The 57103-nt window shown below is 69.5% G+C and carries 52 protein-coding genes (1 of these 52 cut by a window edge); 38 read left to right on the forward strand and 14 right to left on the reverse strand.

The window, feature by feature from the left end; translation table 11 throughout:
- Positions 1–119: 119 nt before the first annotated feature.
- The 3 genes from ACFCVM_RS17155 to ACFCVM_RS17165 are packed head-to-tail and all read left to right on the forward strand — an operon-like array spanning position 120 to position 2501.
- Positions 120–989 carry a sugar phosphate isomerase/epimerase family protein gene (locus tag ACFCVM_RS17155; protein ID WP_375837931.1) on the forward strand — a complete coding sequence of 290 codons (870 nt, stop codon included), beginning with the start codon at positions 120–122 and terminating at the stop codon, positions 987–989.
- On the forward strand, positions 986–2032 hold the full coding sequence (locus ACFCVM_RS17160; protein ID WP_375837932.1) for a sugar phosphate isomerase/epimerase family protein: 1047 nt from the start codon (positions 986–988) through the stop codon (positions 2030–2032). Before ACFCVM_RS17155 ends, ACFCVM_RS17160 begins: the two co-directional genes overlap by 4 nt.
- Before the next feature lie 22 nt (positions 2033–2054).
- On the forward strand, positions 2055–2501 hold the full coding sequence (locus tag ACFCVM_RS17165; RefSeq protein WP_375837934.1) for a DUF1294 domain-containing protein: 447 nt from the start codon (positions 2055–2057) through the stop codon (positions 2499–2501).
- On the opposite strand, the gene ACFCVM_RS17170 is transcribed toward ACFCVM_RS17165, so the two are convergent.
- From ACFCVM_RS17170 to ACFCVM_RS17185, 4 genes are all read right to left on the reverse strand, one after another.
- Positions 2480–3199 carry an amidase domain-containing protein gene (locus ACFCVM_RS17170; protein WP_375837935.1) on the reverse strand — a complete coding sequence of 240 codons (720 nt, stop codon included), beginning with the start codon at positions 3197–3199 and terminating at the stop codon, positions 2480–2482. The two genes, ACFCVM_RS17165 and ACFCVM_RS17170, sit on opposite strands and share 22 nt — an antisense overlap.
- Before the next feature lie 76 nt (positions 3200–3275).
- On the reverse strand, positions 3276–3974 hold the full coding sequence (locus tag ACFCVM_RS17175; protein ID WP_375837936.1) for an amidase domain-containing protein: 699 nt from the start codon (positions 3972–3974) through the stop codon (positions 3276–3278).
- A 178-nt stretch (positions 3975–4152) separates the two neighbouring features.
- Positions 4153–4821 carry an ABC transporter ATP-binding protein gene (locus tag ACFCVM_RS17180; protein ID WP_375837937.1) on the reverse strand — a complete coding sequence of 223 codons (669 nt, stop codon included), beginning with the start codon at positions 4819–4821 and terminating at the stop codon, positions 4153–4155.
- 32 nt (positions 4822–4853) lie between these two features.
- Positions 4854–6356: an ABC transporter permease gene (locus ACFCVM_RS17185; protein ID WP_375837939.1), complete on the reverse strand. Its 1503-nt coding sequence runs from the start codon at positions 6354–6356 to the stop codon at positions 4854–4856.
- 164 nt (positions 6357–6520) lie between these two features.
- Here ACFCVM_RS17185 and ACFCVM_RS17190 point away from each other — a divergent pair, with 164 nt between their 5' ends.
- Together ACFCVM_RS17190 and ACFCVM_RS17195 are read left to right on the forward strand one after the other, a co-directional pair.
- Positions 6521–7270 carry a response regulator transcription factor gene (locus ACFCVM_RS17190; protein ID WP_375837941.1) on the forward strand — a complete coding sequence of 250 codons (750 nt, stop codon included), beginning with the start codon at positions 6521–6523 and terminating at the stop codon, positions 7268–7270.
- Positions 7267–8877: a sensor histidine kinase gene (locus ACFCVM_RS17195; protein ID WP_375837943.1), complete on the forward strand. Its 1611-nt coding sequence runs from the start codon at positions 7267–7269 to the stop codon at positions 8875–8877. Before ACFCVM_RS17190 ends, ACFCVM_RS17195 begins: the two co-directional genes overlap by 4 nt.
- Before the next feature lie 83 nt (positions 8878–8960).
- Here ACFCVM_RS17195 and ACFCVM_RS17200 read toward each other — a convergent pair whose 3' ends face one another.
- Both ACFCVM_RS17200 and ACFCVM_RS17205 read right to left on the reverse strand, forming a co-directional pair.
- Positions 8961–9413 carry a MarR family winged helix-turn-helix transcriptional regulator gene (locus ACFCVM_RS17200; RefSeq protein WP_375837945.1) on the reverse strand — a complete coding sequence of 151 codons (453 nt, stop codon included), beginning with the start codon at positions 9411–9413 and terminating at the stop codon, positions 8961–8963.
- A 1-nt stretch (position 9414) separates the two neighbouring features.
- Positions 9415–11151, reverse strand: a complete 1737-nt coding sequence (locus ACFCVM_RS17205; RefSeq protein ID WP_375838323.1) for an MDR family MFS transporter — start codon at positions 11149–11151, stop codon at positions 9415–9417.
- Positions 11152–11550: 399 nt separating this feature from the next.
- Between ACFCVM_RS17205 and rplJ the strand changes: the two genes are divergently transcribed.
- The 4 genes from rplJ (at position 11551) to ACFCVM_RS17225 (ending at position 14364) form a co-directional block, all read left to right on the forward strand.
- Positions 11551–12036 (forward strand): 50S ribosomal protein L10, encoded by a 486-nt coding sequence (gene rplJ / locus ACFCVM_RS17210; RefSeq protein WP_375837946.1) that lies wholly within the window; start codon positions 11551–11553, stop codon positions 12034–12036.
- 49 nt (positions 12037–12085) lie between these two features.
- Positions 12086–12463, forward strand: a complete 378-nt coding sequence (gene rplL, locus ACFCVM_RS17215; protein ID WP_375837948.1) for a 50S ribosomal protein L7/L12 — start codon at positions 12086–12088, stop codon at positions 12461–12463.
- 153 nt (positions 12464–12616) lie between these two features.
- On the forward strand, positions 12617–13090 hold the full coding sequence (locus tag ACFCVM_RS17220; RefSeq protein ID WP_375837949.1) for a MarR family winged helix-turn-helix transcriptional regulator: 474 nt from the start codon (positions 12617–12619) through the stop codon (positions 13088–13090).
- Complete coding sequence (locus ACFCVM_RS17225) at positions 13087–14364, forward strand: MFS transporter (RefSeq protein WP_375837951.1); 1278 nt, start codon at positions 13087–13089, stop codon at positions 14362–14364. Before ACFCVM_RS17220 ends, ACFCVM_RS17225 begins: the two co-directional genes overlap by 4 nt.
- A 41-nt stretch (positions 14365–14405) precedes the next feature.
- Here the strand turns inward: ACFCVM_RS17225 and ACFCVM_RS17230 are convergent, their stop codons facing one another.
- Positions 14406–15428, reverse strand: a complete 1023-nt coding sequence (locus ACFCVM_RS17230) for a LacI family DNA-binding transcriptional regulator (RefSeq protein WP_375837953.1) — start codon at positions 15426–15428, stop codon at positions 14406–14408.
- Between the two features lie 268 nt (positions 15429–15696).
- On the opposite strand from ACFCVM_RS17230, the gene ACFCVM_RS17235 reads away from it, so the two are divergent.
- The 8 genes from ACFCVM_RS17235 (at position 15697) to ACFCVM_RS17270 (ending at position 27070) form a co-directional block, all read left to right on the forward strand.
- Positions 15697–17055 (forward strand): ABC transporter substrate-binding protein, encoded by a 1359-nt coding sequence (locus tag ACFCVM_RS17235; RefSeq protein WP_375837954.1) that lies wholly within the window; start codon positions 15697–15699, stop codon positions 17053–17055.
- A 116-nt stretch (positions 17056–17171) separates the two neighbouring features.
- The gene (locus ACFCVM_RS17240) at positions 17172–18140 is read left to right on the forward strand and encodes a carbohydrate ABC transporter permease (protein ID WP_375837955.1); all 969 of its coding nucleotides are present in this window, start codon (positions 17172–17174) and stop codon (positions 18138–18140) included.
- The gene (locus tag ACFCVM_RS17245) at positions 18137–19126 is read left to right on the forward strand and encodes a carbohydrate ABC transporter permease (RefSeq protein ID WP_375837956.1); all 990 of its coding nucleotides are present in this window, start codon (positions 18137–18139) and stop codon (positions 19124–19126) included. The genes ACFCVM_RS17240 and ACFCVM_RS17245 overlap by 4 nt, the downstream gene beginning before the upstream one ends.
- Positions 19127–19234: 108 nt before the next feature.
- Complete coding sequence (locus tag ACFCVM_RS17250; protein WP_375837957.1) at positions 19235–21172, forward strand: ABC transporter ATP-binding protein; 1938 nt, start codon at positions 19235–19237, stop codon at positions 21170–21172.
- Between the two features lie 111 nt (positions 21173–21283).
- The gene (locus ACFCVM_RS17255) at positions 21284–23524 is read left to right on the forward strand and encodes an adenylate/guanylate cyclase domain-containing protein (protein WP_375837958.1); all 2241 of its coding nucleotides are present in this window, start codon (positions 21284–21286) and stop codon (positions 23522–23524) included.
- A 3-nt stretch (positions 23525–23527) separates the two neighbouring features.
- On the forward strand, positions 23528–24955 hold the full coding sequence (locus ACFCVM_RS17260; protein ID WP_375837959.1) for a mechanosensitive ion channel domain-containing protein: 1428 nt from the start codon (positions 23528–23530) through the stop codon (positions 24953–24955).
- A 241-nt stretch (positions 24956–25196) separates the two neighbouring features.
- Positions 25197–26411 (forward strand): sensor domain-containing protein, encoded by a 1215-nt coding sequence (locus ACFCVM_RS17265; protein ID WP_375837960.1) that lies wholly within the window; start codon positions 25197–25199, stop codon positions 26409–26411.
- Positions 26411–27070, forward strand: coding sequence for a response regulator transcription factor (locus ACFCVM_RS17270; RefSeq protein WP_375837961.1), 660 nt, complete (start codon positions 26411–26413; stop codon positions 27068–27070). Before ACFCVM_RS17265 ends, ACFCVM_RS17270 begins: the two co-directional genes overlap by 1 nt.
- Before the next feature lie 60 nt (positions 27071–27130).
- Here ACFCVM_RS17270 and ACFCVM_RS17275 read toward each other — a convergent pair whose 3' ends face one another.
- Positions 27131–27874: a DUF305 domain-containing protein gene (locus ACFCVM_RS17275; RefSeq protein ID WP_375837962.1), complete on the reverse strand. Its 744-nt coding sequence runs from the start codon at positions 27872–27874 to the stop codon at positions 27131–27133.
- The gene (locus tag ACFCVM_RS17280) at positions 27871–28554 is read right to left on the reverse strand and encodes a DUF3105 domain-containing protein (RefSeq protein ID WP_375837963.1); all 684 of its coding nucleotides are present in this window, start codon (positions 28552–28554) and stop codon (positions 27871–27873) included. Before ACFCVM_RS17280 ends, ACFCVM_RS17275 begins: the two co-directional genes overlap by 4 nt.
- 249 nt (positions 28555–28803) lie before the next feature.
- Here ACFCVM_RS17280 and ACFCVM_RS17285 point away from each other — a divergent pair, with 249 nt between their 5' ends.
- The 5 genes from ACFCVM_RS17285 to ACFCVM_RS17305 all read left to right on the forward strand — a co-directional run bounded on the left by ACFCVM_RS17285 (position 28804) and on the right by ACFCVM_RS17305 (position 34674).
- Complete coding sequence (locus tag ACFCVM_RS17285) at positions 28804–30171, forward strand: cystathionine beta-synthase (RefSeq protein ID WP_375837964.1); 1368 nt, start codon at positions 28804–28806, stop codon at positions 30169–30171.
- 42 nt (positions 30172–30213) lie between these two features.
- A complete protein-coding gene (locus ACFCVM_RS17290; RefSeq protein WP_375837965.1) occupies positions 30214–31404 on the forward strand; it encodes a cystathionine gamma-synthase in 1191 nt (396 codons plus the stop codon).
- Between the two features lie 96 nt (positions 31405–31500).
- The gene (locus ACFCVM_RS17295; RefSeq protein ID WP_375837966.1) at positions 31501–32292 is read left to right on the forward strand and encodes a slipin family protein; all 792 of its coding nucleotides are present in this window, start codon (positions 31501–31503) and stop codon (positions 32290–32292) included.
- 76 nt (positions 32293–32368) lie between these two features.
- On the forward strand, positions 32369–33733 hold the full coding sequence (locus ACFCVM_RS17300) for an APC family permease (protein ID WP_375837967.1): 1365 nt from the start codon (positions 32369–32371) through the stop codon (positions 33731–33733).
- Positions 33730–34674 (forward strand): cyclase family protein, encoded by a 945-nt coding sequence (locus ACFCVM_RS17305; RefSeq protein WP_375837968.1) that lies wholly within the window; start codon positions 33730–33732, stop codon positions 34672–34674. The genes ACFCVM_RS17300 and ACFCVM_RS17305 overlap by 4 nt, the downstream gene beginning before the upstream one ends.
- 27 nt (positions 34675–34701) lie before the next feature.
- Here ACFCVM_RS17305 and ACFCVM_RS17310 read toward each other — a convergent pair whose 3' ends face one another.
- Both ACFCVM_RS17310 and ACFCVM_RS17315 read right to left on the reverse strand, forming a co-directional pair.
- Positions 34702–34872 (reverse strand): hypothetical protein, encoded by a 171-nt coding sequence (locus ACFCVM_RS17310; protein WP_375837969.1) that lies wholly within the window; start codon positions 34870–34872, stop codon positions 34702–34704.
- 74 nt (positions 34873–34946) lie between these two features.
- Complete coding sequence (locus ACFCVM_RS17315) at positions 34947–35108, reverse strand: LysE family transporter (RefSeq protein ID WP_375837970.1); 162 nt, start codon at positions 35106–35108, stop codon at positions 34947–34949.
- A 149-nt stretch (positions 35109–35257) separates the two neighbouring features.
- On the opposite strand from ACFCVM_RS17315, the gene ACFCVM_RS17320 reads away from it, so the two are divergent.
- The 15 genes from ACFCVM_RS17320 (at position 35258) to ACFCVM_RS17390 (ending at position 54496) form a co-directional block, all read left to right on the forward strand.
- The gene (locus tag ACFCVM_RS17320) at positions 35258–36088 is read left to right on the forward strand and encodes an aldo/keto reductase (protein WP_375837971.1); all 831 of its coding nucleotides are present in this window, start codon (positions 35258–35260) and stop codon (positions 36086–36088) included.
- Positions 36089–36148: 60 nt separating this feature from the next.
- On the forward strand, positions 36149–37612 hold the full coding sequence (locus tag ACFCVM_RS17325) for an MFS transporter (protein ID WP_375837972.1): 1464 nt from the start codon (positions 36149–36151) through the stop codon (positions 37610–37612).
- Positions 37613–37741: 129 nt separating this feature from the next.
- A complete protein-coding gene (locus tag ACFCVM_RS17330; RefSeq protein ID WP_375837973.1) occupies positions 37742–38797 on the forward strand; it encodes a LacI family DNA-binding transcriptional regulator in 1056 nt (351 codons plus the stop codon).
- 207 nt (positions 38798–39004) lie between these two features.
- Positions 39005–40549 (forward strand): multiple monosaccharide ABC transporter ATP-binding protein, encoded by a 1545-nt coding sequence (mmsA, locus tag ACFCVM_RS17335; RefSeq protein WP_375837974.1) that lies wholly within the window; start codon positions 39005–39007, stop codon positions 40547–40549.
- The gene (gene mmsB, locus ACFCVM_RS17340; RefSeq protein WP_375837975.1) at positions 40546–41901 is read left to right on the forward strand and encodes a multiple monosaccharide ABC transporter permease; all 1356 of its coding nucleotides are present in this window, start codon (positions 40546–40548) and stop codon (positions 41899–41901) included. The genes mmsA and mmsB overlap by 4 nt, the downstream gene beginning before the upstream one ends.
- A 76-nt stretch (positions 41902–41977) precedes the next feature.
- On the forward strand, positions 41978–43093 hold the full coding sequence (locus ACFCVM_RS17345; protein WP_375837976.1) for a substrate-binding domain-containing protein: 1116 nt from the start codon (positions 41978–41980) through the stop codon (positions 43091–43093).
- 172 nt (positions 43094–43265) lie between these two features.
- Entirely contained in the window at positions 43266–43970 is a 705-nt protein-coding gene (locus ACFCVM_RS17350; protein WP_375837977.1) for an L-ribulose-5-phosphate 4-epimerase, read from the forward strand.
- Positions 43967–45583 carry a xylulokinase gene (locus ACFCVM_RS17355; protein ID WP_375837978.1) on the forward strand — a complete coding sequence of 539 codons (1617 nt, stop codon included), beginning with the start codon at positions 43967–43969 and terminating at the stop codon, positions 45581–45583. Before ACFCVM_RS17350 ends, ACFCVM_RS17355 begins: the two co-directional genes overlap by 4 nt.
- A gap of 45 nt (positions 45584–45628) precedes the next feature.
- Positions 45629–47152: an L-arabinose isomerase gene (araA, locus tag ACFCVM_RS17360; protein WP_375837979.1), complete on the forward strand. Its 1524-nt coding sequence runs from the start codon at positions 45629–45631 to the stop codon at positions 47150–47152.
- Between the two features lie 12 nt (positions 47153–47164).
- Positions 47165–48271: a LacI family DNA-binding transcriptional regulator gene (locus ACFCVM_RS17365; protein WP_375837980.1), complete on the forward strand. Its 1107-nt coding sequence runs from the start codon at positions 47165–47167 to the stop codon at positions 48269–48271.
- A 244-nt stretch (positions 48272–48515) separates the two neighbouring features.
- Positions 48516–49502 carry an ABC transporter substrate-binding protein gene (locus tag ACFCVM_RS17370; protein WP_375837981.1) on the forward strand — a complete coding sequence of 329 codons (987 nt, stop codon included), beginning with the start codon at positions 48516–48518 and terminating at the stop codon, positions 49500–49502.
- Positions 49503–49636: 134 nt separating this feature from the next.
- Positions 49637–51301: a sugar ABC transporter ATP-binding protein gene (locus ACFCVM_RS17375; RefSeq protein WP_375837982.1), complete on the forward strand. Its 1665-nt coding sequence runs from the start codon at positions 49637–49639 to the stop codon at positions 51299–51301.
- Positions 51298–52344 carry an ABC transporter permease gene (locus ACFCVM_RS17380; RefSeq protein ID WP_375837983.1) on the forward strand — a complete coding sequence of 349 codons (1047 nt, stop codon included), beginning with the start codon at positions 51298–51300 and terminating at the stop codon, positions 52342–52344. Before ACFCVM_RS17375 ends, ACFCVM_RS17380 begins: the two co-directional genes overlap by 4 nt.
- Positions 52341–53390: a galactofuranose ABC transporter, permease protein YjfF gene (gene yjfF / locus ACFCVM_RS17385; RefSeq protein WP_375837984.1), complete on the forward strand. Its 1050-nt coding sequence runs from the start codon at positions 52341–52343 to the stop codon at positions 53388–53390. The genes ACFCVM_RS17380 and yjfF overlap by 4 nt, the downstream gene beginning before the upstream one ends.
- Positions 53391–53464: 74 nt before the next feature.
- Positions 53465–54496 carry a LacI family DNA-binding transcriptional regulator gene (locus ACFCVM_RS17390; RefSeq protein ID WP_375837985.1) on the forward strand — a complete coding sequence of 344 codons (1032 nt, stop codon included), beginning with the start codon at positions 53465–53467 and terminating at the stop codon, positions 54494–54496.
- Between the two features lie 17 nt (positions 54497–54513).
- On the opposite strand, the gene ACFCVM_RS17395 is transcribed toward ACFCVM_RS17390, so the two are convergent.
- Positions 54514–54897 carry a glyoxalase superfamily protein gene (locus ACFCVM_RS17395; RefSeq protein ID WP_375837986.1) on the reverse strand — a complete coding sequence of 128 codons (384 nt, stop codon included), beginning with the start codon at positions 54895–54897 and terminating at the stop codon, positions 54514–54516.
- A gap of 140 nt (positions 54898–55037) precedes the next feature.
- On the opposite strand from ACFCVM_RS17395, the gene ACFCVM_RS17400 reads away from it, so the two are divergent.
- Positions 55038–55616, forward strand: a complete 579-nt coding sequence (locus tag ACFCVM_RS17400) for an HhH-GPD-type base excision DNA repair protein (RefSeq protein WP_375837987.1) — start codon at positions 55038–55040, stop codon at positions 55614–55616.
- Positions 55617–55750: 134 nt separating this feature from the next.
- On the opposite strand, the gene ACFCVM_RS17405 is transcribed toward ACFCVM_RS17400, so the two are convergent.
- Positions 55751–56884, reverse strand: a complete 1134-nt coding sequence (locus ACFCVM_RS17405) for a glycoside hydrolase family 76 protein (protein WP_375837988.1) — start codon at positions 56882–56884, stop codon at positions 55751–55753.
- Between the two features lie 192 nt (positions 56885–57076).
- Positions 57077–57103, reverse strand: partial view of an alpha/beta fold hydrolase gene (locus ACFCVM_RS17410; protein ID WP_375837989.1) — the 3' end only. It continues 774 nt past the right edge of the window; only the last 27 of its 801 coding nucleotides appear in the window; the start codon falls outside the window, past its right edge; it ends in the stop codon at positions 57077–57079.

The following is a 57103-nucleotide window of genomic DNA, read 5'->3' on the forward strand; positions in this document are numbered from 1 at the left end:
GGGGCTGGCGCGGGTTCGCCGTGCGGGGGGCGCGCTGGCCGGCGTTGGGGGGGGGGGGGGGGGGGGCCCCCCGCCCCCCCCCGGCCGCACGTTCGACCGCACGCTCGCAAGGAGGCAGCATGCGCCGCATCATCGGCGTCAACACCTGGGTCTGGACCTCGCCGCTCGGCGACGACTCGCTCGCCGAACTCGCCGCGAAGGCCGCCGGCATGGGCTTCGGCGCGATCGAGCTGCCGGTCGAGTCGCCGGGCGACTGGTCTCCCGATACCGCGGCCGACGTGCTTCGCGAGCATCGGCTCGCCCCCGTGGTGATCGGCGCGATGGGCCCCGGCCGCAACCTCATCGCGGCGCCGGGCTCCGAGATCGTCGCCACCCAGAACTACCTCGTGCACTGCCTCGGCGTCGCCGAGCGGCTCGGCGCGCGCGTGGTCGCCGGCCCCTTCACCGCCGCGACCGGGCGCACCTGGCGCATGGACGCCGAGGAGCGCGCTGCCCGGTACCGCGAGCTGCAGGGCAGCCTCGGCCCGGTCGTGCGGGCGGCGGAGCGCAGCGGCATCCGCCTCGCGATCGAGCCGCTGAACCGCTACGAGACGAGCCTCGTCAACACCGTCGAGCAGGCGCTCGAGGCGCTCGGTCCGCTCCTCGGCCCCGGGCTGGGGCTCGCCCTCGACAGCTACCACCTGAACATCGAGGAGCGGCACGTGGGCGACGCGATCCGGCTCGCGGGCGAGCACCTCGCCTACGTGCAGGTCTGCGGCAACGACCGCGGCGCAGTGGGCGACGACCACATCGACTGGCCGGCCTTCCTCGACGCCCTCGACGACGTCGGCTACTCCGGACCGCTCGGCCTCGAGAGCTTCACGGGCGACAACGACACGATCGCGGTCGCCGCATCGGTGTGGCGGCCCCTCGCCGCATCGCAAGACGAACTGGCGGCGCGGAGCATCCGCTACCTGACCGCCCTCCAAGACGAACGGGAGCGAGCATGACCGAGCAGCAGCCAGCAGAGACGGATGCCGCGGCGCCCGCCACCCGCCCGGTGACCCTCTTCACGGGGCAGTGGGCCGACCTGCCGTTCGCCGAGGTCGCGCGCCTCGCGGCGGAATGGGGCTACGACGGCCTCGAGATCGCATGCTCGGGCGACCACCTCGACCTGAAGCGCGCCGAGGAGGAGCCCGGCTACCTCGACGAGCGCCGCGAGATCCTCGAGCGCCACGGGCTGGCGGTCTTCGCGATCTCGAACCACCTGACGGGGCAGGCCGTGTGCGACGCGCCCATCGACTTCCGTCACGAGGCGATCGTGCGCCCGTACACCTGGGGCGACGGCGACGCGGAGGGGGTCAGGCAGCGCGCAGCCGAGGACATGAAGCGCTCGGCGCGCGTGGCCCGGGCGCTCGGCGTCGACACCGTCGTCGGATTCACCGGCTCGTCGATCTGGCCGTACGTCGCGATGTTCCCGCCCGTGCCCGCCTCGGTGATCGACGCCGGCTTCGAGGACTTCGCGGCGCGCTGGAACCCGATCCTCGACGTGTTCGACGCCGAGGGCGTGCGGTTCGCGCACGAGGTGCACCCGTCGGAGATCGCGTACGACTACTGGAGCTCGGTGCGCACGCTCGAGGCGATCGGGCACCGGGAGGCGTTCGGGTTCAACTGGGACCCGTCGCACATGATGTGGCAGAACATCGACCCCGTGGGCTTCATCTGGGACTTCAAGGACCGCATCTACCACGTCGACTGCAAGGACACGCGGATGCGCCCGGCGAACGGCCGTGCGGGCGTGCTCGGCTCGCACCTGCCGTGGGGTGACCCGCGTCGCGGCTGGGACTTCGTCTCGACCGGGCACGGGGATGTGCCGTGGGAGGACTCGTTCCGCGCGCTCGACGCGATCGGCTACGCCGGACCGATCTCGGTCGAGTGGGAGGATGCGGGCATGGACCGCCTGCACGGTGCAGCGGAGGCGGTCGGGTTCATCCGCTCGCTGCTCTGGCCGAAGCCGACCGCCTCGTTCGACGCGGCCTTCTCGAACCAGTAGCGGAACACGTACGATCGGGCCTGTGCGCCTCGCCCCGAACCCGCCCCGCCGCCACGATCGGGACTTCTCACGGCCGCTGCCGTCGGCGCTGAGCTGGACCGTGCTCGCGGTCTTCGCGGCGGCGCTCGCGGTCGCCGTCGTGGCCGCCGGCCTGCCCTGGTGGGTTCCGGCGTCGTACGGCGTGGTGAGCATCGTCGCCGTCGTCGCCTACGGCCTCGACAAGCGGGCGGCGAAGCGCGGTGCGCCGCGGACCTCGGAGTCGGTGCTGCTCACTGTGGGCGTCGTCGGCGGCTGGCCGGGTGCGCTCGTCGCCCAGCAGCTCTTCCGTCACAAGACGCGCAAGCGCAGCTTCCGTCGGGCGTTCTGGTTGACCGTCGTGGTCAACTCGCTCGTGCTCGCCGCGTTCATCGGCCTGCTGCAGGCCGGACTGCGCATGCCCGACCTCGACTATTCGGGAATGCTCCAGTAATACGCGACGCCGCCGGGGTGCAGTTCGGTGATCGCCCAGTCCACCGAGCGGTCCCACGTGGGGTCGGTGTGGCCCGCGTAGCGGATCGTGATCGACCCGTCGGCTTCCGTCTCGACCGAGGTCACGATGCCGGTGTGGTCGCGGTCGCCCGAATCGTCCCAGTCGAACTGCACGACGTCGCCGACCTTCACCGACGAGCGCTCGTCGTCGGTGAGCGCCGTCGCCCGCTCGGGGTGCTCCTCGAGGTAGTCGTGCATGGCGGTCGAGCTGATCCAGGCGTCGGCGCTCGCGTACGCGTCGCCCGAGCCGTCGTACCACCACTCGTCGTCTTCGACCCAGCCCCTGGCGAGCAGCGTCTGGCTCGTGAAGTTCACGCAGTCGTTCTCGTCGAGGTAGCCGTAGGTGTCGCTCTCGGTGTCGCCCCAGTGCTCGAACGCGTAGGAGAGCTGGGCGGCGACACCGTCGGAGTAGGCCGAGAAGTCGGCGACCTCGGTGTCGGCTGCGGATGCCTCGCGCCCGTCGTCGCCACTCGCGTTCACGATGTCGGCGGCACCGTTCGCCCCGCCCGCGCCGGCCGCCTGCTGTGCGACCGACCAGGCGATGGTCGCCCCGCCCGCGACGAGGACTGCGGAGGCGATGCCGACGGCGACCAGGGTGCGACGGCGGCGGGATTCACGGGGCTCGGGGGAGGTTGACATCGATGTCAACCGTACGGAACGCCGCCTGTGCAACACCCGAACGGCGGCGTCGAGGCGGGCTGCTGCGGCAGGCGGCTCAGTCCGCGACGCTCCAGTAGAAGACCTTCGTCTCGGGATGCTTCGGGTGGTCGTCGACCGAGCGATCCCACGTCGCATCGGTGTGCCCGCCGTAGTACACGTCGATCCGCCCGTCGTCGCCCTCGCGGACCGCGGTGACGATGGCCGTGTGATCGCGGTCGCCCGAGTCGTCCCAGTCGAACTGCACGATGTCGCCGGGCTTCACCCTCGCGCGCTGCGCGTCGGACAGTGCCGTCGCCCGTTCGGGATGGGAGGCGAGGTAGTCGCGGAAGAGCGTCGACGAGCGCCATGCGGGGGAGTGGGCGTAGGCGTCTCCGTCCTCCGAATACCACCACTCGTCGTCGACCTCCCAGCCGCGCTCGATGAGGGACTGGGAGGTGAAGTTCACGCAGTCGTCGACGCCGAGCACCCCGTACCGCTCGCTCGAGTCGGCGTCCCATCGCTCGCGCACGTACTCGAGTTGGCTGAGAACGGGCGCCGGCAGCTCGGGATCGAGCTCGAGCGCCGCCTCGTTCGGGTGGCTGCCGTCGCCTCCCTGCGTTCCGGGCCCGGTGGGTGCGGCAGCAGCGATGGCCGCGGCCACGATCGCGAAGACGAGCCAGGCGATGAGCGCGACCGCGACGAGAGCTGATCCGCCCACGATGATGCGCCGCCGCAGGTAGATCTCGCGGGTGGGGCGTTCGGGCTGCGGGTTCACTCCATCAACCGTAGGCGCGGATGCTCCGAAGCCGCCGATCGAGCGCGCGATTCCGGCGGAATCGGCGTGCGGCGGCATCGGGCGTCGTCGAATCGGCCGAGGGAACAACACCATCGAGGTCAGGCGAGCGGATGCCGCGACCGGAGTGGTCGCGTCATCCGCTCGTTCGCTCCCGTGCTCAGCGCTCGGTCACGGTCCCGTTCCTGATGTGCAGGCGACGTTCGGCCCGCTTCGCGACCGCCGAGTCGTGCGTCACGACGATGAGCGTGAGCCCGCGGTCGCGCCAGAGCCCCTCGAGCAGGTCCATGATGTCGTCGCGGGTCTGCTCGTCGAGGTTGCCGGTCGGTTCGTCGGCGAGCAGCACGTCGGGCTCCTTCACGAGGGCCCGTGCGATCGCGACGCGCTGCTGCTGACCGCCCGACAGCTCGCTCGGAACGTGGCCCCCGCGGTCGCCGAGGCCCACCGACTCGAGCGCTTCGATCGCGCGGCGACGCCGCTCCTCGGCCGGCGCTCCGAGCGGCTCGAGCGCCGTCTCGACGTTCTCGAGCGCGGTGAGCGTGGGAATCAGGTTGAAGCCCTGGAAGACGAACCCGATCTCCTTCGCCCTGATGCCGGCGAGCTTCCGATCCGGAAGGTGCGAGAGCTCGGCCTCGCCGAGCGCGACGCGCCCGGTGCTCGGCCGGTCGAGCGCGCCGAGCATCTGCAGGAGGGTCGACTTGCCGCCGCCGGTCGGCCCCTGGATCGCGACGAGCTGGCCCTTCGGGATCGTCAGGGAGACATCCTGCAGTGCGGTGACGCGGCGCTTGGACTGCGCGTAGGTCTTCGAGACGTGTTCGAGCGTGTACATGCTGGTTCCTTTCGTCGTTGGGGGTTCGGTCGTCACGCGACGCTGCGGAGGGCTTCGGCGGGGCGCAGCTTCGAGGCGCGCCATCCGCCGAACGCGCCGGCGACGAGGCCGCCGAAGATCGCGAGTCCGATGGCGATCACGATGACGCTGACGGTGACGGGGGCGTGCAGCACGACCTCCGCGGATGACGCGGCCGATTGCACCGCGCCGGCGAAGCCGCCGCCGGGGCCGCCGCCCCGCATGACCACCTCACCGCCGCCGGGGCCGCCCGCGACGACTTCGGAGCCGGCGCTGCCGCCGATCGTCGGGGCGATGAGGTTCACCGCCCAGATGCCGGCGAGGCCGAGCACGAGCCCGACGGCACCGCCGATCAGGCCCTGCACGAGCGACTCGCCGGCGACCTGGCCGACGATGCGGCCGTTCGACCAGCCGATCGCCTTCAGGGTTCCGAACTCGCGGGTGCGGCGGGTGACGCCCTGGATGGTGAAGAGGACGGCGATCAGGAACGCCGCGACGAGCACCGCGAGCGAGACCCACAGCCCGAGGTTCGAGATGAGGCTCGACGCGCTCGCCAAGGAGCCCGAGACGGAGGCAGCGAGGTCGGACTGCGTCGACACCGTGGCATCCGGCAGCGTCGCCTCGATCTCGGACTGCAGCGCGTCGATGCCGTCGGCGGACTCGGCCTGCACCGAGATGCTCGAGATCATGCCCTCCTCGCCCGAGATCGACTGGGCGAGGTCGAGGGGGATGTAGACGTTCGCGGCGGTCGCCGCCTCGGCCGAGGTCGACGAGACGGTGCCGACGATCTCGAACTCCGTACCCCCGACGTCGATCGTGTCCCCGACGGCGAGCTCGGCAGTCGCGCCGTAGCCCGCGTCGATCACGGCGACGGTCTCGCCGGTGTCGGATGCCTCGAGCCCGCGCCCGTCGGCCAGCTCGACCGCCGAGAGGGGGCCGACGGCGGCCGACGCAGGGTCGAGGCCGAGCACGGTGAAACTGTCGACATCGAAGGCGCTGCCGCCGGCGCCGTCGAAGCCGCCCTGCGGCGGGGCCGCGGGCTGTTCGCCGTCGGAGGGCATCTGGTCGGTGCCGTCGGTGGACTGCCGGAACTCGGGCAGCTCGCCGTTGAACGTCGTGTTCGTGAGCGAGAGGGTGGCCGATGCGGCGGCCACTCCGTCGAGCCCTTCGACCGACGCGAGGGCGCCCTCGTCGAAGGTGGTCCCGCCGAATCCGGCGGAGAGGCGCGACTGGCTGATCTCCGTCGAGCCGTCGGTCGTGGTGCCCGCTTCGGCGCCGAACTCGAACCGCGGGCCGCCGCCCTCGCCCTCTTCCGGAGGGGTCGGGGCCTGCGACACCGTGAGGTCGGTGCCGACGCCGTAGACGGATTCGAGCACGGCGGCCTGGGCGTCGCGCACACCGGTGGAGACCGAGTTCACGATCATGACGAGCGCGATCGCGAGCGCCATGCCGACCGCGATGATCGCGGTCTGCCTGCGGCGCCCGGCGAGTTCGCGCCGGAGATAGGTGAAGAACATGTTTTCCTCAGGGGTCGGGGGAGACGCTCATCGAGAGCGCCGATCGAGACGGTAGGGGCGAGGGCTGTGGGCGACCGATGGCCGGCCTATGAGTCGTCGATGCCACGCAGAATCCGCTCGACGAAGTCATAGGGAACGCATAGCTCGACGCGGATACTGGAGACATGAGCAGCAACGCCCCAGCGACCCCGCACCGCGCCCCCGCCATCGCGAAGGGCGACGGCTCGATGGTGCGCGTGCTCGTGGTCGACGACGAGCACTCGCTCACCGAGCTGCTCAAGATGGCCCTCAAGTACGAGGGCTGGGACGTGCGCACCGCGAGCGACGGCCAGTCGGCGGTGAAGGTCGCGCGTGAGTTCCGGCCCGACGCGATCGTGCTCGACATCATGCTCCCCGACATCGACGGCCTCGAGGTGCTGCAGCGCGTGCGCGCCGACGGCACCGAGACACCCGTGCTCTTCCTCACCGCCAAGGACTCGCTCGACGACCGCATCGCCGGCCTCACCGCTGGCGGCGACGACTACGTCACGAAGCCCTTCAGCCTCGAAGAGGTCGTGGCGCGGCTCCGCGGGCTCATCCGTCGCTCGACGCTCACGCTCGCCCAGGCGAAGGACCCGGTGCTCGTCGTCGGCGACCTCACCCTCGACGAGGACTCCTACGAGGTCAGTCGCGGCGGCACGCCGATCGAGCTGACCGCCACCGAGTTCGAGCTGCTGCGCTTCCTCATGCGCAACCCCCGTCGCGTGCTCTCGAAGGCGCAGATCCTCGACCGCGTCTGGAGCTACGACTTCGGCGGCAAGGAGTCGGTCGTCGAGCTCTACATCTCGTACCTGCGCAAGAAGATCGACGCGGGCCGTGAGCCGATGATCCACACCGTGCGCGGTGCGGGCTACATGCTGAAGGCCGCCGGATGACGCGGCCCGGCGATCCCGGCTACGCAGCGTCGGCCCGGGCGAACGCGACCGGCGCGACGCCGGCGGTCGACGACGTCGAGTGGGAGTTCGACGATGCCGAGCGGGTCGACGACCTCGATGATCTCGATCGCCTCGCCGCCGCACCGTCGACGGACGGGCGGCGACCGCGGCTGCCCTGGACGCTGCGCCGCCGCCTCCTCGTCATCGTCGCCGCACTGCTCGTCGCCGTGAGCGCCGCGATCGGCGTCGTGACGGTGCTCGTCTTCCACTCGACCTCGGTCGACCGCCTCGACGCGAGCCTTCGCGACACCGCCTCACGGGCGACCGACGTGGCGCCGCCGGGCTTCCCCGCCGACCCGAGGGCGACCGTGCTCGAGTTCCTCCGGGTGCCGGGCCAACCGGTCGGCACCGTCGGCGTGCTCGTCGCGGGCGACACGGTGGTCGGTGTCTACATCTCGGAGACCGGGGAACTGCTCGAACCCAGCGCCGCCGCCACGCGGGCGTTCGCCGCGGTGCCGCCCGACGGACGGCCGCACACCATCACGGCGGGCGGCATGGGGGAGTACCGCGCGCTCGCCGTGGAGACGCAGTCGCAGCCGCAGGTGCGCTCCGTGCTCGCGTTGCCGCTCGCCGACGTCAACGCCCAGTCCACGCAGCTCGCGCTCACCGTCGCGATCGTCGCGGCATCGGGACTCGTGCTCGCCCTCGCCCTCGGCTCGATCGTCGTGCGGCGAGCGCTCAGTCCGCTCGCGGAGGTCACGGCGACCGCCCAGCGCGTCTCGGAGCTGCCCCTCGACCGCGGCGACGTCGCGCTCGCGGAGCGGGTCGCCGATGACGACGAACGCACCGAGGTCGGCCGGCTCGGCGGCGCCTTCAACCGCATGCTCGGGCACGTGGCATCCGCCCTGTCCGCCCGGGAGGAGAGCGAGCAGAAGGTGCGCCGCTTCGTCGCCGACGCGAGTCACGAACTGCGCACCCCGCTCGCCTCGATCCGCGGCTACGCCGAACTCACGCGGCTGCACGGCGGCGAGCTGCCGCCCGACGTCGTGCACGCGATCGGCCGCATCGAGAGCGAATCGGTGCGCATGACCGAGCTCGTCGAAGACCTCCTGCTGCTCGCGCGGCTCGACGAGGGTCGCGAGCTCTCGGCGCTGCCCGTCGACCTCAGCAGGGTCGTCGTCGAGGCGGTCGGCGACGCGCAGGCGGCCGGTCCGGGTCACGACTGGGAGGTGCGGCTTCCGGATGGCGCGACGGTCGTCGTCGGCGACGAGCCGCGCCTGCGACAGGTCGTGACGAACCTGCTCGCGAACGCCCGCGTGCACACGCCCGACGGCACGTCGGTCGTGGCCTCGCTCGAACGCGACGGCGACGACGTGGTGCTGACCGTCGAGGACGACGGCCCCGGCATTCCGCCCGTGCTGGCCGACTCGCTCTTCGAGCGCTTCGCCAGGGGCGACTCGTCGCGTTCGCGCATCGCCGGCAGCACCGGCCTCGGGCTCGCGATCGTGAAGGCCGTGGTCGAAGCGCACCACGGCGACGTGTCGGTGACGAGCGAACCGGGGCGCACGGCGTTCGTCGTCAGACTCCCGCTCGCTCCCGCGGCCTAGGCGGGGGAGCGCCCCACCCATGCACGAACGAAGGCCCGCACCCCTCGGGGTGCGGGCCTTCGATTGCGATCGGTGACCCGGGCTCAGGCTTCGGCGATGCTCCGGAGCAACTGAGCGAAACCGCGCAGCTCGGCTTCGGGCCGGTCGAGCAGCACGCCTCGCAACCGCTGCTGGTTGCGCTCGCGCACCTCGCGGACCCGCTCCTCGGCGACCGGCGTCGCGACGAGCACGCGCACGCGCCCGTCTCGCTCGTCGGCGCGGGTCTCGACGAGTCCGAGCTCTTCGAGCAGGCGCACCTGTCGGCTGACGACGGACTTGTCCATCTCGAACATCTCCGCGAGCACGTGCGCGTTGGCGGAGCCGTGTCGCACGATCGTCGAGAGCAGCTTGTAGGCCGCGGGCTGCAGGTCGGGGTGCACCTGCTGCGCCGCCTCCTTCCAGATGAGGCGGGCCCGGCTGAAGAGCACGCTCATCTGTTCCTCGACTTCGGCGATGGCCTCATCGAGGGCTGGGGATGCCTCGGTCACGATGGTCATGCTATCGCTCGCCGCCTGTGGGGGAGACGTCGTCGGCACCGCGCGACCCGGTGCTCGACTTGGCGGAGCCCTGGGCTGCGCCCTCTCCTTCGACGAGCTGCATCGACGAGGTGACCGGTGCGCCGATCTCGGCCTCTGCGAGGTCGATCGCGACCTGCTCGAACTCCTCCTTCAGCTGCTCGGCCGACGTCTTGGTCGAGAGCGCCTTGTTCGGAAGGAACGCGATCGCGATCACGCTGAGCACCGCGAGCGGCACGGCCAGCCAGAAGACATCGGCGATGCCGTTGCCGTAGGCGTTCTCGATGATCACGCGGATGCCGTCGGGCAGCTGCGAGACGTGGGGGATGCCACCGCCGGCGAGCCCCTTCAGCGCTTCGACCTCCTCGGGCGAGGTGGGCGTGAAGCCCTTCAGGCCCGAGGTGATGTGCGTCGTGACCTGCGTGGCGAGCAGCGAGCCCATGATGGTGACGCCGATGGTGCCCGCGATCGTGCGGAAGAAGTTCACGTTCGAGCTCGCGGCACCGAGCTGCGAGGCGGGCGTGTCGTTCTGCACGACGAGCGTGAGGTTCTGCATGACCATGCCGAGGCCGGCGCCGAGCACGACCATGTAGACGCTGACCCAGAGGTAGTCGGTGTCGTAGTCGAGGGTCGTCATGAGGTAGCTGCCGGCGATGACGAGCAGCGACCCGAGCACCATGAAGCGCTTCCACTTGCCGAACTTGCTGATGAGTGCGCCGATGAGGATCGAGGCGCCCATCTGGCCGACGATCATGGGGATCGTCATGAGGCCCGACTCGGTCGGGGTCGCGCCACGCGCGAGCTGGAAGTACTGCGCGAGGAAGACGCTCGTCGCGAACATGGCGACGCCGATCGAGACCGAGGCGATGACCGAGAGCGTGAACGTGCGGTTCTTGAAGAGCGTCATCGGAACGATCGGCTCGGCGACGAAGAACTCGGTGATGACGAAGCCGATGACGGCCGCAGCGGAGACGCCGATCATGACGTAGCTGGTCATCGAGTCCCACTCGAACTCGGTCCCGCCGAGGGAGACCCAGATGAGCAGCAGCGAGACGCCGACCGTGAGCAGTGCGATGCCGAGGTAGTCGATCTTCACGGGACGCTTCGGCATGGGGGGCAGGTGCAGCGTGCGCTGGATGACGATGAGCGCGATGATCGCGAGCGGCACGGGCAGGAAGAAGTTGGCGCGCCAGCCCCAGGCGTCGGTCACGACGCCGCCGAGCAGCGGGCCGCCGATGGTCGCGACGGCCATGATGCCGCCGACGAAGCCCATGTACTTGCCGCGCTCGCGCGGCGAGATGATGACGGCGATGAGGATCATGACGAGCGACATGAGGCCGCCCGCGCCGAGGCCCTGGATCACGCGGACGGCGATGAGGGTCGTGGTGTCCTGCGCGAAGCCCGCGATCGCGGTGCCGACCACGAACAGGCCGATCGCCGTCATGAGCAGCGCCTTGCGGTTCACGAGGTCGGCGAGCTTGCCCCAGATCGGGGTGGAGACGGCCATGGCGAGCAGGCTCGCGGTGATGACCCAGGTGTAGGCGGTCTGGTCGCCGCCGAGGTCGGCGATGATGAGCGGCATCGACGTCGAGACGACCGTGCCGGAGATGACGGCGACGAACATCGCCACGACGAGGCCGGAGATGGCGATGATCACCTCGCGCGGGGTGCGTTGCGCCGGCGCGGCCGGCACCGAGCCGGTCGTGGGCTTGTCTGCCACAGAAGTCACGTGTTTCCTTACGTCATACAAGTTGATATTCGACAACTATATATAATTGGTTGCATTGAGTCAACCTTGGACATTGGTCAACTATTCCCAGCGGCGCGAAATTGATCGAGCGGATGTCGCACGCCCTCGATTTGGCGGAGGACGCGACATCCGTTAGCCTGTTCGGAGCCGAAGACCGCTGGTTGTCGTGCGCACAGCAATGTGAGCCCGACCGAAGTCTTGCGAAAGCAAGGGCCCGCGCAGGTGTGACGAAGACTTCCGGGTGATCCGGCCGAGCTCCGCGCAACTGCGCCGGAGCTTTTTTGTTGCCCGCACGACCTCGCCACCTGAGCCGCGTTCCGAAGCCGTGCACCGCCACCGCGCTGCACGTTGAGTACACAAGGAGTGGCCATGGCGAACAAGGAAGCCTCGGTTGCCGAACTCACGAACCTGTTCGAGAGCTCGACCGCCGTTCTGCTGACCGAATACCGCGGCCTGACGGTTGCCCAGCTCAAGCAGCTGCGCGGCAACATCCGTCAGGACGCGAGCTACGCCGTGGTGAAGAACACGCTGACCAAGATCGCCGCGAACAACGCGGGGATCACGACGCTGGATGCCGACCTCGTCGGTCCGTCCGCCGTCGCCTTCGTGCATGGCGACTTCGTCGCCACCGCCAAGGCCGTTCGTGACTTCGCCAAGGCAAACCCGAATCTTGTGATCAAGGGCGGCGTCTTCGAGGGCAAGGCCCTCAACGCCGACGAGGTCAACAAGTACGCCTCGCTCGAGAGCCGCGAGGTTCTGCTTGCGAAGGCAGCGGGAATGATGAAGGCGACGATGGGCAAGGCTGCCGCCACCATCGACGCGCTTCGCGAAAAGCTGGAGACCGCGGCCGCGTAAGCGCCCGACGTTCTCGTTCTACAACCCCAAAATATCTAGGAGATACATCATGGCGAAGCTCACCACTGAAGAGCTGCTCGAGCAGTTTGCCGGTCTGACGCTTGTCGAGCTCAGCGAGTTCGTGAAGGCGTTCGAGGAGAAGTTCGAGGTCACCGCGGCCGCTCCCGTCGCCGCTGCGGGTGGCGCTGGCGCTGCTGCTGAAGAGGTCGAGGAGAAGGACTCCTTCGACGTCGTCCTCGAGGCTGCCGGCGACAAGAAGATCCAGGTCATCAAGACCGTCCGCGAGCTCACCTCGCTCGGCCTCGGCGAGGCCAAGGCCGTCGTCGACGGTGCTCCCAAGGCCGTGCTCGAGGGCGCGAACAAGGAGACCGCCGAGAAGGCGAAGGCTGCCCTCGAGGAAGCCGGCGCAACCGTCACCCTCAAGTAATGAGCGCCCTCGTTCGAGGGCGACTCGCTTGAGGTGACTCGCGTCACCTGATTCACACGGATGCCCCGTGGCTCGCATGAGCCACGGGGCATCCGTCGTTCGCGGCGAACTCGGCCCACCAGTTCCATAGCCAAGCTATGTATACTGGTGGGCATGACGCAGCTCGACCTCCCCACCGTGATCGGAGACCTCGTCTCCGTGAACCACCGACTCACCCGGCTCGCCGCGACGGTGACGGGCAACACCGAATCGCCGGCCGTCTGGCGCACCCTCAGTGTGCTGCGAGACCTCGGGCCGATGCGGCTCGGCGAGCTCGCGAAGGTCAGCCGCGTCACCCAGCCGACGATGACCAAGCTCGTGCACGCGCTCGACGACCGAGGATGGATCCGCCGCATCGTCGACAGGGACGATGCCCGGGCGATGCTCATCTCGGCCGATCCTCGAGGGCTCGCCGCGCTCGACGCCTGGCGGAGCGAACTGGCGAACTCCCTCGCCCCGACGTTCGCCGACCTCGACGACGACGAGCTGCAGACGCTCGCGACGGCGGTCGAGATCGTGCGCACGCGACTCGAGAAGTCTCGCGCCGCGCTGGTGGAGGCCGCTGCGGGCTCCGTTGACGTCGCATGAGCGTCGACACCAGGGCGGTTCCGGCACAGGCCGGCCACGCGGCATCCGGAGCCTCGATACTCAAGCAGCCCAAGGCCGTCTGGGCCGTCGCGTTCTCGTGCGTCGTCGCGTTCATGGGCATCGGCCTCGTCGACCCGATCCTCCCGGCGATCGCCGCCGACCTCCAGGCGACGCCGACCGAGACCGAGCTGCTCTTCACGAGCTACCTCGTGATCACCGGTATCGCGATGTTCTTCACGAGCTGGCTCTCGAGCCGCATCGGCGCCAAGCGGACCCTGCTCATCGGTCTCGGCGTGATCGTCGTGTTCGCCACGCTCGCCGGCCTCTCGGGCGATGTCGAATCGATCATCGGCTTCCGTGCCGGGTGGGGCCTCGGCAACGCGCTCTTCATCTCGACCGCGCTCGCGACGATCGTCGGCGCGGCGGCCGGCGGCAGCAGTTCGGCGATCATCCTCTACGAGGCGGCCCTCGGCCTGGGCCTCGCGATCGGCCCGCTCGTCGGCGGCCTGCTCGGATCATGGAGCTGGCGCGGCCCGTTCTTCGGCACGGCGGTACTGATGGCCGTCGGCTTCGTCGCGATCGTCACCCTGCTGCGATCGGATGGCACGGAGAAGCCGGTGCCCACGAAGCTCTCCGCTCCCTTCCGGGCGCTCGCCCGACCAGCACTCGGCGTCCTCGCCGCGGCGGCGCTGTTCTACAACATGGGCTTCTTCGTGCTCCTCGCGTACACCCCGTTCGCCCTCGTGCCGCTCGGCATCCACAGCGCCATCGCGCTCGGCTTCGTGTTCTTCGGATGGGGCGTCGCGGTCGCCGTCACCTCGGTCTGGGTCGCGCCACTGCTGACCGCGCGCATGCGCCGCACCCGGGTGCTCTGGTTCGTGCTGCCGCTGCTGGCCCTCGACCTGCTCGCGCTCGCCGCCTTCATCGGCTCCGCAGTCGCGGTCATCGTGTGCGTCGTCATCGGCGGACTCCTGCTCGGCATCCTGAACACCGTGCTCACCGAGTGCGTGATGGATGCGACCGACCTGCCCCGCTCCGTCGCGTCGAGTGCCTACTCGGGAGTGCGCTTCCTCGGTGGGGCGATCGCACCGCCCGCCGCGACCGTGCTGGCCGCCACGGTGTCGCCGTCGAGTCCGTTCATCGCCGGCGCGATCGCCGTGCTCATCGCCGCGGCGATCGTCGTCATCGGGCGTTCGAAGCTCGCCTCCGCCGACGGCGTGGCCGAGACCCCGGCGGGTGAGGCCGAGGCGATCGGCATCGGCGACGCCGCCTGATCGAAAGCAGGCGCCGCCTGGTCGCGGTGGCGGTGGAGTGCTCAGCGCGGGGCGGCCGTCGAGCTGGCGCGCACCACGAGACGGGTCGGCATGGGGGCGCCGGAGTCGGGGAGGGGGTCGGCCACGGCGCCCTCGCCGAGGAGTCGCAGCACGACCTCGACGGCCGAGCGGCCCTGTTCGCCCGGGTACTGCTCGATGGTCGTGAGATCGAACATCTCGGCGTACTCGTGTCCGTCGACACCGACGATCGAGAGCTCCCTTGGCACCGCGATGCCGAGTCGTTCGGCGGCGCGGAGGGCGCCGAACGCCACTTCGTCGGATGCCGCGAACACCGCGGTCGGCCGCGGGCCGGGGTGCCCGAGCAGTTGCAGTGCGGCGCGGTAGCCGCCCGGCATGGTCATCTCGGCCTCGACGACATCACCGGCCGATGGTGCGTGACCGGCCGCGCCCATCGCCTCGAGGTACCCGTGCCGGCGCCGGCCCTGCACCGTGTCGGGCTGCGCGCTCGCGCCGACGCCCGCGAGGTGCGCGATCCGGGTGTGGCCGAGGTGCAGCAGGTGCTCGGTCGCGAGCTGGCCGATGGCCCGGTCGTCGATCGAGAGCCGCGCGGCGGAGCCGCCCGTGCCGCCGAGGCACACGAGCGGCTTGTCGCGGCGATCGAGTGCGGCGACCTCGTGCTCGGCGAGGTCGACGCCCACCGCGATGACCGCGTCGACGCGCTTGCGAGCGAGGAAGAACTCGAACACGCGCGCTCGATCGGGGCCGCTGTCGGAGAGGTTGTAGAGCGTCAGGTCGTAGCCGGCGGCGAGGAGCGATCGCTCGATGCCCTCGAGCACTTCGCCGAAGAACCAGCGGTTGACGAACGGAATGACCACCCCGACGTTCTTGGTGCGCCCGGTGACGAGGCTCGCGGCGTCGGGGGAGGCGATGTACCCGATCTCGGCGGCGGCCGACTCGACGCGGCGGCGGGTCTCCTCTGCGACGTAGCCGTTGCCGGTGAGCGCTCGGGAGGCCGTGGCCTTCGAGACGCCCGCGAGGCGTGCGACATCGCCGATGGCGGCCATGCGCGCCTCCCCTCGTTGGGCTGCTCCGAGCCAGAGTGTACTGCCCGTTCCGGCGATTGTGGAACCGTTTCCGGCAGGAGGCCTGCGTCGAGGGCATCGCGACGTCGATGAGGTGGGAGCGCTCTCCGCCAGTTCACGCGGCGGTGCGGGGGAGTGGCCGAACCGTGACCTCCCATCCCTTGTGAGGAGGGCGGCGGGTGTTCTAGCGTTGAGGCTGGAACCGGTTCCCGGCTTCGCCTGCACCACATTCACTCAACGAGGAGATGACATGAGAATCAGACGGCATCGCCGTTGGATGGCCCCCGTGGTGGCGGCCGCGGCGGTTGGACTCGCCCTCACGGGCTGCACCGGAGACGTCGCGGAGCAAGACGCTGCCGACGTCGACTGCGCCGACTACGAGCAGTACGGCTCGTTCGACGGCAAGTCGGTCTCGGTGGCCGGCACCATCCTCGACCTCGAGGCCGACCGCCTCAGCGAGTCGTGGGCCGACTTCGAGACCTGCACCGGTATCGAGGTCGACTACCAGGGCTCGAGCGAGTTCGAGGCGCAGATCGCCGTGCTCGCCGAGGGTGGCAACGCCCCCGATGTCGGCATCGTGCCGCAGCCCGGCCTCCTCGGCCGACTCGCGGCCGGCGGCTGGCTGATCCCTGCTTCCGAAGCCGTCGAGGCCAACGTCGACGAGTGGTGGTCAGAAGACTGGAAGCAGTACGGCACGTACGAGGACACCTTCTACGCCGCCCCGCTCATGGCGAGCATCAAGGGCTACGTCTGGTACTCGCCGGCCGAGTTCGAAGAGAAGGGATACGAGATCCCCAAGACCCTCGACGAGCTCACCACCCTCTCCGAGACGATCGCGGCCGAGGGTGACCACAAGCCCTGGTGCGTCGGCCTCGAGTCGGGCGACGCCACGGGTTGGCCGGGCACCGACTGGGTCGAGGACTACATGCTCCGCCTGCACGGCGCCGACGTGTACGACCAGTGGGTCACCCACGAGATCCCCTTCAACGACCCGCAGGTCGCCGAGGCCTTCGACGCGGTCGGGGCCTACCTGAAGAACGACGACATGGTCAACGGCGGCATCGGAGACGTGTCGACGCAGGTCACCGAGGCGTTCCAGACGGCCGGTCTGCCGATCCTCGACGGATCGTGCTCGCTGCACCACCAGGCCTCGTTCTACGAGACCTTCTGGAACCCCGAGGGCGGCGACGAGAACACCGTCGCCTCCGACGGCAGCGTGTTCGCCTTCCTGCTCCCGCCCGTCAACGCCGACGACCCGCTGTCGGTGACCGGCGGCGGCGAGTTCCCGGTCGCGTTCCGCGACGCCGAAGAGGTCGAGGCGTTCCGCGCCTACCTCTCCAGCGACACCTGGGCGAACAACCGGGTGAGCCTCGGCGGTGTCATCAGCGCGAACAAGGGCCTCGACCCGCAGGTCGCTTCGAGCGAACTGCTCACGCAGTCGATCGAGATCCTGCAGGACCCCGAGACCACGTTCCGCTTCGACGGATCCGACCTGATGCCCGGCGCCGTGGGTGCCGACTCCTTCTGGAAGGGCATCGTCGCCTGGGTCACGGGTGAAGACACCGCGCAGGTGCTCGACACCATCGAGTCGAGCTGGCCGAAGAGCTAGCTGGCGCGACTCGGGTGCGAGGAGCATGATCGGAGGGCGGGGATGCGAAATCCCCGCCCTCCGTCACCCGCCTTCGACGAAGACTCCGATTTCAAAGACGAACATTGGGAGGCACGATGACCACCGCCGATCTGCTCGGCAAGCTGCTGCAGGTGGTGATGGGGCTCGCGGTGTTCGCCGCGGTGGTCGGCCTCCTCATCTTCTTCATCGACAAGGCACCGAAGAAGGGCCGCGACTACTGGCAGCTCGGGCTGTTCCTGCTGCCCGCGATGCTCTTCATCGTCGTCGGGCTCGTCTACCCCGCGATCCGCACGAGCCTGCTCGCATTCCAGGACTCGAGCGGTGACTGGACGCTCGACAACTTCGTCTGGACCTTCACGCAACCCGCGGCCATCCGCACGCTGATCAACACGATCATCTGGGTATTGCTCGTGCCGACGCTCTCGACGGCGATCGGCCTCGCCTACGCCGTCTTCATCGACCGGTCCCGGGGCGAGAAGTACTACAAGGTGATCCTGTTCATGCCGATCGCCATCTCGTTCGTCGGGGCGAGCGTCATCTGGAAGTTCGTCTACGAGTACCGCTCGGGCGATCGGGAGCAGATCGGCCTGCTGAACGCGATCGTGACCGCCGCCGGCGGCGAGCCCGTGCAATGGCTGCAGACCGACCCGATCAACACCTTCCTGCTGATCGTCATCATGATCTGGATCCAGACCGGTTTCGCCATGGTCCTCCTGAGCGCGGCCATCAAGGGCGTGCCGACCGAGCAGATCGAGGCCGCCCAGCTCGACGGCACGAACGGCTGGCAGCGTTTCATGAACGTCACGGTCCCCGGCATCCGCGGCGCGCTGGTCGTGGTGCTCACGACCATCTCGATCGCCACGCTGAAGGTCTTCGACATCGTCCGCACCATGACCGCCGGAAACTTCAACACGAGCGTCATCGCCAATGAGATGTACACCCAGGCGTTCCGAGCGAGCGAGGTGGGGCGCGGATCCGCCCTCGCCCTGATCCTCTTCGTGCTCGTGCTCCCGATCGTCATCTACAACGTCAATGTGCTCCGCAAGCAGAGGGAGATCCGATGAGCAGCGTCGCCCCCGCCGACCTCCCGGTCGGCGAGAACCTCGGTTCGATCGAAGCCGCAGAGCGCACTGAGTACGGCACGAAGACGGGGCGGGTGAAGAAGCGGCTGACCTCGCGCACCGCGACGATCATCTCCCTGATCATCGCGGTGCTCTGGACCATCCCGACCTTCGGGCTGCTGGTCTCGTCGTTCCGGCCGGCCGAACTGATCCGCACCACCGGCTGGTGGACGATCTTCCAGAACCCGGGCTTCACGCTCGACAACTATCGCGACGTGCTGTTCTCGACGTCGTCGTCGTCACCGCAGCTCGGCGCGTACATCGTGAACTCGATCGCCATCGCGCTGATCGCGACGCTGATCCCGCTCGTCTTCGCATCGATGGCCGCGTACGCGTTCGCGTGGATCCGCTTCAAGTGGGTCAACTGGCTCTTCATCTTCGTGTTCGCACTACAGATCATCCCGCTGCAGATGGCCCTCGTGCCGCTGCTGCAGATCTTCTCGACGTGGCTGCGGCCGATGCAGGCGTGGTTGCACGACATGGTGCCGATCATCCCCGAGCAGAACTACCTGCCCCTGTGGCTCGCGCACTCGATGTTCGCCCTGCCGCTCGCGATCTTCCTGCTGCACAACTTCATCTCCGAGATCCCGTCCGACGTCATCGAGGCGGCGCGGGTCGACGGCGCGACGCACGGCCAGATCTTCTTCCGCATCGTGCTGCCGCTCGCGACTCCTGCGCTCGCATCGTTCGCGATCTTCCAGTTCATCTGGGTGTGGAACGACCTGCTCGTCGCGCTGATCTTCTCCGGCGGCACGCAAGACGTCGCTCCACTCACGCAGCGGCTGGCCGAGATGGTCGGTACGCGAGGTCAGGACTGGCAGCGGCTCACAGCCGCCGCGTTCATCTCGATCGTGATCCCGCTCGGCGTCTTCTTCGGGTTGCAGCGCTACTTCGTTCGCGGCCTGCTCGCGGGCTCGACCAAGGGGTAGGCGAAACGGCGCGAGCGGATGCCGCGGGCCCGGGTCCGCGGCATCCGCGCTGCTCTGCTCGCGGCGAACGCCGGGCTTGCCTGCGAGGCCCCGGCATAGGGTGATGCCATGAGCATGCACGGGGGAGGCCCACGCGGCGGTGGCGGTGGCGGCGGTGGTCGCGGCGCGGGCGGCGCTGGCGGCGGTTCCCGCCGCGTGTTCGCCGCCGACGAGGCGGCGCAGCGCGCTGCGAATGCCGAAGCTCCGCAGGTGCCGAACCTGCTCGGTCGCATCGCCGAGCTGTTCGCTCCGCACAAGGCCGCCCTCGTCACGACGATCGTGCTCGTGCTCATCGGCGCTGCGCTCGCCATCATCCCGCCGCTCCTGACCCAGCGCGCCTTCGACGACGGACTGTTCCCGGTCGACGCGAGCGGCGAGGTGTCCGGCCCCAACCTGCCGGTGCTCATGTGGCTCGTCATCGCGATGATCGCCGTCTTCGTCGTCTCGGCGCTGCTCGGTGTCTGGCAGACGTGGCTCACCGCGACGATCGGCAACAACGTCATGGGCGCACTGCGCGTGCGGCTCTTCACGCACCTGCAGGCGATGGAGCTGAGCTTCTTCACGCGCACGAAGACGGGTGTCATCCAGTCGCGGCTGCAGAACGACGTCGGCGGTGTCGCGGGAGTGCTGACGAACACCGTGTCGAGCGTGCTCGGCAACACGGTCACCGTGATCTCGGCGTTCATCGCGATGCTGATCCTGAACTGGCAGCTCACGATCATCGCGCTCGTGCTCATGCCGTTCATGGTCATCGCGCAGCGCCGGGTCGGCCAGGTGCGGGCGCGCATCGCGGGCCGAACGCAGGAATCGCTCTCGGAGATGACGGCGATCACGCAGGAGACGCTGAGCGTCTCCGGCATCCTGCTGTCGAAGAGCTTCACGCGGCAGAAGAGCGAGATCGAGCGCTACGCCGACGAGAACCGCAACCAGATCCACCTGCAGGTCAAGCAGCAGATGACGGGCCAGTGGTTCTTCGCGATGGTCAACATCTTCATGTCGTCGATTCCCGCGATCGTCTACCTGGTCGCCGGGTGGCTCATCGCGGGCGGCGCAGCGGATGTCACGGCGGGCACGATCGTCGCATTCACGACCGTGCAGGCGCGCCTGCTGTTCCCCCTGATGGGGCTCATGCGGGTCGCCCTCGACCTGCAGACGTCGAGCGCCCTCTTCGCGCGCATCTTCGAGTACCTCGACCTGAAGCCGGCGATCACCGACAGGTCCGACGCCCGCGAGGTGCCGCTCGGCCCCGAGCTCGGTCGCGTCGAGTTCGATGAGGTGTCGTTCCGCTACCCCGATGCCGACGACGATTCGCGACCGACCCTCGACGCGGTGAGCTTCACGATCGAGCCGGGTCAGTTCGCGGCGTTCGTCGGGCCGTCGGGCGCCGGCAAGACGACGGTGTCGTACCTCGTGCCGCGGCTGTACGAGGCATCCGGAGGTGTCGTGCGCTTCGCGGGGGTCGACGTTCGAGATCTCGACCAGGAGTCGCTCATCTCCCACATCGGCATCGTGAGCCAGGAGACGTACCTCTTCCACGCCACGATCGGCGAGAACCTGCGGTACGCGAGACCGGATGCCACGGACGCCGAACTCGAGGCGGCGGCGCGGGCGGCGAACATCCACGAGACGATCGCCTCGTTCCCCGACGGCTACGACACGGTCGTCGGCGAACGCGGCTACCGGCTCTCGGGCGGCGAGAAGCAGCGCATCGCGATCGCGCGCGTGCTGCTGAAGGACCCGGCCGTGCTCGTGCTCGACGAGGCGACGAGCGCGCTCGACACGATCTCCGAGCGCGTCGTGCAGCAGGCCCTCGACGATGCCGCGCGCGGCCGCACGACGATCGCGATCGCCCACCGCCTCTCGACCGTGGTCTCGGCCGACGTCATCTTCGTCGTCGTCGCCGGGCGCATCGTCGAGCAGGGCACGCACGCCGAACTCGTCGGCGCCGAGGGCGTCTACGCATCGCTCTACCGTCAGCAGGAGGAACGGTCGGTGCTCGAGCCCTGAGCACCTGGAGCGGCGATTCGGGGGACACGACTTGGGTCGCAGCCCTTGCGGCCGGTGCACCCCTCGCCACTAGAGTGTGGAACATCTTGCCGGGGGGCCGAGAGGGGCGACGTGACGACGACGGAACGTGGGGCGCCGCCCGAGGCATCCGCTGAAGACAGCGCCGCAGCACCGCCGCCGGTTGCGCCACCAGGACCGAGCCGCGCGCCGCGCGACCCGAAGCCACGCGCGTCGAAGCGGCGCCGTGTGGGGCTCAGCATCCAGTCGAAGCTGCTCATCATGCTGCTCGGCGTGAGCCTCGTCTCGTCGGTCATCGTCGGCGTCATCGGCTTCGTCAGCGGGCGCGAGTCGCTGCGTGCCGCCGCGGTCGACCAGCTGACGACGATCCGCGAGCTGCGCACGGGCGAGCTCGAGCGGGTCTTCGAAGGGGTGCAGACCGGCGTCACCCTCGACTCGCGCAACCTCAGTGCACAGAACTCCTCGATCGCGCTGAACGCCGCGTTCGAGGAGGCGCAGTCGCGTCCGCTCACCGAGGCGCAGCGAGGCGAGCTCGAGGCGTACTACACCGATGAGTTCAACCCCGCCCTGGCGGCGCGCGCCGGCGGCACCTACGCTGCGGGTGCCTTCATCCCCGAGTCCACCGCGGGCCAGTACCTGCAGTACCAGTACACGTCGAAGGTCTACCGGTTCCCCGGGGGCGAACTCGATTTCGAGGCCGCGCTCGCCGCCGGTGACGCCGGCGACGGCAGCGCGTGGTCTGCGGCGCGTGAGCGGTACGGAGACTACTTCCAGCGCATCATCGACGCCTCCGGCTACGACGACGTGCTCATGCTCGACACCGAGGGCAACGTCGTCTACACCGCGTACTCCGGTCCCGACCTCGGCATGAACATCATGACGGGGCCGCTGAAGGACTCGCAGCTCGCTGCGGCGTACCGAGACGTGATGGCCACGAACTCCGTCGATGCGCTCGCGACGACCGACTACGAGCGGTACATCCCGTCGCTGAACGTGCCCGCCATCTGGGTGGTCTCGCCCGTCGGCAACACGGAGCGGGTCACCGGCGCCCTGGCGGTGCAGATCCCCATCGACCTCATCAACAACGTGCTCACCGGTGATGAGCGCTGGAAGGAACAGGGGCTCGGCGACACCGGCGAGGTCTACATCGTGGGCAGCGATGACCTGATGCGCAGCAACTCGCGCCTACTCATCGAGGATCCCGAGGCGTACGAGAAGCTGGCAGTGGCGAACGGCACTCCGTCCGATCTCGCCGAGCGCGAGGTGCGGGTCGGCGGCACGGTGCTGTTGCAACCCGTCACGACGGACTCGGTCCGGCTGGCCCAGCAGGGGAAGTCGGGCACCACGATCTCGAGGGGCTACCTGGGCCGCGACAACATCACGGCGTACACCCCGGTCGACATCGACGGGCTCAACTGGGTCGCGGTCGCGCGGATCGACACGGAGGAGGCGTTCGCCCCGGTCGCCGACTTCACGCGCAACCTCGTGATCTCGACGCTCGCGATCCTGCTCGCCGTGAGCGTGCTCTCGATGCTGCTCGCCCAGGTCTTCACCCGACCGGTACGACGTCTCTCCGATGCCGTGCGCCGCGTCGCCGGGGGAGACCTCACCGTGCAGGTGCCCGCCGGCTCGCGCGACGAGTTCGGCGACCTCGGCAACGCCTTCAACGACATGAGCTCGAGCCTGCGCATCAAGCAGGAGCTCATCGACGAGCAACGCGCCGAGAACGAGCGCCTGCTGCACACGCTCATGCCCGAAGCCGTCGCGAAGCGCTATCAGGAGGGTGAGGAGACGATCGCCGAGGTGCACCAGGATGTCTCGGTCATCTTCGCCGAGCTCATCGGCTTCGACGACTTCACGGAATCGCTGTCGAGCGACGACGAACTCGCACAGCTCAACTCGCTCATGCGCGGCTTCGACGAGGCCGCCGAGCGAACCGGCGTCGAGAAGGTGCGCACGCTCCGCGGGGGCTACCTCGCCAGCTCGGGCCTCATCGTGCCGCGGGTCGACAACGTGCGGCGCGCGGTCGAGTTCGCGAACGAGCTGCGCACCGTCATCGCGCGGTTCAACGCCTCGAACGATGCATCGATCGAACTGCGTGCCGGCATCGCGACCGGCACCGTGACGAGCGGACTCGTCGGGCGGACGAGCCTCGCCTACGACCTGTGGGGCGACGCCGTGAACCTCGCCTATCGGGTACGCAGCGTCGACGGCAGGCCCGGCATCTACGTGAGCCAGGCGGTGAAGGACCGCCTGCAGGACGGTGTCCGCATCGTCTCGGCCGGCACGATCGAGACCGCCGACGGCGCCGAGACCGTGTGGCGGGTGGAGTAGCCCATGGAGGAGCTGTTCGGCGAAGGCTGGCTGGTCTGGGGCATCGTGCTCGCGGTCGGTGTGCCGGTGCTGCTCGTGGTGCTCACCGAGGTGCTCGGCTGGCTGACGCGCCGGGGCAGTGCCGCCGCGGGGCCGGTGCGGCTGCTCCGCAACTGGGTGGTGCCGGTCGGGGCGCTCTTCGGCCTCCTGATCTTCGCGATCCAGTCGCCCGCAGAGCAGGTGTGGGCCAGGGTCGTCGCCACGGTGCTCGGCTTCCTCGTGATCCTCCTGGTGCTGAGCGCCCTCAACGTCGCCCTCTTCGCCAACGCGAAGCCCGGCAGCTGGCGCGAGCGCATCCCGTCGATCTTCGTCGACCTCGGCCGGCTCGTGCTCATCGTCGTCGGCCTCGCGATCCTCTTCTCCTGGGTGTGGGACGCGGATGTCGGCGGGCTCATCGCGGCGCTCGGCGTCACCTCGATCGTCATCGGCCTCGCGCTCCAGAACGCGGTCGGCGGCATCATCTCGGGCCTCCTGCTGCTCTTCGAGCAGCCGTTCAAGCTCGGCGACTGGCTCGACACGGGCAGCGTGCGCGGCCGCGTCATCGAGGTGAACTGGCGCGCCGTGCACATCGACACCGGCGCCGGCGTGCAGATCGTGCCGAACGCCTCGCTCGCGAACGCCTCGTTCACGAACCTCAGCCTGCCGACCGAGCTGCACCGCGCAATGGCGACGGTGACCTTCTCGACCGACGATCCGCCGCACGAGGTCATCGAGCTCGTCGTCGACGTGGCACGCGGACTGCCGATGGCCGCCGCGGGCGAGCAGCCCGCTGCGCGCTACCTGGGCGCGGCGAAGTACGAGGTCGAGGTGCCGGTCTCCGGCCCGGCGGCGGCGGATGACGCGGTGTCCCTCCTGCTCGCCTGGCTCTGGTACGCGGCGCGGCGGCGCGGCCTCTCGCTCGACGGCGACTCGACCGACCCGGTCGCCGAACCCGCCCGTCTCGCCTCCGCGCTCGAGCTCATCGCGCCCGCCTTCCGGCTGAGCGCCGACGATCGGGAGCGGCTCGCCCCGTCGTGCCGCCTCGAGCGGTACGGCACCGGGGAGATCGTGCAGCAGCCCGACCGGGTGCCCGACGTGCTGAGGGTCGTGGTCGACGGCCGACTCGCGCTGTCGATCGTCACCGACCGCGGCGCGATCGATTCCGGTTCCGCTGAGGTCGGCGAATCGGTCGGGCAGACGGTGCTCACTCGCGAGCCGTCGTTCGTGCGCGCCGTCGCCGCCGAGGTCACCACGATCCTCGTCATGCCCCTTGCGGTCATCGACGAGATCGTGCGGTCGAACCCGACGGTCGCGCGCGACATCGGTCAGGCGATCGAGAATCGTCGGCGCGCGGCATCCGATGCGCTCGCCGCAGCCGGGATCGTACGCGGCGCGCTCGGCGGTCGCGGGTAGGCGACTCGTCGACGTTCTCGGCGCGCGGGCGGCGGCGATCCGGGGGCCAGCCCCCATCGCTCTCGGGACAGCCCCATGTCCGGGCGAGTCTCCGAGCATGAATATGGTTGAGGACGAGGCCACCGCCCGTCGCGATCTCCTCTCGATTGGATCCACTGAGATGTCAAGCACGCCGACCGCGCGAATCCGACCTCGCCCCCCACTCTTGACGGCGTTCTTCGCCCGTCGCACGTGGAGGGAGGTGGGCTTCATCTGGACGGCGCTTCCCGTCGCGATGCTCGAGCTCACCTATCTCTCGTTCGCGTTCCTGCTCGGCCTGCTGGCCGCGCTCAGCTACGTCGGCATCTCGATCGCCGAGGCGTTCGCCGCGGGCTCGCGCCAGCTCGGGATGCTCTCGATCCGCCTCGCACGCCACATGCTCGGACTCGAGATCGCCGATCCGCCGTCGTCCGCCGCGTTGGCGGCCGACGCCGACTGGGCGACCCGGATGCGCCGTCTCGTCACCCCGCGAACCATCGGGTTCCCCCTGCTGCATCTGCCCCTCGCCGTGCTCAGTTGGGCGGGTTCCGCGATCGTGCTCGTGCTCGGGCTGGCGCTCTCGACGGAGTGGATCGTCGAGAGCTTCCGCCCCGGGAGCGTGCAGGTGCTCGGCTATGTGGCCGACACCCCGCTCATGCACGGCGTGTTCACCGTTGCGGGACTCGTGATCCTCTTCCTCGTCTGGCCGGCCGTCAACCGCGGCCTCGCCGGCTTCCACGGCGACGTGATCGCGCGGATGCTGGGACGTACCCGTGCAGAAGAGCGCATCATCGAGCTCACGAACTCGCGCCGCGCCGCGGTGACGGATGCCGACGCCACGCTGCGCAGAATCGAGCGCGACCTGCACGACGGCGCGCAGGCGCGCCTGGTCGGGCTTGCGATGTCGCTCGGCGACGCCCACGAACGCCTCGCCCGCGGCGACGACCCCGAGACGGTCGCCGCCCTCGTCGAGTCGGCGCGCACCGCCGCCACGTCGACGCTCGCCGAACTGCGCGACCTCGCGAAGGGCATCCATCCGCCGGTGCTCGACGCTGGGCTGGAAGCCGCCCTCGCCTCCGTGGCGGCGGGTTCGCCGCTGCCGGTCGGCATCGACTGTCGCATCGAGGGCAGGCCGTCGGCGGTCATCGAGACGATCGCCTACTTCAGCGTGCTCGAACTGCTCGGCAACGTCGCGAAGCACTCGGGTGCGAGTGGTGCGGATGTCGCGATCGTGCAACGAGGAGCGCGCCTCGTCGTCACGGTCGCCGACGACGGTCGCGGCGGTGCCCATGTCGCCTTCCGCGACGAGTCGGGCTCCGGCACCGGCCTCGCCGGCCTCACGCAGCGCGCCCGGTCCGTCGACGGGTCGCTCGCCGTCGACAGCCCGGTGGGCGGGCCGACCGTCGTGACGATCGACCTCCCCATGGTGGTCGCCTGATGCGCGTCGCCGTCGCTGAGGACTCCGCGATCATCCGCGACGGACTCGTGGCCCTGCTCGAGGGCCGCGGCGTCGAGGTGTGCGGTGCGGTCGGCGACGGCGACAGCCTCATCGCCCTGGTCGACCAGGATCCGCCGGACGTCGTCATCTCCGACATCCGGATGCCGCCCGGCCACAGCGACGAAGGCTTGCGTGCCGCCCTCCGCATCAAGCGAGACCATCCGACGACCGGTGTGCTGCTCTTCTCGCAGTACGCGGAGACGCGATACGCCCGAATGCTGCTCGACGCGAGCGGCGAGGGCGTCGGGTACCTGCTGAAGGATCGCGTGGCGGACGTCTCGACCTTCATCGAGTCCGTGCGCCAGGTCGCGGCCGGTCACGTGGTGCTCGATCCCGAGGTGGTGGCGTCGCTGCTCGGGCGTCGGCCGGCCGGCGGGCCGCTCGCCGGGCTCACCGAGCGCGAGCTCGACATCCTGCGCCTGATGGCCGAGGGACGATCCAATTCGGCGATCGGCGCGGCCCTGTTCCTCTCGCCCGGCACCGTCGAGAAGCACATCACCGCGGTCTTCGCGAAGCTCGCGCTGCCGGCGTCTTCCGTCGATCACCGTCGAGTGCTCGCGGTGCTGCGCTACCTCGCCGCCGGGCACTCGGCTGCGTGATCGTCGTGCGGCGACCCTGAACGGGTCGCTCATGGGTCGCACGGGGCCCGGGGTTCGGGCCTAGCTTCGCTCGGCGAGCATCCCGGTCATGAGCTCGATCTCCGAGGTCTGGCTGTCGACGATCGACTGGGCGAGCGCGACGACGACGCCGTTCGTCGAGCGCGCGAGCACCGCGTCGGCCATCTCGACGGCGCCCTGGTGGTGCGCGATCATGAGCTCGAGGAAGCGGCGCTCGGCGTCGATCCCGGTGAGGCCGCGCAGCTCTTCCACCTGAGCCGGTGTCGCGAGCCCCGGCATGGGGGCGCCGGGTACGTGAGCGCCGGGGTCGGATGCCGCGTGGTCGTCGTGGCCCGCGGCGCCGTCGAGGGCGGGGCGGGTCATCCAGGTCATCGACGGTTCGGAGCCGGCCTGCGAAAGCCCCCACCCGGCGAGCCATCCGTACATCTGACCGGCCTGCTGCGCCTGCGTCGTCGCGATGTCGTAGCCGAGCAGTCGTACCTCGTCGTCGTCGGTCGCGTCGCGCACGATCATCGCGAGCTCGACCCCCTGCAGGTGGTGCACCTGCATGTCGCGCGCGAACCCGGCCTCGGCGCTCGTCGTCGTCGGCGTCGGCTCGGCGAGCGTCGACAGGCGCCCGATCGAGAACGCCACGGCGGCCACGACGATGAGGGCGACGGATGCCACGGCGATGACGACCGCCCGGCCGCCCCGGCGTCGCCCGGACGAGGGGGCGGCCGACGGGTCGGTCACGTCGCCGGTGTCGATCACGGCGTCGGTGGTCGGGCTCTCGGTACCCGGTGTCACGACACCTTGCCGGGTGCGTCGTAGGCGCCCGTGCAGAGGGCGCCGGGCTCGGGCACGTTCTGGCTCTTCCAGTACTCCTCGAAGAACGCCGGGATGCGCTCGTCGTCGGCGCTGTCGAGGGCGAGCTGCGAGTTCCAGCCGCTCAGCACGATCGGGGAGGGCAGGCCTTCGAAGGGCGAAAGCACGACGTACGTCGAGGGCAGGTACGCCTTCAGCGCCTCGAGCTCCGCGGCGGGCAGCTCGGGGTCGTAGGTGACCCAGATCGCCCCGTGCTCGAGCGAGTGCACGGCGTTCTCGTTCGGTACCGGCTGCTCGTAGACGCCGCAGTTCAGCCACACCTGGTTGTGCTCGCCGCCGGCGGGCGGCGTCTGCGCGTAGTCGACGACGCCCTCGACGTGACCGGCGCCGTTGTCGAAGGTCTCGACGCCCTCGATCTTCGTGCCGTCGCCGCCGGCGCCGTACGAGACGGGCTGCGGGGTCAGCACGATGGCCGTGACGATGATGCCGATCACGGCGACACCGCCGACGACCGCCGACCAGATGCCGATGCGGCGGTTCCGCTTGGCCTTCGCCTCACGCTTCTTGAACTCGGCGAGCTTGCGCTCGCGTTCAGCGGCGCGCTGCTGCTTGATGGAGTTCTGCTGCTTCACCTTGGGGGGAACGGGCGGGGTCGCGCTCACACGTAGGCCTCTCTCGCATGGTTGTCGCTTCAATCATATGAAGGGTGCGAGCGTTCAGGCTGGGAGAACGCCGGATCGCGGCATCCGCTCGGGACGCTCTTCGCCACGGTCCGCCGACCGGATAGAGTGGCCTCGTGATCCTCTCGCTGTGTTGTCGCTGACGCCGACAAGACCGACCCCAGCACGCACGATCGTTCGCCGCTCCCGTTCGCCGACCGGGCCGAACGAGCCGACAGCAAGGACCTCACCATGAAGTACGCAGACACCATCGTCGATCTCGTCGGCGACACCCCGCTCGTGAAGCTGCACCACGTCACCGAAGGCGTGACAACGGCGACCGTGCTCGTGAAGCTCGAGTACCTGAACCCCGGTGGCTCATCGAAGGACCGCATCGCCGGCCGCATCATCGACGCCGCCGAACGCGAGGGCAAGCTGAAGCCGGGCGGCACGATCGTGGAGCCGACCTCGGGCAACACGGGCGTCGGCCTCGCGCTCGTCGCCCAGCAGCGCGGCTACAAGTGCATCTTCGTCTGCCCTGACAAGGTCGGCGAAGACAAGCGCAACGTGCTGACCGCCTACGGCGCCGAGGTCGTCGTGACGCCGACCGCCGTCGCGCCCGACAGCCCCGAGTCGTACTACGGCGTCTCCGATCGGCTCGCCCGCGAGATCCCGGGCGCGTTCAAGCCCGACCAGTACTCCAACCCCAACGGGCCGCGCTCGCACTACGAGACGACGGGCCCCGAGATCTGGCGGGACACCGAGGGCGAGGTCACGCACTTCGTCGCCGGCGTGGGCACCGGCGGCACGATCACCGGCACCGGGCGCTATCTGCGTGAGGTGTCCGAAGATCGCGTGCGCATCATCGGCGCCGACCCCGAGGGCTCGGTCTACTCGGGCGGCACCGGTCGGCCCTACCTCGTCGAGGGCGTCGGCGAGGACTTCTGGCCGACGGCGTACGACCCCGCGGTGCCGCACGAGATCATCGCCGTCTCCGATGCTGAGTCGTTCGACATGACCCGGCGCCTCGCCCGCGAAGAGGGAATCCTGGTGGGAGGTTCGAGCGGCATGGCCGTGGTCGCGGCGCTGAAGGCCGCTGCCTCCGCCGGCCCCGACGACGTGTTCGTGGTGCTGCTGCCCGACGGCGGTCGCGGCTACCTCGGCAAGATCTTCAACGACAAGTGGATGCGCGCCTACGGCTTCTCCAACGCCCCGGCCGGCCACACGATCGCCGAGCTGCTCGCGGCGAAGGCCGACCGCACGGCGCCCCTCGTCTACGTGCACCCGAACGACACGGTGCGCGAGGCGATCGACCGCATGACCGAGACGGGCGTCTCGCAGCTGCTCGTGCTGACCGCCGAGCCGCCCGTCGTGCTCGGCGAAGTGCTGGGGGCGCTGCATGAAGAGGCGCTGCTCGACCTCGTCTTCTCGGGGCAGGTCAAGCTCACCGACAAGGTGTCGAGCGTCGTGGGGGAGCCGCTGCCGCTCATCGGGGTCAACGAGCCCGTGGCATCCGCTCGCTCGACCTTCTCGACGACCCCCGCAGTGCTCGTCACCGACGGCGGCAAGGCGCTCGGCGTGATCACCCGCACCGACCTGCTCGCCTACCTCTCGGCCTGACCGGCCTCGCACACCTTCACCACGCACTTCAGGAGTTCCGACATGCACGACCACTCACGCTTCGACACCCTCGCGATCCACGCGGGGCAGGAGTTCGACCCCACCACCGGCGCCGTCATCCCGCCGATCTACCAGACCTCGACCTACGTGCAGGACGGAATCGGGGGCCTCCGCGGCGGATACGAGTACTCGCGGGGCGGCAACCCCACGCGCACCGCGCTCGAGACCCAGCTCGCCGCACTCGAGGGCGGGGAGCTCGGCCTGTCGTTCGCCTCGGGCCTCGCCGCCGAAGACGCGCTCCTGCGCACCGTGCTGTCGCCCGGCGGCCACGTCGTCATCGGCAACGACGTCTACGGCGGCACGCACCGGCTCATCCGACGTGTGCACGGCGCCTGGGGCGTGCGCCACACGACCGTCGACACGAGCGACCTCGACGCCGTTCGCGCCGCGATCGAGCCGTCGACGAAGGTGCTCTGGATCGAGACGCCGTCGAACCCACTCATGAAGATCTCGGATGTCGCGGCGCTCGCCGAGCTCGGCCGCGCCGCGGGCGTGCTCGTGGTCGTCGACAACACCTTCGCCTCACCGGCGCTGCAGCAGCCGCTCGCCCTCGGCGCCGACGTGGTCGTGCACTCGACCACGAAGTACCTCGGCGGGCACTCCGACGTCGTCGGCGGGGCGCTCGTGTTCGCCGCCGGCCTCGACACGGGCGGCGGATCGACCCGCCCCGAGCTCGCCGACCTCGCCGAGCGCGTGACGTTCACGCAGTTCGCGGCGGGCGCCGTCTCGGGCCCGTTCGACGCGTTCCTCACCTCTCGCGGCATCAAGACGCTCGGGGTGCGCATGGACCGCCACAGCAGCAACGCGATGGCGATCGCCCGGCGCCTCGACGAGCACGCCGGCATCGAGCGCGTCTACTACCCGGGCCTCGAGTCGCACCCGGGCCACGAGCTCGCCGCCCGTCAGATGTCGGGCTTCGGCGGCATGCTCTCGATCTCGCTCGCGGGCGGCGGCGTAGCCGCGCGCCGGTTCGCCGAGTCGACCGAGCTCTTCCAGCTCGCCGAGTCGCTCGGCGGCGTCGAGTCGCTCGTCAACTACCCCTCCGAGATGACGCACGCCTCGGTGAAGGGCACCGATGCCGAGGTGCCCGAGTCGATCGTGCGCCTGTCGGTCGGCATCGAAGACGTCGCCGACCTGCTCGCCGACATCGACGGGGCGCTCGCCCGCCTGTAGCGGCATCCGCCGGGTTCGCGGCGAGCTCACGGTCTCGCGGTGGGAGAATGGGAGCAGGCGCGCGACACGAACCGCCGCCTCGGGAGATGAGCTCTCATGGTCTGGCTCTGGATCACCTTGGTCATCGTCGGCATCCTCGCGATCGTCCTCTTCTTCATGTCGGTGAAGATCGTGAAGCAGTACGAGCGCGGCGTGGTGCTGCGCTTCGGTCGATTGCACAGCGTGCGCGAACCGGGCATCCGGTTCATCATCCCGATCGTCGACGTGATGACGAAAGTGTCGCTGCGCATCGTCACGCTGCCGATCCAGTCGCAGGGCATCATCACGAAGGACAATGTCACGGTCGGCGTCTCGGCGGTCGCGTACTACCGGGTGGCCGACGCGGTGAAGTCGGTGATCGCGATCGAGAACGTGAAGTCGGCGATCGACCAGATCGCGCAGACCACCCTGCGCAGGGTCGTCGGCCAGCACCACCTCGACGAGACGCTCGCCGACACCGCGGCGCTGAACGCCAACATCCGCGAGATCCTGGATGTCACGACGCTCGACTGGGGCGTCGAGGTCACGCTCGTCGAGCTGAAGGACATCCTGCTGCCCGACTCGATGAAGCGCGCCATGGCGAAGCAGGCAGAGGCCGAGCGCGAGAAGCGCGCGAAGATCATCGCAGCCGAGGGCGAGTCGATGGCGGCCGTGCAGCTCGGGGTCGCGAGTGACACGATGATGTCGCACCCGCTCGCGCTGCAGCTGCGCACGCTGCAGACGCTCGTCGAGGTCGGGGTCGACAAGAACACGCTCGTCCTCTTCCCGGCACCGCTCATGGCCTCGATCGGCGACCTCACCAACTTCATCGATCGGGAGGCGGCGGTCGCCCAGGTCAGGCGCGCGTGACGCGGTGGCAGTATTTCGATGAAGTGTGTCGTTCCTGCCAGCGGCGCACGTCGGTGGGATGGCCCAGAATGAGCGGGTGACTTCGAACCAGACCGCCGTGGCTCCCGGCGCAGCATCCGCCGTGCACGCGGCATCCGGCACCGCGCCGACCGCCGATTCCGGGCAGCACCGCGGCAGCCTCGGGCTCGTGCAGGGCACGGCCCTCTACATCGCGAGCGTGCTCGGCACCGGCATCCTCGTGCTGCCCGGTCTCGCCGCCTCGGCCGCCGGCCCGGCCTCGATCGTCGCGGTCGCCGTGGTGCTCGTACTCTCCATCCCGCTCGCCGGAACCTTCGCCGCGCTCGCCTCGCGCTACCCCGACGCTGGCGGCGTCGCGAGCTACGCGCGGCGCGCGCTCGGCGACACGGCGGCGCGCATGGCCGGGTACTGGTTCTACTTCGGCGTCTGCATCGGCGCCCCGGTGCTCGCCGTGCTCGGCGGCGAATACGTCGTCGCGGTGCTCGGCATCGACCGCTCGGCGGTGCCCATCATCGGCTTCGCGGTCTTCGTGCCCCCGTTCATCGTCAACTGGTTCGGCGTGCGGGTCGCCGGGTGGGTGCAGTTCGTGCTCACGGGGCTGCTCATCTCCGTGGTCGTCGGTGTCGTCGCCGTGACGTTCCCGGCCGCCGAGGCCTCCAACTTCACGCCGTTCCTGCCGAACGGCTGGGGTGGGGTGGGCGTCGCGATCAGCCTCTTCGTCTGGGCCTTCGCGGGCTGGGAGGTCGGCACCCACATCGCGGGCGAGTTCAAGAACCCGCGCAAGATCATCCCGCTCGCGACCGGCATCGCCGTCGTCGTGGTCGGTGCCGGCTACCTCGCACTGCAGTTCGTCACCGTCGCGGTGCTCGGCGACCGGGCGGGCGACGGCCAGGTGCCGCTGCTCGACCTCGTCGAGACGACCGCCCCCGGCATCGGCCCGGTGCTCGTCGCGATCGTCGCGGCGATCGTCACGCTCGGCGTGATGAACGCCTACCTGCCGGCGTTCGGCAAGCTCGGCGCCGCGCTCGGCCGCGACGGCGACCTGCCCAGGTTCTTCGCGAAGGGCGCAGCCGACGGCGAGGTGCCCCGCCGGGCGCTCGCCCTCACCGGCGTGCTGATCGTCGGCTACTTCGGCCTCATGCTCCTGAACGACCTCGACCTCACGGGGTTCATCCTCGTGCACACGAGCAACATGGTCGCGATCTACGCCGTGGGCATGCTCGCCGCGACGCTGCTGCTGAAGCGCTGGTCGTTCGGGTGGTGGCTCGCCGTCGTCGCGACGATCATGACCGCGGGCCTCCTCGTGCTCGCGTGGGCGAACCTCATCGTGCCGCTCGTGCTCGCCGCCGCCGCGGTGCTCGTGACGATCGTGCGCCGAGTGCGCGCCCGCAACGCCCGCCCCGCTGCCGAGGAGACCGCATGACCGAGTACCGCGCCCATTTCGACGCCGACATCGCCTTCGTCAACGGGGGAGGGCTGCGCGCCGAAGCCTTCCGGCTCGACCTGCCGTCGCAGCAGCTCACCGAGGCCGAGATCGGCGAGCTGCTCGTGCGCCATCTCGGGCTCGCCCTCGTCGGCAACGTCGAGCTCTCGAACCTCGAGATCGTCGAAGAGGCGCACAAGGGCTCGCGGGGCGTCGGTGTCGACACGGGCGTGGGCGCCGCGGCATCCGCTGCGTCAGGCGGCGCGCAGCGCGGGCGCCTCGTCGATCTCAGCCACGTGATCAGCGAGGGGCTCGTGACCTACCCGGGCATCCCGGCGCCGGTGATCACGCCCCACCTCACCCGCGAGGCATCGCGCGAGCACTACGCGCCCGGCACCGAGTTCGAGATCGACGTCATCCACATGGCTGGCAACACCGGCACCTACCTCGACAGCCCGTTCCACCGGTACGCCGACGGCGGCGACCTCGCGAGCCTGTCGCTCGAGACGCTCGTCGGCATCCCCGCCGAGGTCTTCAAGCTGACGGATGCCGCGGAGCGCGGCATCCCGGCAGAGGTCTTCTTCGATCGCGAGCTCGCGGGCACTGCTGTGCTGCTGCACACGGGCTGGAGCCGGCACTTCGGCCAGCCCGAATACTTGCACGGCGCACCGTTCCTCACCGAGGCCGGTGCGCAGCATCTTGCGGATGCGGGCGTCGCGATCGTCGGCATCGACTCGCTCAACATCGACGACGCCGAGTCGGCCGGCGAGCGTCCGGCGCACTCCATCCTGCTCGCGGCGGGCATCCACGTGGTCGAGCACCTCACGGCGCTCGACGAGGTGCCCGTGCGCGGCGCGCGCTTCACGGCGGTGCCGCCGCGGGTCGCGGGGTTCGGCACCTTCCCGGTGCGCGCGTTCGCGGAGGTTCCGGTCGAACGCTGAAGCGAAGCCGCGTCGGCGTGCCGTCGACTAGGTGGTCACCGCCGGCGCCGGTGCATCGATCGCGAGCTTCACGCCGACCGCGCCGAGCAGGGTCCCCGTGACCCACCGTTGCCAACGGATCCACGTGGGCCTGCGCTGGAGGAACACCGCGACCGAGCCCGCCGCGAGGATGATCGCCCCGTTCACCGCCACGGCCACCGCGATCTGGATGGCTCCCAGTTGGAACCCCTGAGCGACGATGTCGCCGGCGCCGTGATCGATGAACTGGGGTATCAGCGCGCGAATCCGACCGCGGTGCCGGCCAGCGACATCATGCCGGCGCGCCACCCCTGGCTGATGCTGCGGGAGACCAGGTAGACCATGTTGGGACCGGGCGTGAGCGCCATGCCCAGCTCGACGAGCGCAATGCCCGAGGCGGCGGCGAGCGAGATCAAAGGGGCCCCTTCGTGTTCGGATTCTTCGGGCATCTCCTTCGACGCGCGGTCTCCCGGCCCAAGGTATGACATGGGCCGGGGCGGAACAAAGTCCGCAGCCGGGGGCGTCGCATCTGGCTTCCGACGCCCGCGTGCGTGAGGATGGACAGATGATCGCACCCGCGTACGCACTCCGCGACGGCAACACGATTCCCGCGATCGGACTCGGCACGTACGGGCTCGACGACCAGGTGGGCATCGACGCGATCACGGCGGGCATCGCCGACGGCTACCGACTCATCGACACGGCCTTCAACTACGGCAACGAAGAGGCCGTGGGAGAGGCGATCCGTCGCACCGACGTCGACCGCAGCGACCTCGTGATCGCCACGAAGCTGCCGGGCAAGCACCACGGCTTCGACGAGACGATCGCGAGCTTCGAGCAGTCTCGGGTGCGCCTCGACCTCGACTGGGTCGACCTGTACCTCATCCACTGGCCGCTGCCGCGCCTCGGCAAGTACCTCGACAGCTGGCGGGCGATGATCTCGTTGCGCGAGAAGGGGCTCGTGCGTTCGATCGGCGTCTCGAACTTCACGCAGGAGATGCTGACCCGGCTCATCGACACCACGGGCATCGTGCCGGTCGTGAACCAGGTGGAATTGCACCCGTACTTCCCGCAAGAGGAGCTGCGCGCCTTCCACGACGAGCACGACATCCGCACCATGAGCTGGAGCCCGCTCGCGAAACGCACCGAACTGCTGCAGGAGCCGGTCGTCGCGGAGGTCGCCGCGGCCCACGGCGTCACGCCGGCGCAGGCGGTCCTGCGCTGGCACGTCGAACTCGAGGCGGTGCCGATCCCGAAGTCGTCGGATGCCGCGCGCCGCCGCGAGAACCTCGACGTCTTCGGGTTCTCGCTCACGACCGAAGAGGTCGATGCCATCTCCGCGTTGTCGCGCGGTCGCATCTGGGGCGGCGACCCCGACACGCACGAGGAGTTCTGAGCTCCGGCGCCGCGGCATCCGCTTGAGTTCAAGTCGGCTTGAAGTCGTAGGCTCGACAGGGTGACCGAACCCACCGCTCCGACTCCTGCGCCGCCCTCGACCGATCACGAGTCGACGACCGTCTCGAACGCATCGCGCGCCGAGGCGTCCGCTGCTGCGCCGGTCGCGCCGGTGCCCGCATCGGGGCCGCTGTCGAAGCCCTATCGGTGGCTCTCGATCGGCATGTTCTCGCTCATCTTCCTCGCCGCGTTCGAGGCCATGGCCGTCACTACGATCATGCCGCTCGTGGCCGAACAGCTCGACGGCGAGTCGCTCTTCGCCCTGGCCTTCGCGGTGCCGCTCGCAGCGGGCATCATCGGCATGGTCATCGCCGGCAACTGGACCGACCGTTCCGGTCCGCTGCCGTCGCTGCTCGTCTCGGCCGCGCTGTTCGTCGTCGGGCTCGTGATCGCCGGCACCGCGGTGAACATGGAGGTGTTCATCGTCGGCCGGTTCGTGCACGGGCTCTCGGGTGCCGCCGTCATCGTGCCGCTCTACGTGATCGTCGGCCGCGTCTACCCGGCCGACCTTCGCGCCCGGGTGTTCGCGGGCTTCGCCGCCGCCTGGGTGATCCCGTCGATCATCGGCCCCGCGCTCGCCGGCGTCGTCGCCGAGACGATCAGCTGGCACTGGGTGTTCCTCGGCGTCATCGCGCTCGTCGTGCCGGCCGCAGCCATGATGCTGCCGCCCGTGCTGCGCGTGCGCGACCAGGTGCAGGGCGACCCCTCGGTGCAGTGGAGCATCAGCCGCGTGGGCTGGGCCGTGCTCACCGCGGCCGCGGCCCTCGGGGTGTCGCTCTCGAAGGAACTCGGCGACCCGTGGCGCTGGGTCGTCGCGATCGCCGCGATCGCGCTGGCCGCCTTCGCCGCCCGGCCGCTGCTGCCGCAGGGCACGCTGCGCGCCGCCCGCGGCATGCCCGCGACGGTGCTCCTGAAGCTCATCGTGGCCGGCGCCTTCTTCGGCAGCGAGATCTACCTGCCGTACCTCTTCATCGAGCGCTACGAGTTCTCGCCGAGCCTCGCCGGCGCGGTGCTGACCGGTGCCGGCGTCTCGTGGGCCGTGGCGTCGTGGCTGCAGGGCCGACTCACCCGGGTGTCGAACACGCAGGCCGTCGTGATCGGCACGGTCCTCCTCGCGATCTCGCTCGCGGTCGTGCTCGTCGTCGCCCTCTTCACGCTGGCCCCGGCGATCGCCTTCACGGCGTGGACCCTCGCGGGCGGCGCCATGGGCTTCATGTACCCGCGGTTCTCGGTCGCCGTGCTCGCGCTGTCACCCGTCTCGGCGCAGGGCTTCAACAGTGCGGCGCTGACGATCTCCGAGTCGCTCGGCGCCGCCATCGCCCTCGCGGTCACGGCCCTCGTCTCGAGCGCGCTCGGCTCCGGCATGTTCGCCGCGGACTTCGCCGTGACCGTGGCGATCGCACTCGTGGCCGTGCTGCTCGCGAGTCGGGTGCGACCCCTCGGCGAAGCGTCGAACGCGAGCTGACCCGCGGGGTGCCGCGCGGATGCCCACCATGTGACTGTCACACGTCTCGATGGCGCGGGAATCGACCTCCCCGTGCATAATGGAAGCGCCGCTGATGTGAACGTGCACATCGGGGTGAACGGGTTGGCAGTGAATCCTGAGACTCCCAAAGGGCGGGCGCCCAGCATCCGCGATGTCGCGCGCCTCGCTGAGGTGTCGCACCAGACCGTCTCGCGGGTGCTGAACGATCATCCGAGCATCCGGCCCGAGACCAAGGAGCGCGTGCTCCAGGCCATGGAGACGCTGCAGTACCGGCCGAACCGCGCGGCTCGCGCCCTCGTCACGAGCCGATCGCACACGATCGGCGTGCTCGCGGCACGGAGCTCGGAGTACGGCCCGGCGACGAGCATCGCCGCGATCGAGGACGCGGCGCGCGAGCACGGGTACTACGTCAACACCGCGAACCTGGCCGCGGTCACGCCCGAGGCCATTACCGACGCGCTCGAGCACCTCATGCTGCAGGCGATCGAGGGGCTCGTCGTCATCGCCCCGCAGGTGCGGGTCTTCGACGTGCTCGCCGCGGCGCCCATCGGCGTGCCGTTCGTGAGCCTGCAGTCCACCGGGCGCAGCGATCACCTCGCGCTCTCGGTCGACCAGGTGACGGGCGCGCGCCGCGCCACGCAGCACCTCGTGAGCCTCGGGCACCGCGAGATCGTGCACCTGGCCGGCCCGCAGGACTGGATCGAGGCCGAGGCGCGCATGCGCGGATTCCTCGACGCGATCGACGACGCCGACCTCTCGCTGCACCCGCCGATCCTCGGCGACTGGAGCGCCGACTTCGGCTACTTCGCCGGGCGCGAGCTCAGCCGCAGCCTCGACTTCACCGCCGTGTTCGCGGCGAACGACCAGATGGCGATCGGCCTCATGCACGCGTTCCGCGATGCCGGCCTCGACGTGCCCGGCGATATCAGCGTCGTCGGGTTCGACGACATCCCGGTCGCGCAGCACGTGTGGCCGCCGCTGACCACGGTGCACCAGGATTTCCGCGAGGTCGGCCGCCGTGCGGTGGCGCTGCTCCTGAACCAGGTGCACGGGCGGGAGGTGCTCGAGGTCGAGGAGATCGTGCCACGGCTCGTCGTGCGCGGATCGTCGGCTGCGGCATCCGATCGCCGTCGCCGTTATCTAAGCGTGACTGACTCGGCTTGACAGCGCCGCATCTCGGATGCACCATTGGTCTCGATGTGAACGGTCACACGAGACCGCACACAGGAACCGCCCCGAACGAATGACATCGAGGTCGCACGTGAACCAGTCGCCGACGACACCCCTTGCGGACTCCCGCAGGTCGGGATCGGTGTCCACCATGCCCCTGCGCCGGCACGACCGGCGCAGCAGCGTCGCAGGAGGCATCCGATGAGCCCCCAGCCCATTCTCGAGATGCGCTCGATCACCAAGGAGTTCCCCGGCGTCAAGGCGCTGTCGGATGTCTCGCTCACGGTGATGCCCGCCGAGATCCACGCGATCTGCGGCGAGAACGGCGCCGGCAAGTCGACCCTCATGAAGGTGCTCTCGGGGGTCTACCCGCACGGCACCTACACCGGGCAGATCATCTTCCGCGGCGAGGAGGTGCAGTTCCGCGACATCCGCCAGAGCGAGAACGCCGGCATCGCGATCATCCATCAGGAGCTCGCGCTGATCCCCGAGCTCTCGATCACCGAGAACATCTTCCTCGGCAACGAGATCAACCGCGGCGGCCGCATCGACTGGAATGCGGCGAAGATCCGGGCCATCGACCTGCTCGCCCGCGTCGGCCTCGACGAAGACCCCGACACGCAGATCAAGCACCTCGGCGTCGGCAAGCAGCAGCTCGTCGAGATCGCGAAGGCGCTCGTCAAAGAGGTGAAGCTCCTGATCCTCGACGAGCCGACGGCGGCCCTCAACGAAGACGACTCGCAGCACCTGCTCGACCTGATCCGCGGCCTGAAGGGCAAGGGCATCGCGTCGATCATGATCTCGCACAAGCTCAACGAGATCGAGGCCGTCGCCGACGAGATCACGATCATCCGCGACGGCCACGCGATCGAGACGCTCGACGTGCATGCGGGCGGCGTCGATGAGGACCGCATCATCCGCGGCATGGTCGGCCGCTCGCTCGAGAGCCGCTTCCCCGACCGCACGCCGCACATCGGCGACGTCTTCTTCGAGGTGAAGGACTGGACGATCCAGCACCCGCAGGTGCCCGAGCGGCTCGTCGTCAAGGGCTCGAGCCTCAACGTGCGACGCGGCGAGATCGTCGGCCTCGCCGGCCTCATGGGCGCGGGGCGCACTGAACTCGCGATGAGCATCTTCGGGCGCAGCTACGGCAACTACCTCTCGGGCACGATCGTGAAGGACGGCCAGGAGATCGTGCTGAAGGACGTCGAGTCGGCGATCGAGAACGGCTTGGCCTACGTCAGCGAGGACCGCAAGCAGCTCGGGCTGAACCTGCTCGACACGATCAAGCGCTCGATCGTCTCGGCGAAGCTCTCGAAGATCGCCAAGCGCGGCGTCGTCGACGACTCGCGGGAATTCGGCATCGCCGACGACTACCGCAAGCAGCTGCGCATCAAGACGCCGAGCGTCGATGCCGGCGTCTCGAAGCTCTCGGGCGGCAACCAGCAGAAGGTCGTGCTGGCGAAGTGGATGTTCACCGACCCCGACCTGCTCATCCTCGACGAACCCACCCGCGGCATCGACGTCGGCGCCAAGTACGAGATCTACACGATCATCCAGTCGCTCGCTGCGCAGGGCAAGGGCGTGATCCTCATCTCGAGCGAGCTGCCCGAACTGCTCGGCATCGCCGATCGCATCTACACGGTGTTCGAAGGCCAGATCACCGACAACATCCCGGCATCCGAAGCGAACCCGGAGGCGCTCATGCGCAGCATGACCTCCGCCAAGAAGAAGGCGAACGCATGAGCACGACGGCGAACGACCCGGCCGCCCAGAAGAAGGGCGGGCTCTCCGACATCCGCAAGATCTTCGGAGGCGGCCAGTCCAGCCTCCGCCAGTTCGGCATCCTCGGCAGCCTCATCGTCATCATCGTGATCTTCCAGATCTGGACGAACGGCCTGACGCTCTCGCCGACGAACCTGATCAACGTCGTCAACCAGTACTCCTACATCCTGATCCTCGCGATCGGCATGGTGATGGTCATCATCATGGGCCACATCGACCTGTCGGTCGGCTCGGTCGCGGCGTTCACGGGCATCATCGTGGCGAAGTCGATGGCGGAGTGGAACTTCCCGTGGCCGCTCGCGATCCTCCTCGGCATCGCCGTCGGCGTCGCCATCGGCGCCTGGCAGGGCTTCTGGGTCGCGGTCATCGGGGTGCCGGCGTTCATCGTGACGCTGGCCGGCATGCTCATCTTCCGCGGCGGCAACCAGTTCATCGGGCAGTCGACCACCACGCCCGTGCCGCAGGAGTTCGGCATCATCGGCGCCGGGTACCTGCCCGAGCTCGCCCTGCCGTTCAACTTCAACGTGCTGACGATGCTGCTCGGCGTGGTCGGCGCCGGGTGGATCGTCTGGAACGAGGTGCACCTGCGGCGCCAGCAGAAGAAGATGGGCTCCGACTCGGCACCCGTCTGGGTGAGCGTCGTCAAGGTCGTCGTGCTCGCGGGCGTCATCCTCTGGGCGGCGTGGCTCTTCGCCACCGGCCGACCGGGCACGAGCTTCCCGATCTCGGGCATCATCCTCGTGGTGCTCGTCATCCTCTACTCGTTCATCACGCGCAACACGATCTTCGGGCGTCACATCTACGCGGTCGGCGGCAACCGCCTCGCCGCAACGCTCTCGGGCGTGAAGGACCGCCGGGTCGACTTCTTCGTCATGATGAACATGTCGGTGCTCGCCTCCGTCGCCGGCATGATCTACGTGGCACGCGCCACCGCCTCGGGCCCGCAAGACGGCAACGGCTGGGAGCTCGACGCGATCGCCGCCGTCTTCATCGGTGGCGCGGCGGTCTCGGGCGGCATCGGCACGGTCATCGGCTCGATCGTCGGTGGTCTCGTGATGGCCTTCCTCAACAACGGCCTGCAGCTCATCGGCGCCGGCGCCGACGTGGTGCAGATCATCAAGGGCCTCGTGCTGCTGCTCGCCGTCGGCGTCGACGTCTGGAGCAAGCGCCAGGGTCGCCCGTCGATCCTCGGCCTCTGGTCGGGCCGCCGCAAGGCGCGCCTCGAGACCCAGGCCCCCGACGAGGCGCCGACCATCGCGCCGACGAGCCAGTCCAACGTGTCCTCGCTGCCTGAGGACCTCACCCGGCGCTGAGCCGCCCGCGGCGGCGTGCGCCCAATCGTCACCATCCGAGAAGTCCTGCAATTCCCATCGAGAAAGTGAAAGATCAATGAAGAAAATCACTCTTGCGGCCACCGCGGTCGCAGCGGTCGCAGCGCTTGCGCTCGCCGGCTGCTCCTCCGACCGAGGCGGCGACTCGGGCGGTGCAAGCGACGCAGCCGGCTTCGCGGCCGACTCGACGATCGGCGTCGCGCTGCCCGACAAGACGTCGGAGAACTGGGTTCTCGCCGGCGGCCTCTTCGAGGACGGACTGTCCGAGGCCGGCTTCAAGGCCGACGTGCAGTACGCACCCGCCTCGAACACGGTCGCCGAGCAGCAGAACCAGATCTCGGCGATGGTGACGAACGGCGCGAAGGTCATCGTCATCGGCGCGAAGGACGGCAAGCAGCTCGGCACGCAGCTGCAGCAGGCTGCTGATGCCGGCGTCAAGATCATCGCCTACGACCGCCTGATCGAGAACACGCCGAACGTCGACTACTACGTCGCGTTCGACAACTTCAAGGTCGGCCAGCTGCAGGGCGAGGCGCTCCTCGACGGACTCGAGCAGCGCTCGGGTCACGCAGCTCCGTGGAACATCGAGCTCTTCTCGGGCTCGCCCGACGACGCCAACTCGGCCGTGTTCTTCAACGGTGCGATGGAGGTCCTCCAGCCGAAGATCGACGACGGCACGCTCGTCGTCGCTTCGGGCCAGACGGAGATCGGCCAGACCGCGACCCAGGGCTGGGAAGCTGAGAACGCCCAGAGCCGCATGGACTCGCTGCTCGCTGCGAACTACGCCGACAAGAACATCGACGGCGTGCTCTCGCCGAACGACAACCTCGCGCGTGCGATCATCACGTCGACGAAGCAGGCCGGCAAGGACATCTCGACGGTGACCGTCACCGGTCAGGACTCCGAGGTCGAGTCGGTCAAGTCGATCATGGCGGGCGAGCAGTTCTCGACCATCAACAAGGACACCACCCTCCTCGTGGAGCAGACGATCAAGATGATCCAGCAGCTCCAGAAGGGCGAAGAGGTCGAGGTCAACGACACCGAGCAGTACGACAACGGCGTGAAGGTCGTTCCCGCGTACCTGCTCGCCCCGGTCATCGTGACGAAGGAGAACGCGGCTGAGGCGTACGCCAACAACCCGAACCTCCTCGACATCGTGAACTCGGCGGGCTAGCCACCCACGGCACGTCGGCCCTCGCTCCTTCGGGAGCGGGGGCCTTCGTCGTGTCACGACGGCGAGCGGATGCCTCGCGCCGCTGCCGTCGCATGCGGGGTTGCGTCAGTCGCCGTTAGCGCTAACATGGCTTCGTTAGCGCTAACGGTGCGTGGCGGACGAAGGAGTCGAGATGGAGTTCGAGCCCGAGGTCGAGGCGGCGATCGTGCACGTGCGCGACGAGGTCGCGAGGCTGCACGCAGAGCTGACCCGCAACGGGCTCGTCATCTGGACGGGCGGCAACGTCTCGGGCCGCGTGCCCGGCGCCGAGCTGTTCGTGATCAAGCCCTCGGGCGTCTCCTACGACGACCTGGCACCCGGGAACATGATCCTCTGCACCCTCGACGGCGAGGTGGTCCCGGGCTCGCCCGGTTCCGACCGGAGCCCGTCGAGCGACACCGCGGCGCACGCCTACGTGTACCGGAACATGCCCGAGATCGGCGGAGTCGTGCACACGCACTCCACCTTCGCCGTCGCGTGGGCGGCGCGCGGCGAGGAGATCCCGTGCGTCATCACGGCGATGGCCGATGAATTCGGCGGACCGATTCCGGTCGGCCCGTTCGCAGTCATCGGCGACGACTCCATCGGCCGCGGCATCGTCGAGACGCTGCGCGGGCATCGGTCGCGCGCGGTGCTGATGCGCAACCACGGGCCGTTCACGATCGGCGCGGATGCCGCGGACGCGGTGAAGGCGGCCGTCATGCTCGAGGACGTCGCCCGCAGCGTGCACTTCGCCCGCGAGGGCGGACCGCTCGTGCCGATGCCGCAGCACGCGATCGATTCGCTCTTCGATCGGTACCAGAACGCGTACGGGCAGGCCGGAGAGGCCCGACGGTGACGGCCGCCAGCACGCCGCGGCATCCGGATGATGCACGCGCGGCGATCATCGACGGGCGCACGTCGCTCGGCATCGAGTTCGGCTCGACGCGCATCAAGGCATGCCTCGTCGGCGAGGATCCGACCGAGGTGCTCGCCGTCGGCAGCCACGAGTGGGAGAACCGGTTCGAGGATCGCGTCTGGACCTACTCGCTGGCCGACGTGTGGTCGGGGCTGCAGGCGGCCTACGCCGACCTCGTCGCCGATATTCGCCGACGCCACGACGTGACGCCGAAGGAGTTCGGCGCGATCGGCGTCTCGGCGATGATGCACGGCTACCTCGCGTTCGACGCGGCCGACGAGCAGCTCGTGCCCTTCCGCACATGGCGGAACACCTCGACCGGCCCTGCCGCTCTCGAGCTCGGCCATCGGTTCGGCCGCAACATCCCGCTGCGATGGTCGATCGCCCACCTGCACCAGGCGATCCTCGACGGGGAGCCGCATGTGCCCGACCTCCGCTTCGTCACGACCCTCGCCGGGTACGTGCACTGGCGCCTGACCGGCCGCAAGGTGCTCGGCGTCGGCGATGCATCGGGGATGTTCCCGATCGACTCGACGACCGGCGACTACGACGCAGGGCTCGCCGCCTCGTACGACGCGCTCGTGACCGATCGCGCACCCGGGCTCCGCCTCGCCGGATTGCTGCCCGAGGTGCTGCAGGCGGGGGAGGATGCCGGCGCGCTCACCGCGGCAGGGGCCGCGCTGCTCGACCCGTCAGGCGCGCTGCGGCCGGGTGCCAGGTTCTGCCCGCCTGAAGGCGACGCCGGCACCGGCATGGTCGCCACGAACTCGGTGGCGCCCCGCACCGGCAATGTCAGCGCCGGCACCTCGATCTTCGCGATGGTCGTGCTCGAACGCCCGCTCGCGCACGCGCACCACGAGCTCGACCTCGTGACCACGCCGGCGGGCGACCCGGTCGCGATGGTGCACTGCAACAACGGCGCCAGCGAGCTCGCGGCCTGGGTCGGCGTGTTCTCCGAGTTCGCCGTCGCGACCGGGGCCCCGGTCGGCGCGGATGCCGCGTATGACGCGCTCCTCCGTTCGGCACTCGAGGGCGAGCCCGACGCGGGCGGCGTGCTCGCCTACAACCACCTCGCGGGCGAGCCCATCGCGGGCCTCGCCGAAGGTCGCCCACTCGTCGTGCGCACGCCCGACAGCCGACTGACCCTCGCGAACCTCATGCGCGCACAGCTCTACGGCGTCTTCGGCACCCTGGCGCTCGGCATGAGCGTGCTCGCCGAGGAAGGAGTCGAGCTCGACCGGATGTACGCGCACGGCGGCATCTTCCGCACCGCGGGCGTCGCGCAGCGCTTCCTCGCCGGGGCACTCGACACGCCCGTGACCGTCGGGGAGACCGCGTCGGAGGGCGGCGCGTGGGGCATCGCCGTGCTCGCGTCCTACCTGTCGGCGTCCGCCGAGCAGGATCTCGGCACCTATCTGCGCGATCGCGTGTTCGCCGGCGCCGCGGTCGACACCGTCGACCCGGTGCCCGACGACGTCGCTGGCTTCTCCGCCTTCCTCGACCGCTATCGGGCGGGCCTGGCCGCGGAGGCCGCCGCCGTCGACGCGCTCTGACCGGCGCGGCCCGATCCACTCACCCCTCGTCCCAAGGAGACCCGCATGACCCGCACCCCGCTCGCCACCTCGCTCGACGGCTACGAGGTCTGGTTCCTCACCGGCAGCCAGCACCTCTACGGACCCGAGACGCTCGCGCAGGTCGCCGCGCAGTCGCGTCAGGTGGTCGAGACGCTCGCCGCGGCATCCGCTGTGCCCGTGAGGCTCGTGTGGAAACCCGTGCTCACCGACTCCGACGCGATCCGGCGCACGGCGCTCGAGGCGAACGCCGCCGACCACGTGATCGGTCTCGTCGCGTGGATGCACACGTTCAGTCCCGCGAAGATGTGGATCGCGGGTCTCGATGCTCTGCAGAAGCCGCTCGCGCACCTGCACACGCAGGCGAACGTCGAACTGCCGTGGGCCGACATCGACTTCGACTTCATGAACCTCAACCAGGCGGCGCACGGCGATCGCGAGTTCGGGTACATCCAGACCCGCCTCGGCGTGCCGCGCAAGACGATCGTCGGTCATGCGAGCGACCCGCGCGTGCAGGCCGAGCTCGGCACGTGGCAGCGCGCGGCCGCCGGCCTCGCGGCATCCCGCAGCCTGAAGCTCGCACGGTTCGGCGACAACATGCGCTACGTGGCGGTGACCGAGGGCGACAAGACCGAGGCCGAGCTGCGCTTCGGCGTGCAAGTGAACACGTGGGGCGTCAACGAGCTCGCCGAGGCGGTGGCCGCGGCATCCGATGCCGACGTCGATGCGCTCGTCGCCGAGTACGAGGAACTGTACGAGGTCGTTCCCGAGCTTCGCGCCGGCGGCGCGCGGCACGAGTCGCTGCGCGACGGCGCGGCGATCGAACTGGGCCTCCGCTCCTTCCTCGAGGAGGGCGGTTTCGGCGCCTTCACCACGAGCTTCGAAGACCTCGGCGCGTTGAAGCAGCTGCCCGGTCTCGCGGTGCAGCGACTCATGGCCGAGGGGTACGGCTTCGGCGCAGAGGGCGACTGGAAGACCGCGATCCTCGTGCGCGTGGCGAACGTCATGGGTGCGGGCCTGCCGGGCGGTGCCTCGCTCATGGAGGACTACACCTACGACATGACGCCCGGCGACGAACTCATCCTCGGCGCGCACATGCTCGAGGTCTCACCGTCGCTCACCACCTCGAAGCCGACGCTCGAGATCCACCCGCTCGGCATCGGCGGCAAGGACGACCCCGTGCGCCTCGTCTTCACGGCCGACCCGGGCCCCGCGGTCGTCGTCGCGCTGTCCGACCTGCGCGACCGCTTCCGCCTCACGGCCAACGTGGTCGAGAACGTCGAGCTGCGGCATCCGCTGCCGAAGCTGCCGGTGGGGCGTGCCGTGTGGAAGCCGGCCCCCGACTTCCACACGAGTGCCGCGGCCTGGCTCACGGCGGGCGCCGCGCACCACACGGTCATGTCCACCGCCGTCGGCGTCGAGGCGTTCCGGGACTTCGCCGAGATGGCGAAGGCCGAGCTGCTCGTCATCGACGGCGAGACGACGCTGCCCGGGTTCCAGCGCGAAGTACGCTGGAACCAGGCCTACTACCGCTTGGCGCAGGGCCTCTGATCGGGGTGGCACATGGGCGGGCACGCATCGCGCGACGGCGAGGCGACGGGCGCGCACGGCGCTGAAGCGCCCGACGGCGGCGCGCCCGCCGGTGCCGCGGCCGCGCCGACCGGAACGGGGGTGCCGACGATGTTCGACGTCGCGCGTCGCGCCGGAGTCTCGCACCAGACCGTGTCGCGGGTGCTCAACGACCTGAGCGGGGTCGCGGCGTCGACCAGGCTCCGCGTCGAGCAGGCGATCGCCGAGCTCGACTACACGCCGTCTCCCGCCGCCCGGGCGATGGCGAAGCGGCGGTCGGGCGTCATCGGACTGATCCAAGCCGGTCGGCCCGACTACGGCCCGTCGAACGCCGCCCTCGGATTCAACGAGGCCGCCCGCGAGGCCGGCTACACCGTCAGCCAGGCGAGCATGCGCTCGCTCCACGCCGACGTGCTGCGCCAGGCGGTGCATCGCCTGGCGCTGCAGCGCGTCGAGGCGATCGTGCTCATCTCGGGCGAGCGCGAGGGCGTCGCCGTGCTCGGCGGCATCGACGCGGGAGTGCCGCTCGTCGTCGTCGCCTCGGAACCCGCGCCCTCGCTGCACCGCGTCTCGATGGACCAGTACGAAGGGGCACGGCTCGCGACCGGCCACCTCATCGAACTCGGGCACCGCGAGATCCGGCACCTCGCCGGACCGGCCGAATCGATGGATGCCGCCGAGCGACGTCGCGGTTGGGGCGACGTCATGCGAGAGCACGGGCTCCGAGCGCCGGAGCCGATCGAGGGCGACTGGCTCGCGGCATCCGGGTACGCTGCCGGTCTTCGCCTCGCCGACGATCGCGAGGCGACCGCCGTCTTCAGCTCCAACGACCAGATGTCGCTCGGCCTGCTGCACGCCTATCGGGAGATGGGGGTGCGCGTGCCCGACGACGTCAGCGTCATCGGGTTCGACGATGTGCCCGAGGCCGCCCACTTCGCACCGCCGCTCACGACCGTACGGCAGGACTTCGACGCACTCGGACGTGACGTCGTCGCGACCCTGCTCGAGGTGCTGCGCGGCGAGGCGGATGCCGTGGACCGCACGGCACGCGTTCCCGAGCTCGTCGTGCGGGCGAGCACGGCGCCGCCGGCGCGCCGCTGACCCCTTCGCGACCGGGCAAGGCGCCCGGATATGAGCGCTCACAACCCCGCGGCGCCGCAGTCCGGGCGCGGGGGCGATGGTCACGCGGCGCATGGCCGGCGCCGTAACCAATACGTTATGAAATCACCACTTGTGAGCGCTCACAAGTGAGCGCTAACATCTCACCACGGCCAGAACGATCTGGCCGCCGGCAACCAGGAGCTCGCAGCACATCCGGCCGGATCACTGAACAAGGAGGTTCACGATGAAGAAGCTGATCGGCATCGCCGCAGCGGCATCCCTCGCTCTCGTACTCGCCGGTTGCGCGGGCGGCGACGGCGGCACCGGCGCGGCCGAAGGCCCCAAGGCGCTCGACGAGCTCGTCGTCGGCTTCGCCCAGGTCGGCGCCGAGTCGGGCTGGCGCACCGCCAACACCAAGGACATCCAGGCGTCGTTCGAAGAAGCCGGCATCGAGCTCAAGTTCTCCGATGCGCAGCAGAAGCAGGAGAACCAGATCAAGGCGATCCGCTCCTACATCCAGCAGCAGGTCGACTACATCGCCTTCTCGCCCGTCGTCGAGACCGGCTGGGACGCGGTGCTCAACGAGGCCAAGGCCGCCGGCATCCCGGTCGTGCTGACCGACCGCGCCGTCGACAGTGAGGACACGTCGCTGTACGTCTCGTTCCTCGGCTCCGACTTCATTGAAGAGGGCAAGAAGGCCGGCCTCTGGGTGCTCGACGAGTACAAGGACTCCTCAGAGAAGGTCAACATCGTCCAGCTCGAGGGCACGACGGGCGCCGCTCCGGCGATCGACCGGGCCGAGGGCTTCGCCGACACGATCCGCCAGAACCCGAACCTCGAGGTCGTGGCCAGCCAGACCGGCGACTTCACCCGTGCGGGTGGCAAGCAGGTCATGGAGGCGATGCTGAAGTCGAACCCCGACATCGACCTCGTGTACGCGCACAACGACGACATGGGCCTCGGTGCGATCGAGGCGATCGAGGCGGCCGGGCTGACCCCGGGTGTCGACATCAAGATCGTCACGGTCGACGCCGTGAAGGACGGCATGCAGGCCCTCGCCGACGGCAAGATCAACTTCATCGTGGAGTGCTCGCCGCTGCTCGGCAAGCAGCTCGTCGACATCATCACCACACTGAACGAGGGCGGCACGGTGGAGCAGCGCATCATCACCGAGGAGACGACGTTCGACCAGGAGCAGGCCATCGAGGCACTGCCCGACCGCCAGTACTGAGTTCCGAGCGAGCGGATGCCGCGGCATCCGCTCGCTCGCGGCTCGGCGGGTGTGCCCGGCTTTCAGGCCGCACACCCGCCGTGCCCTACTCTCGACCCACGGCTCCGCACCGAGCGGACGCCGCCACAACCTCGATGGAGAGACTCGTGACCCAGGCATCCGTCGCCGCGCCCGTCATCGAGATGCAGGGCATCTCGATCACCTTCCCCGGCGTGAAGGCGCTCGACGGCGTCGACTTCCGCATGTTCCCCGGCGAGGTGCACTCGCTCATGGGCGAGAACGGCGCGGGCAAGTCCACGCTCATCAAGGCCCTCACGGGCGTCTACGGCATCGATGCCGGCACCATCACCCTCGCGGGCGAGCAGGTCTCGTTCAGCGGCCCCGCCCAGGCGCAGGCCTCGGGCATCTCGACGGTGTACCAGGAGGTCAACCTCCTGCCGAACCTCTCGGTGGCCGAGAACATCATGCTCGGGCGGGAGCCCCGCCGGTTCGGCTCGATCGACTGGCGGGCGATGCGCCGCCGCGCCGCCGAGCTGCTCGCGGGCCTCAACCTCGACCTCGACCCGGGCTCGCTCCTCGGCGACCACTCGCTCGCGGTGCAGCAGCTCGTGGCGATCGCACGCGCGATCGACGTGCAGGCGAAGGTGCTCATCCTCGACGAGCCCACGTCGAGCCTCGACGCCGACGAGGTGGCCGAGCTGTTCCGCGTCATCCGATCGCTCAAGGAGCAGGGCGTCGCGATCCTGTTCGTCTCGCACTTCCTCGACCAGGTGTACGAGATCTGCGACCGACTCACCGTGCTGCGCAACGGCAGTCTCGTGGGGGAGTACCTCGTCGAGGAGCTGCTGCGCATCGACCTCGTGCAGAAGATGATCGGCAAGGAGCTGACCACGCTCGACGACCTCGAGCAGCGCGCCCGCTCGGTGGTGGTCGACGAATCCGACGCCGCGATCTTCGTGAACGCCGAGGGACTCGGGCGCCGCGGTGCGATCAACCCGGCCGACCTCCCCATCGCCGCCGGCGAGGTCGTCGGCCTCGCGGGCCTCCTCGGCTCCGGACGCACCGAGCTCGCGCGACTGCTCGGCGGCATCGACCGCGCCGACCAGGGCGAGCTCGCGATCAGCGGCAAGGTCACGAAGCTCCGCACGCCGAGGCAGGCGATCTCGAACCGCATCGCCTACTCGTCCGAGAACCGTCGCGACGAGGGCGTCGTCGGCGACCTCACGGTGCGCGACAACATCGTGCTCGCGCTGCAGGCCGACCGCGGGTGGTTCCGGCCCATCCCCGCGAAGCGGCGCGACGAACTCACGCAGAGCTACATCCAGGCGCTCAACATCCGCCCGGGCAACCCCGACGCCCTCGTGCGCAACCTCTCGGGCGGCAACCAGCAGAAGGTGCTCCTCGCACGCTGGCTCGCCATCGCACCGCGTCTCCTGATCCTCGACGAACCTACTCGCGGCATCGACATCGGGGCGAAGGCCGAGATCCAGAAGCTCGTCTTCAACCTCGCCGAGAACGGCATGAGCGTGCTGTTCATCTCGGCCGAGCTCGAAGAGGTGCTGCGCCTCAGCCACCGCATCGTCGTGCTGAGGGACCGGCACGTCGTCGCCGACCTCGAGAACGACGGGCTCACGGTCGACTCGCTCCTCGCGCTGATCGCCGAGGGCTCGAGCGACGACGAGGTTCCGGATGCCGCGGGCGGCGTGCCCATCGCCGTCGCCGTGTCCGGCGCGCAGGGTACGACCCCCACCGACCCGACCCCGACGACCCCCACCGACCCCACAGGAGGAAGCCGATGAGCGCCCTGCTCGCCAGGCTCGTCGCGAGCCGGCTGTTCTGGCCGATCGTGATGCTGCTTGTGCTCTTCACGATCAACCTGATCGCGTTCCCCGGCTTCTTCGCGGTGACGCTGCGCGACGGGCACCTGTTCGGCAGCCTGATCGACATCCTCCGCAACGGCGCGCCGACGCTGATCATCGCCGTCGGCATGACCCTCGTGATCGCGACGCGGGGCATCGACCTCTCGGTCGGCGCCGTCGCCGCGATCTCGGGTGCGGTCGCCTGCTCGATCATCCTCGGGTCGCCCGAGCCCGGGAGCCCGGCGACCGTCGCCGTGGCCGTGACGGTCGCGCTGATCATCTCGCTCGTGCTCGGCATGTGGAACGGATTCCTCGTCGCGGTGCTCGGCATCCAGCCGATCATCGCCACGCTCATCCTCATGACCGCCGGCCGGGGCGTCGCGATGCTCATCACCGAGGGGCAGATCATCACGGTGAACAGCCCGCCGTTCAAGGCGCTGGGCTCGGGGTTCTGGTTCGGCATCCCCATCGCGGTCATCATCGCGGCCGTCGTGTTCGGCGTCGCGGCGCTCGTCACCCGGCGCACGGCGCTCGGCATGTTCATCGAATCGGTCGGCATCAACCCCGAGGCGAGCCGGCAGGCCGGGGTGCGGGCGCGGGGTCTCCTCTTCGTCGTCTACACGTTCAGTGCGTTGTGCGCGGCGATCGCGGGCCTCATCCTCACGGCGAACACGGCCGCGGCCGACGCCAACAACACGGGCCTGTTCATCGAGCTCGACGCGATCCTCGCGGTCGTGATCGGCGGCACCTCCCTCGCCGGCGGCCGGTACTCGCTCGTCGGCACCCTCGTCGGCGCCCTCGTGATCCAGACGCTCGTGACGACCGTGTACACGGTCGGCATCCCGCCGATCGCGACGATGGTGTTCAAGGCGGCGGTCGTGACGATCGTGTGCCTGCTCCAATCGCCGACCACGAACGAGGCGCTCGGCGACTTCCGACGAAGACTGGCCCTGCGTGCCGGCAAGGGGGTGGCGGCGTCATGACGAAGCTCCTCGACGCACCCGAGCGTCCCCTTCCCACCGGCGGCCCGAAGGGCGGGGCCCCGCGAGCGGGTCTGGCACGACGCATCCGGAACCTGCTGACCAGCCCGAAGTACGGGCCGGTCACGGTGACGGCCGTGCTCTTCGTCGTCATCTTCATCGCGGGCGGCGTGCGCTACCGCGGCTTCTTCTCGGGCCAGGTCTTCCTCAACCTGCTCGTCGACAACTCCTACCTGATCGTGCTCGCTGTGGGCATGACGTTCGTGATCCTCACGGGCGGCATCGATCTCTCGGTGGGCGCGGTCGTGGCGCTCAGCGGCATGATCGCCGCGAGCCTGCTGCAGACGGGGTGGTCGCCCGCAGCGGTGATCCCGCTCATCCTCGTGCTCACGAGCATCCTGGGTCTGCTCGTCGGGCTCATGATCCACGTGTTCAAGGTGCAGCCGTTCATCGCCACACTCGCGGCGATGTTCCTGGCCCGCGGACTCTGCTACGTGATCAGCCAGAGCTCCATCTCGATCACCGACCCGACGTTCGTGCAACTGGCCGTTGCGCGCATCCCGCTCGGCGGCAACCTCTCGATCACCCCCAGCGTCATCATCGCGGTGGTCGTCGTGGCGATCGCCGTCTGGGTGCTGCACGCCACGCGGTTCGGCCGCACCGTGTACGCGATCGGCGGCGGCGAGCAGAGCGGCCTGCTCATGGGCCTGCCCGTGGCGCGGACCAAGGTGCTCGTCTACGTGATCAGCGGGTTCTGCTCGGGCCTGGCCGGCGTGCTCTTCACCTTCTACACGCTGTCGGGGTATCCGCTCACCGCGATCGGCACCGAGCTCGACGCCATCGCCGCCGTCGTGATCGGCGGTACCCTCCTCACGGGCGGCTACGGCTTCGTGCTCGGCTCGGTGCTCGGCGTGCTGGTGCTCGGCGTCATCCAGACGATCATCACGTTCGAGGGCACCCTGTCGTCGTGGTGGACGAAGATCTTCATCGGTGCCCTGCTGCTCGTCTTCATCATCCTGCAGAAGGTGCTCACGTCGCGGCGGCGATAGCGGGCTGCCGTCTCGGATAATGATGTGCAGCAGACAGAGCGCGCGGAAGCGCCGGGCAGGAGTCGACGGAACCGGTGAGTGAAGACGACAAGGCGCGCGCGGCCACCATCTTCGATGTGGCCCGGCTCGCCGGCGTATCGCACCAGACGGTGTCGCGTGTGCTCAACGAGCTGCCGAACGTGCGGCCCGCGACGCGCGACCGTGTCGAGAAGGCGATCAAGCAGCTGCGGTACGTGCCGTCGCAGGCGGCGCGCGCCCTCGTCACGCGACGCTCGCGCACCCTCGGCCTCATCACGACCGGTGCGCCCGACTTCGGTCCCTCGGCGACGGCCCTGCACTTCAACCAGGCGGCGCGCGATGCCCGGTACGCGGTCATCATGGCGAGCCTGCTCGAGACGGATGCCGCGTCGCTGCGGTCGGCCGCCGAGATGCTCGTCCGCCAGAACGTCGAGGCCATAGTGCTCATCGCGGCGCACCGAACGGCCGTCGACGCGGTGCAGGGCATCGAGCTCGGCGTGCCGCTCGTCGCCGTCGCGTCGCAGGGCTCGGGGCTCGCGCACCGGGTGTCGCTCGATCAGTTCGAGGGAGCGCGGCGGGCCGTCTCGCACCTCGTCGAGCTGGGGCACCGCGAGATCCGCCACCTCGCCGGGCCGGAGGATTCGATGGATGCCGCGGAGCGCGCCCGCGGCTGGCGCGACGTGCTCGCCGCCCATTCGCTCGTCGCCCGTGAACCGCTCGTGGGCGACTGGTCGCCGGCGAGCGGGTATCGTCTCGGGCGCCAGCTCGCCTCATCCGACCCCGACTTCACCGCGGTGTTCGTCGGCAACGACCAGATGGCGCTCGGCGTCATCCACGCGCTCACCGTCGAGGGTCGCTCGGTTCCGGGCGATGTGAGCATCGTCGGCTTCGACGACATCCCCGAGGCCGAGCACCTCGCACCGCCCTTGACGACCGTGCGGCAGGACTTCGCGCTGCTCGGGCGCGATGCCGTCGCCGCAGTGCTCACGGTGCTCGGCGACGAGGAGGCGGAGGACCTGCCCGTGCGGTCGCCGACGCTCGTCGTGCGCGCATCGACACGAGCCGTCGGGCGCCCGCCGGGCGCGTAGGTCGCCGGTGCCGCGGGCTACGCCTGCTGGCTGTAGTCGGGCAGCTGCTGCAGGGTCCAGACGTTGCCGTCGGGGTCGGCCACGCTGACGAAGCGGCCCCATGCCTGCTCGTCGACGCCGTTCGCGTCGACGCCCTTCGCGCGGAGGTCTGCGAGCACGGCGTCGGCGTCGGGGATCACGACCTGGATCGTGTCCTGGCGACCCGGTTCGAGCGTGCCGCCGAGTCCGGTGCCGATCGCGATCGAGCACGCGGAGCCGGGCGGCGTGAGCTGCACGAACCGCACCTCGTCGCTGACCTGGAAGTCGTGATCGGCGTTGAACCCGAGCTTGTCGACGTAGAACGCCTTCGCGCGGTCGACGTCGGTGACGGGCACGTGGATGAGTTCGATCTTCCAGTCCATGGTGACTCCTCGTAGGGGTGCGGTGGTGCGATCCGTTCCATCGAATCGCCTGCTTCGACGGTAGGCAATGAAGCGGACAGTTTCCGTCCGCATTGAGAACCCGAGCGGATGCCTCGACGCCCGAGTGGAAGGATGGACGCATGGCATTGCACATCACGGGGGAGCAGGCCGCCGACGAGCTGCTCAGCGACGACGCGTTCGCGCTGCTCACGGGAATGCTCCTCGACCAGCAGGTGACCATGGAGTCGGCGTTCGCGGGGCCCGAGAAGATCCGCGCGCGCATCGGCTCGATCGACCCCGAGGCGATCGCGGGCTACGACCCCGACGCCTTCGTCGAGGTGTTCAAGCAGACGCCGGCGGTGCACCGCTTCCCGGGCTCGATGGCGGGCCGCGTGCAGGCGCTCGCGTCGGCGATCGTCGACGACTGGGGCGGCGAGGCATCCGCGCTCTGGACGCAGGGCGAGCCGAGCGGCGCCGAGGTGCTCAAGCGGCTGAAGGCGCTGCCGGGCTTCGGCGACCAGAAGGCGAAGATCTTCCTCGCGCTGCTCGGCAAGCAGTGCGGACTCGAGGCGCCGGGCTGGCGCGAGGCCGCCGGGTCGTACGGCGACGAGGGGGCGTTCCGCTCGGTCGCCGACATCGTCGACCCCGAGTCCCTCGCCAAGGTGCGCGCCACGAAGCAGGCCGCGAAGGCCGCGGCGAAGGCCGCCAAGACGAGCTAGCGTCGTGGGCCTCGTCGCGACGCTCGACGGGCGCCGACGAACGCGACACACTCGTCCGTCGTCGCCAAGCGGCTCCCGACGCGAGCGAATGGGCGACCGGTCATCACGAGCCGGCCGCCCATTCCCGTCCAACCTCAGAGCGCGGCGACCATCAGCGAGGTTCCCGAGTCCTGCCGGCCGATATCGGCACGATCGAAGGGTCCGCCCCACAGCAGACCGAACTGGTTCGCAGCATTCCGGTCGACGGAGTAGGCGAGCGCAGCCTGGTTCTTCAGCCACTTCTTGTACGGATGGCCTCGCAGCACGTCATCCAGTTCCGCGAGGTTGCGCGCGAAGATGCCCTTGAACGCCGACTGATCCGTGTTGCACCGGGTGGGCTCGCACGGCTCGGTCAGCACGCCTCCCGGCGCCAATGCGGGGCTGGAGAGCGTGGCATCCGCGATCGCCGTCGCCTGGGTGAGCAGGCTGCGGTCACCCGTTGCCTCGGCGAGCTCGACCAGGCCGCCGATCAGCGAGCCCTGGTTGTAGGTCCAGGTCGTCCCGCCGTTGTTCGTGCAGTCATCTCGGAGGCCATCGTTCACCAGGTCGTCCGAATTGATCATGCCGCTCGCCTTGAACCACTCCCATGTCTCGACCGCACGGGAGAGGTAGAACGTGTCTCCCGGGATGGCGTTGTGGAGGGAAGCCGCCAACTTGAGGTACAGCGAATTGCTGATGGCGTTCTTGTAGCTGTTCGATGGAATGTCCCACACGATTCCGCCACCGCACCGGTCATCCCAGTAGTCGCGCATGTAGGCCTCGTCGAGCTTGGCGATGTCGAGGTATTCGGTCTTCCCCGTGAGTTCGTACAGGCGCACCATCGCCAGCGCGTACCATCCCGTGTCGTCGGTGGAGTCGGTCCGGAACTCACCCCCGCCCTGCGGCCACCAGTCCTGCGGAGCCCGAAGGGTCGCCACCGCCTCTTCGACCAGCGGGAGGTAGGACGTGTCATGCGCCCGCTGCTCGAAGTCCAGCACCACCTGCAGCGAGTTTCCGGTCTGCCACCAGGACGGGCCGGGATCGAAACGTCCGTTCTCCGGGTTGTAGAAGTCGACCAGTGCAGCCACCGCCGCCGCCGCGCGGTGACGAGGGCTGTTGGACTCCGTTTGGACCTGCGGGGGCTTGTGCCCGTCGGGCTGCGCCGCCTGCGCCGGTATCGCCGTTCCGATCATCAGCACGCTCGCGGCCGCGCCGATGATCACTCTCCATGTGCTCTTCATGTGCCGCATGTCTTCGTCTCGCTCCTTTGCATGACAAATTTGTGCTGACAATAACACATAGGGTGGTTCGTCACAGGTTCCCGTGACGGTGATCGATCGACCAGTCGGCGCACACAACGGTCTCTGCGGTTCGCCCGAATCGCTGCGAAGCACGCGACCTTCGGCGGCTTCGATGACCTCGCTGATCGGCGAAAGGCGCCCTCAACCGCCGACGAGGAACCCCGCGAT

It is taken from the genome of Agromyces sp. NPDC056389, from assembly GCF_042262385.1.
In the GTDB taxonomy this organism is placed as follows: domain Bacteria; phylum Actinomycetota; class Actinomycetes; order Actinomycetales; family Microbacteriaceae; genus Agromyces.

What these genes read in the sequence shown, in the direction of transcription:
- ACFCVM_RS17345 (WP_375837976.1), top strand. Translation starts at nt 41,978, where the DNA reads ATGAAGAAAATCACTCTTGCGGCCACCGCGGTCGCAGCGGTCGCAGCG.
- ACFCVM_RS17350 (WP_375837977.1), top strand. Translation starts at nt 43,266, where the DNA reads ATGGAGTTCGAGCCCGAGGTCGAGGCGGCGATCGTGCACGTGCGCGAC.
- yjfF (WP_375837984.1), top strand. Translation starts at nt 52,341, where the DNA reads ATGACGAAGCTCCTCGACGCACCCGAGCGTCCCCTTCCCACCGGCGGC.
- ACFCVM_RS17400 (WP_375837987.1), top strand. Translation starts at nt 55,038, where the DNA reads ATGGCATTGCACATCACGGGGGAGCAGGCCGCCGACGAGCTGCTCAGC.
- ACFCVM_RS17155 (WP_375837931.1), top strand. Translation starts at nt 120, where the DNA reads ATGCGCCGCATCATCGGCGTCAACACCTGGGTCTGGACCTCGCCGCTC.
- ACFCVM_RS17230 (WP_375837953.1), bottom strand. Translation starts at nt 15,428, where the DNA reads ATGGCCGCCATCGGCGATGTCGCACGCCTCGCGGGCGTCTCGAAGGCC.
- rplJ (WP_375837946.1), top strand. Translation starts at nt 11,551, where the DNA reads ATGGCGAACAAGGAAGCCTCGGTTGCCGAACTCACGAACCTGTTCGAG.
- ACFCVM_RS17285 (WP_375837964.1), top strand. Translation starts at nt 28,804, where the DNA reads ATGAAGTACGCAGACACCATCGTCGATCTCGTCGGCGACACCCCGCTC.
- ACFCVM_RS17380 (WP_375837983.1), top strand. Translation starts at nt 51,298, where the DNA reads ATGAGCGCCCTGCTCGCCAGGCTCGTCGCGAGCCGGCTGTTCTGGCCG.
- ACFCVM_RS17365 (WP_375837980.1), top strand. Translation starts at nt 47,165, where the DNA reads ATGGGCGGGCACGCATCGCGCGACGGCGAGGCGACGGGCGCGCACGGC.
- ACFCVM_RS17245 (WP_375837956.1), top strand. Translation starts at nt 18,137, where the DNA reads ATGAGCAGCGTCGCCCCCGCCGACCTCCCGGTCGGCGAGAACCTCGGT.
- ACFCVM_RS17190 (WP_375837941.1), top strand. Translation starts at nt 6,521, where the DNA reads ATGAGCAGCAACGCCCCAGCGACCCCGCACCGCGCCCCCGCCATCGCG.
- ACFCVM_RS17270 (WP_375837961.1), top strand. Translation starts at nt 26,411, where the DNA reads ATGCGCGTCGCCGTCGCTGAGGACTCCGCGATCATCCGCGACGGACTC.
- ACFCVM_RS17195 (WP_375837943.1), top strand. Translation starts at nt 7,267, where the DNA reads ATGACGCGGCCCGGCGATCCCGGCTACGCAGCGTCGGCCCGGGCGAAC.
- ACFCVM_RS17305 (WP_375837968.1), top strand. Translation starts at nt 33,730, where the DNA reads ATGACCGAGTACCGCGCCCATTTCGACGCCGACATCGCCTTCGTCAAC.
- ACFCVM_RS17405 (WP_375837988.1), bottom strand. Translation starts at nt 56,884, where the DNA reads ATGCGGCACATGAAGAGCACATGGAGAGTGATCATCGGCGCGGCCGCG.
- araA (WP_375837979.1), top strand. Translation starts at nt 45,629, where the DNA reads ATGACCCGCACCCCGCTCGCCACCTCGCTCGACGGCTACGAGGTCTGG.
- ACFCVM_RS17250 (WP_375837957.1), top strand. Translation starts at nt 19,235, where the DNA reads ATGAGCATGCACGGGGGAGGCCCACGCGGCGGTGGCGGTGGCGGCGGT.
- ACFCVM_RS17200 (WP_375837945.1), bottom strand. Translation starts at nt 9,413, where the DNA reads ATGACCATCGTGACCGAGGCATCCCCAGCCCTCGATGAGGCCATCGCC.
- ACFCVM_RS17395 (WP_375837986.1), bottom strand. Translation starts at nt 54,897, where the DNA reads ATGGACTGGAAGATCGAACTCATCCACGTGCCCGTCACCGACGTCGAC.
- ACFCVM_RS17225 (WP_375837951.1), top strand. Translation starts at nt 13,087, where the DNA reads ATGAGCGTCGACACCAGGGCGGTTCCGGCACAGGCCGGCCACGCGGCA.
- ACFCVM_RS17295 (WP_375837966.1), top strand. Translation starts at nt 31,501, where the DNA reads ATGGTCTGGCTCTGGATCACCTTGGTCATCGTCGGCATCCTCGCGATC.
- ACFCVM_RS17220 (WP_375837949.1), top strand. Translation starts at nt 12,617, where the DNA reads ATGACGCAGCTCGACCTCCCCACCGTGATCGGAGACCTCGTCTCCGTG.
- ACFCVM_RS17370 (WP_375837981.1), top strand. Translation starts at nt 48,516, where the DNA reads ATGAAGAAGCTGATCGGCATCGCCGCAGCGGCATCCCTCGCTCTCGTA.
- ACFCVM_RS17240 (WP_375837955.1), top strand. Translation starts at nt 17,172, where the DNA reads ATGACCACCGCCGATCTGCTCGGCAAGCTGCTGCAGGTGGTGATGGGG.
- ACFCVM_RS17160 (WP_375837932.1), top strand. Translation starts at nt 986, where the DNA reads ATGACCGAGCAGCAGCCAGCAGAGACGGATGCCGCGGCGCCCGCCACC.
- ACFCVM_RS17260 (WP_375837959.1), top strand. Translation starts at nt 23,528, where the DNA reads ATGGAGGAGCTGTTCGGCGAAGGCTGGCTGGTCTGGGGCATCGTGCTC.
- rplL (WP_375837948.1), top strand. Translation starts at nt 12,086, where the DNA reads ATGGCGAAGCTCACCACTGAAGAGCTGCTCGAGCAGTTTGCCGGTCTG.
- ACFCVM_RS17180 (WP_375837937.1), bottom strand. Translation starts at nt 4,821, where the DNA reads ATGTACACGCTCGAACACGTCTCGAAGACCTACGCGCAGTCCAAGCGC.
- mmsA (WP_375837974.1), top strand. Translation starts at nt 39,005, where the DNA reads ATGAGCCCCCAGCCCATTCTCGAGATGCGCTCGATCACCAAGGAGTTC.
- ACFCVM_RS17320 (WP_375837971.1), top strand. Translation starts at nt 35,258, where the DNA reads ATGATCGCACCCGCGTACGCACTCCGCGACGGCAACACGATTCCCGCG.
- ACFCVM_RS17290 (WP_375837965.1), top strand. Translation starts at nt 30,214, where the DNA reads ATGCACGACCACTCACGCTTCGACACCCTCGCGATCCACGCGGGGCAG.
- ACFCVM_RS17185 (WP_375837939.1), bottom strand. Translation starts at nt 6,356, where the DNA reads ATGTTCTTCACCTATCTCCGGCGCGAACTCGCCGGGCGCCGCAGGCAG.
- mmsB (WP_375837975.1), top strand. Translation starts at nt 40,546, where the DNA reads ATGAGCACGACGGCGAACGACCCGGCCGCCCAGAAGAAGGGCGGGCTC.
- ACFCVM_RS17170 (WP_375837935.1), bottom strand. Translation starts at nt 3,199, where the DNA reads ATGTCAACCTCCCCCGAGCCCCGTGAATCCCGCCGCCGTCGCACCCTG.
- ACFCVM_RS17235 (WP_375837954.1), top strand. Translation starts at nt 15,697, where the DNA reads ATGAGAATCAGACGGCATCGCCGTTGGATGGCCCCCGTGGTGGCGGCC.
- ACFCVM_RS17375 (WP_375837982.1), top strand. Translation starts at nt 49,637, where the DNA reads ATGGAGAGACTCGTGACCCAGGCATCCGTCGCCGCGCCCGTCATCGAG.